The sequence below is a fragment of the Nocardia uniformis NBRC 13702 genome, from assembly GCF_001613345.1.
Lineage (GTDB): Bacteria > Actinomycetota > Actinomycetes > Mycobacteriales > Mycobacteriaceae > Nocardia > Nocardia uniformis.
Map to the genome: position 1 here is coordinate 113929 of NZ_BDCE01000019.1, position 55750 is coordinate 169678.

Sequence of the window (55750 nt, forward strand, 5' to 3'; positions counted from 1 at the left end):
GACCCTCGACGGAATGCGCTGGGCGTTCGCCGTCTCCGCCGCACTGTCGATCCTCGTGATCGTCATGGCGGTGCTCCTGCCGAACCGGGCCAGCGCCCCGGAGGAGTCGCCCGACGATATCGACGGGCTGGAATCGGAACTGGCCGAGGCCCAACTGGTCAAGGACTGATCGAACGAGACGAACCCCGAATCGCGCGGTAGGCCGTGCGATTCGGGGTTTTTCGGCCTACCTGTGCCATCGCACAGGACCGGTGCACAGCGGCTAAGCGCATGGTCAAGGGTTCCGCGCGCAACACCCGCGTCATTCCGGCGTGCGTGTGGCCGGAATCCACACCCGAAAGCGCATGCCGCACAGTGTGGATTCCGGCCAAGAAGCGCGCCGGAATGGCGGGGCCCGTTCGCGCGCCGGAATGACGGACGGTTCGCCGCGCCGCGATGACGGGCCGGTTTCGCCATGAGACGTGCGGTATTCCGGCACCACGCTCAGCGAGCCGACTTCGGCCGCACCAAACCCTTCTCGTCCGGGCAGCGATCGAACCACGGTCGCGCACTCTCGATTTCGGCAGCCAGTTGCAGGAGCAGGTATTCGCTGCCCGAGGGGCCGACGAATTGGGTGCCCATGGGTAGGCCGGTCGCGGTCCAGTGCGTCGGCACACTCATCGCTGGGCGGCCGGTGATATTCGCCAGCTGCGTGAACGGGACCGCGGCGAGGTTCGCGGTCATCAGGTCCAGGTAGAAGTCGCTGCGGGACAGTATTCTTCCCACACCGAGGCGCAGTAGTGGCGGGAGTAGGGTGTCGGCCAGGGCGGGGGTGCGGTTCTGGCCGATACGCAGCGGCGGTTCGGCCAGGGTCGGAGTGAGTAGCAGGTCGTAGGTGGCGTGGAATTCACCGAGGGCGCGGGTGTACACATTCCAGCGGGCATGCGCCTCCATCAGTCGCGGAGCCGAGACCGCGCGGCCGATGGCGGCGAGTACCTGGGTATCGATATCGAAATCGGTTGGCGGCGCACCACTCACCCGGCACGCATGCGCCAGTTCGGCGGCGACCGATGCGGTCCAGACGGTCATGAAATCCACCGCCACCTGCTTGCCGTCGATCGCGGGTGCGGCCGGTTCGACGGTGTGGCCCAGGCTTTCCAGGAGTCGTGCCGCGTCCTCGACCGCGCGGACCGCCTCGACATCCACCGGTGTGCCCATGGGTGATTCGTGGGTGAAGCCGATGCGCAGTCGGCGCGGCGGCTCCGTCACCGCCTCGCGGAAGGGTCGATCCGGACGCTTTACCGTGAATGGCCCGCCGGGATCCGGCGGACTCAGAATATCGAGCATGACCGCCGTATCGCGCACACTGCGCGATAGGACTCCCTCGCTGACCGCGCCGAAGAGCGGATCCCCGAATACCGGACCACTCGAAATGAGCCCTCGCCCTGCTTTGAGACCGAATAATCCGGTGCAGGCGGCCGGAATTCGAATCGAGCCGCCCCCGTCGCTGGCACCGGCCACCGGCACAATGCCCGCCGCGACCGCCGCCGCCGAACCCCCTGACGAACCACCCGGGGTGCGGCTCGGATCCCACGGATTGCGGGTAGCGCCAAACGTTTTGGTCTCGGTGATCGCCTTGCTGCCGAACTCCGGCGTGGTCGTCTTGCCGAAGATCACGAGACCGGCGGCGACCCAGTGCTCGACGGCAATGCTGTGTCGCGTGGCGCGCACCGAGCGCAGGGGTCCGGTGCCACCGGAGGTCGGGTATCCCGCGAAGTCCTGAACGAGATCCTTGAGCAGGAAGGGCACCCCGGCGAGTGGGCCGTCACCCGCCGGACGCTCGGCGAGCTCCTTACCGGTTTCCGCCATCAGCAGACTCACCGCATTGATCACCGGATCGACGGCCGAGCGGCGGTCCAGGGCCAGCTCGAGCAACTCGCTCGGACGTACCTCACCCCGAGCGACCAGTTCGCCCAGTCCGACCGCGTCGTGTGCGCGGTATTCGTCGAACCTCATCGTCATCTCCTCACTCACGGATCGATCCGCCCCTGCAGAATAGCCGTACCGGTCGGTTACGTAACCGGATGGAACGGTAAAATTTCCGGTATGCGGGGACCGGATAAGCTGCCTGCGGTGAGCGAGAACAAGATCGACGGCCGTGCGCTGCGCTTTCGGCATCGCCGCCCGGAACTACTCGCGGCCGCCACCGAGTACGTCCTCGACCATGGCATCAGTGATCTCTCCCTGCGCCCGGTCGCCCAGGCCCTCGGCATCAGTCACGCCACCTTGATCAGACATTTCGCCACCAAGGACGCCCTGGTGAACGAGGTCCTCGAACATATCCGCACCGACTTCGAAGAGCGCCTGCTCGCCGCGGAGATCCGCCGCGTCGAGTCTCCCGCCGCCCTGCTGCGCGCCGTCTGGAACCACCTGTGCCAGCCGCGCGAACAACGCCAGTTCCTGATCCTGTTCGAACTCGTCGCCGTCGCCGCGCGCACTCCGCACCATCCGGCCGCACGCCTCGTCACCGACTGGCTCACCGTCATCGAACGCGAACTGGCCCGCTATCAATGGCCGCCGGAGAACCGTTCCCGCACAGCCACATTCCTGCTCGCCCAAATACGCGGCCTGCAACTCGATCTCATCTCCACCGGCGACACCGCCCGGGTGAACGAGGCGTTCGAGTCGACTGTGGACTTTCTGACGAGTGCGCGATAGGGGCGAGCGGGCAAGCAATTCCCACAATTCTCTTCGAACCCTCACGATCACACGATCGGTGTATTATCTAGCGACGCTGAAAGGCATTGCACTCCAACTCTTTTGAGCTGTGTTTTCGACGTGTGACCGTAGGGGGTATGCGGGGGGCAGAAACCGAAGACTTCATCGAATATGTCGTAGCGCAGGGGGATCTCGTCGACACGGTGTGGTGTCGGACGAGCGGAGGATCTTCCGGCGCGCTACTGATCGTTCACGCGATGGCTGACCGCCGCTTTCGACGACGCGGCGCCATCCGGCGATTCCACAGATCCGAATGTCGCACGCACAAAGGAATCTCGAGTGTTCGACCGTTTCCCCGATCATCCCGCGAAGCTCTCCTCCACTCCGACGGATCTGGCCCGGCTGCTCCGTCCGGCCCCGCCCGGGACGCCCACCGATGTGGTGCGGCTGCACGGCGGTGACGGAATTCTGCTGTGGGCCAACCTGCCACCGGTACTGGTGATGGGTAGCTCCGGAGGTGCGGGCTCCACCACCACAGCACTGGGAATCGCGTCGGCGGCCTCCTACGGATACAAGGAGCGCTCGCCGATCGTGGTCGATGCCACCCCGACCGGTGGTGACCTCGCCCGTCGCGGCTGCGACATGATCGACCCGTCCGGCACCGTGCAGACCTGGCTGAGTATGAGCCATCGCGGGCTCTCCTCCACCGTCCTCGAGGCGTGCGGTGAGAACAGCGCCCGGGTGGGGGTGCTGCCGCGCGGGCCGGAAGCGCTACCGCTGCGCGAAACCTATGCCTCCGTGCATCGCGACCTCTCCGATGCGGGCTGCCTACCCGTCTACGACGGTGGTGCTCCGGTTTCCAATCGCATGATCGCCCCGCTGCTGTCGGACTCCCGGATCACCCTGGTCATCACCCTCGCCGCCCGTCCCGACGCCGTGAACCGGCTCAGACCGGCCCTGATCTGGCTCGACGACAACTACAGCCAATACATTTTGGAAGACGCCGTCATCGTGGTGACCAGACAGCACCCCAGCGACGGCCCGTCGGTCGCCAAGCACGCCCGCGCCTATCTGGGTGAATTCGTCCGCGCCGTAACCGAAATCCCCTACGACCATCACCTCGCCGCGGGCGGCCCGATCACCTGGACCCGGCTGGCACCCCCGACCCGCGCCGCGTACCGCCAGATAATCAACCTACTCAGGTAATTCCGTCAGCCGGTGTGGCTTTCCGCATTGTCGGTCAACGTCGAAGGGTGCGCGCGCAGCGAACCGGCATGCGCCTTGACGGTCGGATCCTGACGCGTCTTGATCAGGCTCGCCACCGTGACGACCACCAGCACGACAATGATCACGCCCAGGCTGAACGCGGTCGAGATCTCGGGCACCCGCGTATCGATATCGACATGCGCCCAATGCAGGATGAGCTTGACGCCGATGAACGCCAGGATCACCGCCAGGCCAGCGGACAGATACACCAGCCGATCGAGCAAACCCTTGACGAGAAAGTACAGCGCACGCAGGCCGAGCAGCGCGAAAGCATTGGCGACGAAGACGATATAGGGCTCCTTCGTCACGCCGAAGACCGCCGGTATGGAGTCGAGCGCGAAGAGCAGATCAATGCTGCCGATGGCGATCAGTACGACGAACAGCGGGGTCACCATCCGGCGGCCGTCGACGCGGGTGACGAGTTTGCCGCCGACATAGTCGTCGGTGACCGGCAGCAACCGGCGCGCCGCTTTGACCATCACATTGTCGTCGATATCCGGGTCCTCGTCGCGGTGTCGGAAAAGCTGTACCGCGGTGAAGATCAGCAGCAGTCCGAACAGCAGGAACATGAAGGAGAACAGGGCCAGCAGCGTCGCACCGAGCGCGATGAACATCGCGCGCATACCGAGGGCGAGCACAATGCCGAAGGTGAGCACCTTGTGCTGGTGCTCCTCCGGCACCGCGAACGTGGTCATAATGATCACGAAGACGAACAGATTGTCGATCGACAGACTCTTCTCGACGACATACCCGGCGAAGTACTCGGCCCCGAATCCACTGCCGTACCGCGCGGTGAACCACGCCCCGAATGCGATAGCGACGGCGATATAGAACACCGACCACGCCGTGGCCTCACGGAATCCGACCCGATGCGGCTTCACCGCCGCGGCGATCAGATCGACGGCCAGCAGGGCGAGGATGAGGCCGATGGTGACGGCCCAGGTAAGGATGCTGATGTCGAGCACGGGTCTCCTCCGTTACGATTCACTCCTTCGGCGTCAACTCTCACAGACAGCGGGCCGACACGCAGCCCAACTCGCCCAACCACTCCGTCTCAACCGGCCCGCCGCGCGCGACTCACACGGTCGCCGATCGTTCGAGGACGGCCTCGACCGTCCGGAGCACCACACCCTCGCCGTCCTCCTCGTCGAGTCGCATGGCGACGCGTGCGATATTCGCGCGGAGCCGACTGTCGGTGGCCGCTCTCGCGATCGCGTCGGTCAGCCATTCGGTGGTGAGATCGGGCTGGCGAACGGTTCCGGCTGTTACGCCGAGTAGCTCGAATCTGTGTGCCCAGAACCGTTGTTCGGGACTCTGGGGCACCGCGATGGTCGGCACCCCGGCGCGCAGGGCGGCGGCGCAGGTGCCCGCGCCGCTGTGGTGCACGGCGGCCGCCACCCGAGGGAACAGCCAGTCGTAGGGGATTTCGCCGACGTTCATCACGTTCTCATCGGCCACGTCGAGAACGGTCCAACCCGCCTGGACGATTCCGCGAATACCGGCGCGGCGCAATGCTGTTCGCACTGTCGTGCTCAGTTCGGCAGCGCGCTTCTCGTTGTTCATATTGCTGCCGAAACCGACGAATACCGGTGCCGGGCCCGCCTCCAGGAATTCCACCAGGTTCGCCGGTGGTTTCCAATCCGTGGGGCGGGCCGGCCACCAGAAGCCCGCGACGTCGAGTCCGGGCCGCCAATCGGCGGGACGCGGGGCGACCAGCGGCGAATATCCGTGCAGTATCGGCCATTGCGCCGCCGTTCGGTTGCGGCGCAGTTCCCGGACCGGCACCTTGTGCAGACCGAGTTCCCGCCGGAAATCGCCGACGACCGCGCGGTAGCGTCGATCCACCACCCAGGCGCCGAGGTCGGCGGCCCACCTGTTGCCGGTCGCACCGGCCGACCACACGCCCATGACCGACGGTGGATGGTCGGCCGTGGCCGACAGGGGCTGGAATCGCACTCCGATGGTGGGGATTTCGTAGGCTTCGGCGAACGGGTGGCCCGCGAATTCGGCCCACGGTGTGAGCAGGAGGAGATCGGCGGATTCCGCCAGTAGCGCCGTGATCACGCCCTCGCCGATGACGCGGAACCCGTCGGGGGTGTTGAATGCCTCGACATGCTGGCGTTGAACCTCCGCATAGCTGCCTTCGAAACCGAAGTTCAACTCCAGCAGGCGAAATCGCAGCCCACAGTTCTCGATCAGCTCCGCATAGGGCTCGTGCGCGGCTATGACAACGTCGTGACCGGCCGCTTGCAGACGAATCCCGATGCCGGTCAGCGGTGCGACGTCGCCCCGGGTACCGATTCCGACGATCACAATCTTGCTCATAACTCTCCTCAGGACTTCGAGTTCACCGCGAGCTGGGCTTCGATGGCTTTCACCGTCTCGCCGATGCCGTCCTCCGCAGCGAGCAGAGCAGCCACGCGAGTGGCGTTCTCCCGCAGCGCGGGGTCGGTGATGGCGGTGCGGATCGCGGCGGCGAGGCGGTCCGCCGACAGCCGGTCGTGCGCGATGGTGCCCGCGCTGACCCCCAGATCGGTGAGGCGTTTCGCCCAGAACGGCTGGTCCGAGTACGACGGCACGCCGACTACGGGAACTCCCGCCCGCAGGCCCGCGGCGGTGGTTCCCGCACCGCAGTGGTGGACGACCGCGGCCATCCGGGGAAAGAGCCAATCATGCGGGACCTCGCCGATGGTCATGATGTCGTCGCCGGTGACATCGAGTTGCAGCCAGCCCGCCTGCACGATTCCGCGCACACCCGCCTGCCGCAGCGCCTTGCCCACGATTTCCGATACTTCGGCACTGTGCGCGGTGCTGTCGACCAGGCTGCCGAAGCCGAGGAATACCGGTGCCGGTCCGGCATCGAGGAAGTCCACCAGATCGGCGGGCGGCTCCCAATCCAGCGGGCGGGGCGGCCACCAGTAGCCGGTGACCTCCAGGCCGGGTCGCCAATCGTCGGGGCGCGGCACCACGACGGGCGAATATCCGTGCAGTACCAGCCATTCGGCGGCGGTGCGGCGACGGCGGAGTTCGCGCACCGAGACTGCCGGCAGCCCGAGGTCGCGGCGGAAACCGGCGACCACCCCGCCATAGATGCGGTCGACGAGCCAGGTGCCGATATCGGCGGCCAGCCGGTTGCCGATGCCGCCCAGCGACCACACGCCCATCGAGGACGGTGGATGGGCGGCGGTCGCGGACATCGGCTGGAAGCGCAATCCGATGGCCGGAATACCTTTGGCCTCCGCGAGTGCGAGCCCGGCGAGCTCGGTCAACTGCGGGAGCAGCAGGAGATCGGCGGGTTCGTCGCGCAGTGCCGCGATCATGCCCTCCCCCGTGGCCCGGACACCGGCGGGTACGGCGAATTTCAATCCCGCCTTCTGCTTGTCCACATCCGGATTGGTCATATCGATATCGAGATTGGTTGCCATTTCCCGGAATTCGAGCCCGCATCCGGTGATCAGCTCATCGAATACCGAGTGCGCGGCCATCACGACCTGGTGTCCGGCCTCCTTCAATCGCACCCCGAGACCGGTCAATGGCGCGATATCCCCGCGACTGCCGATGCTGACGATAATGATTCTGCTCATGCGACATCCACCGTCTCGATAATCGACAACCACTGCGACACGATCTCGTTCACCCGATCTATACCTATCCCGCCGGTCGGTGAGTGGACCGAGTAGTGCACGCGCTGCACCCCGTCGTTCTGACTCGTACCGAGGAACATGCTCAGGTCGAATACCGTCAGGCGCGCCTGTTCGCGGGAATGCGCGCCCGGTATCCACACGCCGACATCACCGAGGAAGTTGAAGTAGAACTTCGGACCATTGAATTCGACTACGTGCGGCCAGTTCTCGGGCGCATGCCAGAAGAGCAGGGTGAAATCCTCGGGATTCTTCGGATAGTGGGCAATGGCATCCTGCATGCGCTCGCCGCGGCTTCCGGCTACCGATTGCACCAGCCATGGATAGTCGTCGGAGAGCCAGGCGACCGTCCGGCTGAGGTCGGTGCCCGGGCGGAGTCGACTGTAGCGACCGTGCTTCTGCACCTGGATGGGACGGGCCCGGCCGGTGACATCCTCGATGGCCAAACCCAGTGCGACGAGCAGAATTCGGGTATACGACGCATCCAGCGCGGCGGGTAGTTCGTCGAGCAGACGCACCGCGAGAGATCCCTCGATTACACCGTCGAGGTAGGCGGATTCCGGTTCCGCCGGCCGGGTCGTCACATAGGGTTCGATATCGGTCGTCCCGAGCCAATAGTCCAACTCGCCGGTACGTGTTCGGGCGTATTCGTCCAGAAAAGCGGCCCACTCCGAGGCGGTCGTCTGCTCCGGCAATAGCGAAATAGGTTCGCCCGCTTCCCATTGCCGAACGTAGGTCGCGACGTCATCCCACATCACCCAGGTGGCGACGCCGTCAGTGGCGATGTGGTGAATGGTGAGCAGCAGAATATTGACGTCCGTAGACCGCGTCAGCAACGCCGCACACAGCACCCTGCCCGCGGGAGGATCGAGCCGGGAGTTGTTCTCGGCGGTCTCCTCCTCCATCACCCGCTGGATCGATTCGGGACCCACATCCTCGATATCGATCACACGCACATCGATACTGGCGCTGTCGATTTCACCACCGGAGGGTGGTGCTACGAGACATGCGGCGTCCTCCCCATAGCTGTACCGACTCCGCAGTGACTCGTGATTGTCGATCAGCGCGTTCAGCAAATGCCGCGCTTGTTCCAACCCCATCGACACCGGTACCGGACAGGGGATGGTAATCCCGAATACGTCCGGATTCGGGTCCCAGGTCAGGAATTTCTTGGCGGCGGCGGTGAGCCGCCCGGGGCGCAGATTCGGTTGCTCCGAACGCGTTTCACTCATCAAGCCAATATTGGATGCGAAACTCCCCCGGGCAACTCCTCGGGTACCCCAGTCAGGACCTCGCCATCTGCCCGGTACCACCGGCCGTATACCCACTGCTCGCCGGTACCACCGGCAGGGGCACCGGGTCGCCACGTAGCGGTATTCCTCCGCAGCCGAGGGACCGCATTACGCACCCTCGACCGACCACGCGCACCGATCCCGCACAGGCGAGCCCACTACGTGGAGCGTCCCGGAGTGCACCCTTCGGATTCCGCGCTTCGTCGCCGGTCGACGGCGACCCCGCTATCAGCCGCATGACGAGGCGGCAGCGGGAGGTCACCGTGTGCGAGCGCGGCCACCTGGGCAGTCCAGCCGTCGGCGAGGGCGGCCAACCGGTGCCAGGCGGCATGTACGCGTTCGTCGGAAATGTCGACGGTGGAATGTATCAGGAGATCGGCGTGGACATGAGCGGCCGCCATGCGGTCGATAATGCCGCCGAGTGACTCGGAACGCAGGGCGCGGGTCCGATACGTAAGTGTCGGTCGAGCGCTGACCCAGCTGTCGATATCGGCGATGATTTCCATTCGGCAGCAGTCGATCTCGGCTGTTCGACCGGGTTCAGCGCGACGTCGGCGGTGGAGTTCGGCCAGCCCTGCCGCCGCGCGGACCACAGGGTGCCGTTCCGCCCGGTCACCATGGCCGCCGAACGCGGCCAGCAGGTCGCGCCAGTCCGGTAGCCGAGCGGGCACGCTCATGCCACGCTCATGCGGAGACATGACCGGCTCCCTGGAGTATCGCCAGGCGTACCGCACCCAGTACGACCGCGCGGTTCGGCAGGCGAAGTCGACCGGGTTCCGGTTCACATGCCCAGTGCCAACCGAGCGGGTAATCGGAAAGCGGCAGCATCACTCGGCCGCCCGGCTCGGGTACCGTAACGCCGTGCGCCAGTAGTCGGCGGCGAAGTTGTTGGGGAACAGTGTGATACGGAGCGGGCGGAGCGATCAGGAATGACCAGTTCCGATCGCGGGGATCGGCGACCGCGGGGGTGGCCGGTAGGTGCGATAGGTGGTCCCGAACAGATCGGCACAGCCGCTCGGGGAGACTGATCGCCTCGACGGTGGGCCCGACGGTGAGAAAGGGACGATCGGCGAACAGCTCCACCGGGAGCCCATAGCGCCCCCGCAGCAAGTGGGCCGATTCGTGTGGAGAACGGCAGGATTCGAACATCGCGATACCTCCCAAGGCAAGTGACGAGCACCCGGTACCCGGGGGGATCGGCGAATTTCGTGGACGACGCGAATGCAGACGAGGGGTTCGCGTCGAATCCGGGGCCGAGCCGACGGGCGGGTTGTCCAGACCCTGGTGCCGGGTGCGGAAATCATTGTGCGCCTGATAGTTCGCCGTCGGGGTGACGCACATATGGCCTGCGGGTGACAGACTGTAAAGCTAACTTTCCCGACGATGACCCCACCTTGGTGAGGTGGTTCACCGGTGCGGGGGCTGTTTATCTTCGGATGCACCGGCAGTACCGCGACGACCGCCGTATCGAGCAGGAAGGTGACCTATCGACGGAATTCAACTTGACCTGATAGGCAGTGCGGGCCGAACCGAATTGGAACGTGTTCTATATTTGAGGAACCGTTCCGGCAATCCCTCGGGAGTTCACGACATGTACAAGTGGTCCGACGAAGACCTGATGTTCCGCGACGCGCTGCGCGGGTTCATCGACAAGGAGCTCGCGCCGCACGTCGACCAGCTGGAAAGTGGTGCGCTGCCGCCGTTCGACATTATCCGCAAGCTGTACTCGACCTTCGGCCTGGACGAGATGGCGAGGGAGGGGCTCGAGAAGGCTCTCGCGCGGGAGGAGGCCGGGACCTCGGGCAAGCCGGGTGGCGGATTCAGCGGGGCGGGCAGTATGGGGGTCATTCTCAATAGCGAGCTGGCGGGGATCAGCCTCGGCCTGGTGGCGTCGATGGGGGTGAGTCTCGGGCTCGCCGTCGGCACCATCCGCAGTCGCGGCACGCTCGCGCAGAAGAAGCGGTGGCTGCCGGAGCTGGTCACCATGGCGAAGGTCGGCGCGTGGGCGATTACCGAACCCGACTCCGGATCGGACGCCTTCGGCGGTATGAAGTCCTATGTCCGCCGCGACGGGGCGGACTATATCCTCAACGGCCGCAAGACTTTTATCACCAATGGCCCGTACGCGGACGTGACCGTCGTCTACGCCAAACTGGACGAGGAAGACGGCGTCGACCGACGCGACCGCAAGGTGCTGACATTCGTCCTGGACAAGGGCATGCCCGGTTTCGTCCAGAGCCCACCGTTCAAGAAGATGGGTATGAACTCCTCCCCCACCGGCGAGCTGTTCTTCGACAATGTGCGCATTACCCCGGATCGGCTGCTCGGCGAGACCGAGAACCCCGCCAAAGGCGACGGAAAAGACAGTGCCAAAGAGTCTTTCGCCGCCGAACGCATCGGGATCGCCTCACTGGCGCTGGGCATCATCAACGAATGTCACCGGCTCTGCGTGGATTACGCGAAATCCCGCACGCTGTGGGGTAAGGACATCGGGCAGTTCCAGCTCATCCAGCTCAAGCTCGCTGAAATGGAAGTTGCCCGAATCAATGTGCAGAACATGGTGTTCAACGCCATCGAGCGCACCGCCGCAGGCGAGCAGGTCTCCCTCGCCGAGGCATCGGCCATGAAGCTGTACTCCTCCCGCGCCGCCACCGAGGTCGCCATGGAAGCGGTCCAGCTGTTCGGCGGCAATGGCTATATGACCGAGTACAAGGTGGAGCAGCTCGCCCGCGACGCCAAATCCCTGATGATCTACGCGGGCAGCAACGAAATCCAGGTCACCCACATCGCCAAGGGCCTGCTCGGCAGGTAGCGCGCGGCTCGTCGATCAGAATGCGGGAACGTCACTGGTACTGGCGTTGCCGCCGATCGACGGCTGCAGGGTTATCTCCCAATCGGATCCGGCATCGAATGGGTCGTCGAACTTCGAGAAGTCGCGGTCGCGGGTGAAGGTGAGGGTGGCGTCGTCCCAATCCGTGCCGGACTTCAGGTAGACGAAATAGGTGCCCGCGATACCGCTGAGCGTGGCCTCGGAATTGGCCTGCACGTAGATCGTCGCCTGCGGCGCCTTGGGATCGCTATTGGTCACCACCACCGCGAAATCCGAGCTGTTGCCATTGACGATGGTCAGGTTCCCCGCCCCCACCAGGCCATCCTGTTGGACGATCTGGCCGTTCTCGGCGCGACGGTTCAGCAGGGGTGCCGGTGGCGCTGTCGATGTGCTGGAAGAGCTCGAGGTAGCAACCTGACTCGCTCGCGACGTCGTCGCGGAACCGGTCGCATCCTCCGAGCTGCCACAGCCACCGACCGCTACCGCCGCCACGCCCGCGACAACGGCAATCCAGCTTCGTTTCAACATCTTTCCCCCACGTTCACAACCGCAACACCGGCTTTCGCGCATCAGTATCGCGCGAAATCGGCGCGATATCAGTGCAATTGATTCAGTACCGGTCGGAGTTCGACCACGGTGGCCACTTCGCCGCGATGGAGGTCCCGGATCTGCTCGCCGGGGACGTGCGCGACTTCTTCCGCACCCTCAGCTGATCAAGGCTTCTCGAAAGCTCCTACCGTCCGACGAGATCCGCCGGTCGACGATTTTCGTCGGATGCCGAATCACTGGCACATCGGCCGACCGAATCGAGATGGCGGAGGGCGTGGACATAGGAGTCGAGGAGGCTGGTCTCGACATACGGCACCCCGAGCTCGGCGCAGAAGTTCGCGACGATCGGCTGGGCCCGGCGCAGACTGGGGCGCGGCATGGACGGGAAGAGGTGATGTTCGATCTGGTAGTTCAGGCCGCCGAGCGCCGCGTCGGTGAACCAACTGCCGCGAACATTGCGGGACGTGAGTACCTGACGGCGCAGGAAGTCGGTGGAGTCCCCCGCCGAAAGAACCTCCATCCCCTTGTGATTGGGCGCGAAGGTGCAGCCCATGTACAACCCGAACAGCCCCTGCTGCACGACAATGAAGACCAGCGCCTTGCCCGGCGAGAGAACCAGGAACACCGCGGCGAGGTATCCGATGGCATGCGCGGCGAGGAGCGCACCCTCCAGACGGCGGTTCGGGATCGGCCACCGCAGCACCGCCCGCACACTCGAGTAGTGCAGACTCCAGCCCTCGAGCAGCAACATCGGAAAGAACAGCCAGGCCTGGTACCGGAAGATGAACCGCCGGAGGCCCTTTCCATTCGCCGCCCGATCGCCGGAAAATGCCAGAATCCCGGAAATGTCAGGATCGGCATCCTCGGTATTGGGGTGGGCATGGTGCCGATTGTGATTGCTGGTCCACCAGCCGATACTCAGCCCGATACCGAGATTCCCGGCAATCACACCGAATAGATAGTTGGCTCGCCGGGTGCGGAAGATCTGCCGGTGCCCGGCATCATGACCGAGAAACGCGATCTGGGCGAACACCACGGCCAGGAACGCGGCGACGCCCAGCGTCCACCATGAGTCACCGAGGGCAGCGAACGCCGCCCAACCGGCCACGAAGGCCACCGCGATAATCGCGCTCTTCCAGCCGTAGTACCGCAACTGCCGATCCTGTAGGCCCGCCTGCCGCACCCGACGCAACAACCCCGCATAGTCACTGCCACGCGTCGGTACTGCATCGGGCACCGCCACCTGCCGGTTCACCGTCTTCGGAGCAGGGAGAAGTTGCGTCATTTCCATTACCACGTGCTCTGCACATCCTGCTGTGTTGTTGGTCAGCAATGGTTCCAAGCGCACTACCGCTCGCCTGCCTCCCCACAGCATGCCGTGCGCGGGCCACCATCAGGTAAACGGACCCGCGAAACAGCGACACATCCGCGTGACGATTCACCCCGGGTGCGTCCTTCGCATCCCGAATTCCAGTGCTCAACCGGTGCGGCGAGGACCCCGGAGGAGCGAGCCCAGCCGTTCCTGTGTACCGGTGCCGGGGACCGGGTTGTGCAGGACGACATGGTGTCCGGGATGATCCGGGAGCGGCAATCGGGTGTACTCGAAGACCAGTTCTCCGGCATAGGGATGGGTGATGTACTTGCTGCCCCGTCCCAGTTCCGTGACATCGTGTTCGGCCCACAGCCGGGCGAACTCATCGCTGGCGGTACTGAGCTGGTCCACCAGCCTATGGAAGACCGGATCCTCCTGGTGCATACCCGCGTCCGCGCGGAAACGTGCCACAACGTCGGGCGCCGCCTCCTCCCATCGGGTGAAGGCGGCGCGGTATCGACTGCTGGTGAAGAATGCCACCAGACAGTTGTGGTCGCGGTCGCTGAGGCCGAAGACCTCACGCGCCGTGCTGTTCACGGCCGCGAGACCCCAGTGTCGGTCCAGGATGTAGGCGGGACGCGGCAGCCAGGCATCCAGTATTCGGTGCAGTTCGGGGTCGAGCGCGCCGATGGCGGCGGTATCCGCGGACGGCGGATTGAGCCCGGCGAGGCGATACAGGTACGCACGTTCGTAGGCGTCCAGGCGCAGCGCGCCACCGACAGCGTCCAATACCTGTGCGGAAACCCGGATATCACGGCCCTGTTCGAGCCAGGTGTACCAGGACACCCCCACTCCAGCGAGCACCGCCACCTCCTCGCGACGCAATCCCGGAGTGCGGCGTGGCCCCGCGTCCGGCAGACCGACATCGGCCGGCGCCAGCCGGGCTCTGCGGGTTCTGAGGAAGTCACGGAGATCGTCTCTACGGCCCACTCCCCCAGGGTAGGCAATAGTTTCGGGCCGCACCCGGGTCGATCCGAGCATGGTCAGTCGGCGATCGGAACGCTGGAGATCGTGAATGGCAATTGCGGCGCCTGGCCGGATACGAACCGGTTGTACTGGCTGTTGACGACGAGGATGCGCCCCTGCCCGGTCAGCGCGGCCTGGCTGGGATGGCGGAAACCGTCCGGTGGAACAAGGCTGTCCACGATCCGGGCCCGGGTGAGATTCTCGCTCATCTCCAGGACGGCGACCCGGGGCTCCTGGTCGCCGGCGGCGTACAGGTTGCCCTGCGTCACGAAAACCCGCTGCCCGTCATCGGAGATCAGCGCGTCTCCGCTGGGCAGCGGTTCCGTATCGACCTCGACGACCTCGCGGGTCGAGCGGTCGATACGCCAGAGCTGACCGGTATTGCTCTGCACCGACAGTAGGTACCGGCCCACCGCCAGGATTCCGTTGAGATTGTGCTGGCCGTGCACCCAATCGATGGCCGTACCCGCCACATCCAGCCAGGGCTCCATCTGCCATCGCCCGTCGCTCTCGGTGATCCGGTAGATCACCGGGAGAAAGGAGTCGGTGACGTACGCGGAACCATCCTCGGCAATGGAAACCTCATTGATGAAACCGCCATCGAGGCCGCGGAGTTCGGCGAGCAACTCGGCGTTGCCGGAGTCGTAGATGCGAGTGGTGTTGCTACTGGCGCCATTGACGAACAGCCTGCCCGCCGAGTCCAGTGTCATACCGGAGGTCAGCGCGCGGCCGTCGGTCCCGTCGGGCGAGAAGAGTTCCACCTCCGGCTGGTCGATGTGTCCGCGGTAGAGCGCACCGCTCGCGGCGCTGCCGACGAAATAGTGACCGGTCGCCGGGTCGTATGCCAGGCCCGTGGGGAACGCGCGATCTCCGGCAATCAGATAGCGGTCGAGCGGCGCGGGCGGCGACTCGGCCGGGGAGGTGGCCGTGCAGGCCAAGGTCAGGGCGACGGTCACACCGAGGAGGAGATGACGCGGGCGAACACGCATAGCGGCCGGTCCTTTCGTGAACGAAATGCGGTCCCTCGTATGGTCGGCCACGCGCGACGATCCTCCCCATAACTTCTGATCCTGGGTCTGGCACACCCAGAATCGTCGAGGTGTGTATCGCTACGCGGGTACTCCGACGTCATGCGCCTCCCCCGTCCGCATGCGTCCGCTCGCCACGGTGAGCGACAGCGCCAGGGCCAGATATGTCGCAGCTATTGCGAGGTTCAGCACGGTCTGTCCGGTCTCGCCCTGGTCGAGCCGATTGAGCGCGGCGATGGTGATCACGCCCGAGCCGAAGTAGAAGCCGGCCATCAGCGCCGGTTCCGCGAAGCGGCGGGGCAGGAATGCCGCGACCAACAGCACCAGCGAGAAGCTGAAGTCGGGTACGGCGAAGATATTGTCCATGCGGTAGTCGGCATTGAACGTCAGTGCGGCGATCAGCCACACACTGACCGGGATCGCGGCGATTCTGGCGACGGTGAGCAGCGACATAATTTCTCCAATAATGTTGTGACCGCGCTGATTCGCCGAACTTTCAGCGGCCCGGCCGCTCCGGTTCGGATAGCGCGAGGATCGAATCGACCAAGCCCGGGAATCTGGTTTCGAGTTCGGTGAGCCGCAATGTATTCATTCGCTGTCGGCCACTGTCGAACTGGCGGATCAGCCCCGCATTGCGTAGGGCCTTGAAGTGATGACTGATCGTGGACGGGGCCATGCCGAGACCGAAGGTGCCGCACGGGCGGTCGCCCTCTTCAATGAGCATCCGCACGATCCGCCGCCGCGTCGGGTCGGCGAGCGCATGCAGGACATCGTCGATCGCCACATCTTCGATTGCGGGGTGGTCGACCGACTTCCATCGCCCGAGGGGCACAGCACCTCCTGATTCCTGAAACTCTTCTACAGTTCTCGAAGAGATGCTAGCGTGTGGGCGATCTATTCGATAGATCTCGAAGAGATTCGAGAAAGGATCGATATGAGACTGCTAGCGAGAAGCGTTGTCGCACTGGCCGGTTGTACCGGCCTTCTGACCGCGGGTGCCGCGACGGCAACCACCTCTACTCACCCCGCACCCACCCCCGGCGGACCCGCGACCCAGACCGAAGTCGAGGTCGACGGCCCCGCCAACATCGACAACTTGGCGGTATCGGTCCGACCGGATGGCGGCTACCTCACCGGCGTGCGAGTCGAATTCGACCGCACCAGCCGTACCGAGACCGGCGAAAAGCCAGCACCGGCAAGTCAATTCGTGTTCCTGTTCGACAAATCGATCCGTTTCAACGCCGAGCGTTTCCCCACCTGCGATCGCGCGGACTTCACCGCCCGCGGTCCAGCGGGCTGCCCCGAGGGCTCCAAGGTCGGCGAAGGTACCGCCGAGATCTTCCCGCACACCACAGCCGAAGTCGCGGTGTTCAACACCCGCTATGCCAGCGGCGACCGCGGCGTCCTGATCACCATTCCCGCGACCGGCGCGGTCCTGGAGAACACCTTCGAACCCGTCGCCGACCCCTATCGGTCCGACTACGGAACCGGCTCCGACGAGCTTCTACCCTCCGCACTGGCTCCGCTGGAGCGCGCGTCCACCACCCGGTTCCGGGTCACCTTCGGTGCGGTACACACCGACCACACCGGCACACACAGCTATGTCGAATCCCTCGCCATACCAGGACAACAGCTGAAGTTCGGGCTGTGGAGTCGGTTCGTCACCGGGCAGGTACTCCTACCGACCGCCCAAGCCGCCCGGCCACTACCCTGAGTACACGACCTGCCAAGCAGGTTCCGTCGAAGCGGAGCCCTGGCCGGGCATTCGTCTTGGCTGCCCGGCCGGGTAGTGCCAAGCTGAGATCATGGCAGCCGCGCTCGTCCTATTGGTTCTCGTCGTCATGTGCACCCTCTTCGTGGTGTTCGCTTCGTACAACACCTTTGTCCGGCAGCGTCATATGCTCGAAGAGTCGTGGCGTCAGATCGATGTCGAACTGCAGCGGCGACATGACCTGATTCCCAACCTGGTCGAAACCGTCCGCATCGCTGCCGGATTCGAGCAGCACGCGCTACTGGCCGTCGTGAACGCGCGGACGGCGGCGATACAGGGCCGGCATGCGCCGGATGTCGGTCATGGTCGTCAGGGTCAGCTGGAATCCGCGCTGAGCGGTGCGCTGCGCGGCGTCCTCGGGTTGGCGGAAAGCTATCCACAGCTACGTTCGAACCAGAACTTCCTACACCTGCAGCGGCAGCTCGCCGAGACCGAGGATCGGATCGCCGCAGGGCGACGGTTCTTCAATGGCAATGTACGGCAATACAATACGCGGTTGCAGACAATGCCCTCCAGTCTCACCGCCAGCATGTTCTCCTTCGCTCCGGCCGAATATTTCGAACTCACCGATGAGCAGGCCCGCCAGACACCGCGGATCGGTGGAATCTGGAACCAGGCCCAGCCGCTGTATCCGCCGCAGGTACGACAGCAGCCCCATCCGCAGTATCGGCCGCAGGTTACGCAGCAACCCCAACCTCCGCATCCGCCACAATCTTTCCCGCCCGCACACTGACGTCGGTCATGGAATGGTTATTGCTGCTGCCGGTGCTCTTCCCATTCGTGGCGGCCATCTTGGCGGTCGTCCTCGCCGTGGTGAGCGCCTCGCAGCGGGAGAAGGCCCGTCGGCTCGAGATGGCGCACCGCCACCATTGGGCACAACAGCACGGCCTGCACTACACGCCGAACGACCGAAGTATCGCGGCGCTTTCGCTACGCGCGCCGTTCGGCGTCGGCAGCGACCGGGTCGGATACGACGTCTTCCGCGGTCACCACCGGGGGCTGGCAATGGTCTTCGGGGAATACCGCTACTCCACCAAGAGCAACGACTCGACCACTGTCCACCCCTGGCAGTTCGTCGCACTGGCACTGCCGACCCATCGTCCGGCACTGAGCATCAGCCGCGAGACCGGCGGCGGCATCTTCTCTCGCCGCAAGGGCGTACAGCTGGAAAGCGAGGAGTTCAACGACCGCTTCCGAATCGAAACCGCCAGTGAGCGTTTCGCCTACGACGTCCTCAATCCCCGGGCCATGGAATGGCTGCTGGCCGACATCCGCGCGAATACCGTCGGCTTCCGGTTCGAAGGTCAGTGGGCGATCACGGTGCGCGCGGGCAATCTGCGACCGGAGGAGGTGCGGTTCTATGCCGACTTTCTGCACGATGTGATCGCGCTGGTACCGGATTTCGTGTGGAGGTATTGAACGGCGCAGGACCGAAACCAGTTGAACTGCACTGGATATTGAACTCCGGCGAACGGCATCGCTACCCTGCCTTCGCAGGGGATCCGGCCCAACACGGTGCACTCGCGAGATCACCGTCGCCGCGGTCGCCCTGGCATGCATGGCTCGACCCGTCAGGAGAATGCCGAATGACTCATCGCACACCGGCTCGACCCGTGAATATCGAGGAGGTGTTCCCCGAGCTGGTTCCGCTGCGCCGGCACACGGTGCGTCTGCACCCGCGCCCTGGTCAACCGTCGGGGACCGATAGTTCGGTGGGTGGTCCGCTGTGGTGGCCCAGCACCGAGCCATGGCCGGTATGTACCGAGGTGCACTTCGAGATAGACGCCTACCACCCGTACGACGGCGAGGTGCCACTCGTGCCGATCGTGCAGGTGTGGCGGCGGGATGCTCCCGGCTTCCCCTTCCCCGAAGACCGGGACATCCTCCAGATCCTGTGGTGCCCCCTCGATCACAATGAACTCGAATGCCCTCGGCCGCAAGTCTATTGGCGAAGCTCCGAGGCGGCGGGATCGGAGCGCAAACCACCGCCGCTGCCCGACGCCGCCGAGCAGGACTACATCCCGGCACCCTGCCTGGTGTACCCGGAACAGGTGGCGGAGTACCCCAGCTGGGACCTCGAAATGTATCGCGATACTCGGGCAGCTGTGCGAGACCGGATCGATCAACTCCGAGAGAACACCGGTTGGCACTACCAGTACCACCTGTCCACCGCGCCGGGGATCAAACTCGGTGGCTATCCAGGGTGGTCCCAGGAACCGGTCTGGCCCGACTGCGAATCATGCGGGCAGCGAATGGACCATCTGCTCACGGTGCCGAGCGAGGAATACGATTCCGAGACCTGGCGCACGTGGCTACCGCTGCAGGACCGGTCGGCACCGGCGATCAGAGGCGACGACTACTACCCGACGGCTCTGTTCGAGCCGGTTGGGGTGCGCATCGGAAGGTCCGGTGGTCTCTACATTTTCGAATGCCGCCGCTGCCCCCACCGCCCTACCGCTCACGAGCACGACTAACCTTCGCGCCCACGGCAGCTCGACTTCACGCGGCGGTCTGGTCGACCCCCGTCACTCGGTGGGTGTGCGGTTGCGAAGGAAGCCGCGGATTCCGGTGGCGCTCCAGTTGTCGTGGTCTTCGCCATAGGCGGTGATGCCGTCGAAGGCCCATTCGGTCAGGCAGTTCACCGTGTACCGCCCCGGACGTCACCCCTTGATTGGTTTGGAAGAACGGATAGAACTGCCCTGAGAGCCGTCGCTCGGGGACGGTGAAGGTGAACCAGCACGTCTCGGTCCAATAGGGCTCGGCATCGGCCGGTGGATGGAACTCGTCATCGGGATGCACCGTCATGAAGACACCGTTTTCATCGGCGGAATCTGGCGGTTCGTGCTTATCAGCACGACCGCGTGAGCCGCTGATACTGCCGAATCCGGTCTCGCTGAGCGGAACCCGCGCCGGCCGACGCGCTACCGGGCGAAGGGATAGTCGCGACCGAGCACCATCCCGAGACGATCTCGACTTCGACCATCACACGAGCTATCGTCGACTTGTTCGGTATTACGCAATTACGGATTTACGGGAGAGTGGGAATGCGGCACAAGTTCGCAATCGTCGTGGCCGCCGCGCTGCCCATGCTCGCAGGGTGCTCGAACCCTGCGGCCGTGGACGAGGTGCGCACACCGATCCCGACTGCGGACGTGACGTCGGCCGACGGATGGTTGGGCCAGATCTGCCAAGATCCGAACAACATCTCGATCGCCGTCGACGACGGAAAAGGGAACGCTGTCGAGCGTCGCGTCGATGACCAGCAGCCCATCGCATCGGCCGTGAAGGTCGTCCCGCTCGCGGCCTACGCCCGCGCGGTCGCAGCCGGAACCCTCGACCCGCGGCAACGAATCCCCGTCACCGAGTGGGAGCGCTGGTACTTTCCCGGAACCGACGGGGGCGCGCACGAACAGGCACGGACCCGCCTGCCCGGCGATACGGTCACCCTCGACCAGATGGTGAGCGCGATGATCCGCGAAAGCGATAACGCTGTCCCCGACTACCTGCGCGACCGCCTCGGCGACCAAGCACTGATCGATGCCGCCGCAGCGGGTGGGTGGCACGATTACCTGCCGTCCTCGAAGCTCGGCGACGTGATTCGCCTGCTCGACCCGGAAGTCGTCGACGTATGGGCGGCGGCGCGACGCTACGTCAGCGACCCGACGTATCGCGATGCGACGCAATCGAAACCGCTGCCGTCGTCCTACGACGAGGTAGCGGCGTGGGCCGACACCACACCGACGGCATCGGCGCGTCAGCTCGCGTCGATGCACCGTTCGATCGCCACCGGCAGCTTCGGGCCCGGCTCGGATATCGCACGCGCACAACTGGAATGGCAGGCGCCGCCGGACGGGTTCGTGGCGATCGGCTTCAAGGGCGGTTCGTATCCCGGCATCCTGACCGATGCGATCTATCTGCGCCGAGCTGACGGCACCGTCGCGACAGCGGTCCTGCTCAATCGCCGCATGCCCGAAACCACCTGGCAGGCCGCACTGAATAGTTACAGCCAGCAGGAACTGCTCATACGGGCCATGACCGAGCCGGACGTGTCGCACCGGTTAACGTGTGCTCCATGACCGATGTCGATGCCAAGCTCGCCGAGTTGGAGGCGCGGATCGAGGCGCTGGAAGGGCGCCGCCACCCCGAGGACCCGGCACGCGGATTCATCGAATACCACGGCAATGTCGACTTCGGTGGCGAGCTCAACTGGACCATCCGCTACAGCGCGGCATCGGTACTTCAGCTGCCCGCCAGCATTCGCGTGGAAGTGCTTGCCGCGCTGGGACATCCGGTCCGACACGCACTGGTCCAAGCACTCCTCGACGGCCCCCGCACCGGCATTGAGTTAGCGGAAGCCGTCGGACTCACCTCCACCGGCCAGCTTTATCACCATGTGCGCGCACTGTCGTCAGCGAACATCATCGAGCAACACAGCCGCGGCACCTACCACATACCCCCACCGAAAATTGTTCCGGTACTGGTACTGATGACCGCCGCGGCCGATATCGGCAACCTGCTGCAGAGTGGCTGAGCCGGATGTCTACCGCGCGGTGGCCCGCTGCCACGGCGGCGTTCACGGTGAAGCCCATTCGGCACCGGGCATGCGGGTAGTCCCCCGGGCCGAGATCGTCCGGTACGCATTCAAGAGCCTGGCTAGTGCACACCCGCGACCCATCGGCACCGACGAGGCCATGCGGCTGGCCCTCAGCCCGCCGCCAAACATCTAGGCCGCCCACCGGCGGGAGAACGAACAGTGAGCGGCCCGGTCGGGTGCGTTCAGGGAGCGAGCACGACCGTCTTACCGGAGAGCCGCCCGGCACCGGCGTCGGCATGCACGGCGGCCAGCTCCGCCACCGGGCGGTGGGCGGCGACGTGGACCCGGAGCTTGCCGGCATCCACCTTGGCGACCAGTTCGGCCAGCTGGGCTCCGTCGCTGCGAACCCACAGGTTCGCGCTGCGCACCCCCCGAGCGGGGTCTTCGGGAATCTGGCCGGCTGTGCTGGCAGCGACCCCGCCGTCGGCGACATAGTTCGTCAGTTGCGCGAGCTCCTGCGGGGAGACGCGCACATGGTTCACCACGATCTGGAACGGACCGCCCACTGCGGCCGGGCCCGCGGCGAGGGCGAGTGGACCGACAACCCGGTCCGCGCCGTAGCCCCGAAGGCGGTCGGCGTGCTGAGGCGCGTCGACCGCGGTCACGTGCGCCCCCGCATCGACGGCGAGCTGCACCACGAGGCTGCCCACCGCGCCCCCCGCCCCGTTGACCAGGACGGTCTGACCGGGCTTCAGCTCGGCGAGCTCGAACACCGTCTGCCAGGCCGCCAGGCCGGTCAGCGGCAGCGCCGCGGCGTCGACCAGCTCGGTCGTCCGGGGCGCCGGGGCCAGGGAGTCGGCCGGGGCGAGCACGTATTCGGCGGCTCCGCCGGCGGCGTCGAGGGGCAGCATCGCCACGACCCGGTCGCCGACCTCTGGGCCGGTCACGTCCGCACCGAGTTCAGCGACGGTGCCCGCGAGGTCGATCCCCGGCACGTAGGGGAAAGTTATCGGGATCATCTCGGCCAGGACACCGGCACGGATGTGGTCGTCGACCGGGTTGAACGACGTGGCCGCCACCCGCACCAGCACCTGCCCGATGCCGGGAATCGGACGGTCGACGTCCTCATAACGCAGGACTGCACTGCTGCCGAACTCGTGGAAACGCACTGCTTTCATGACACTGCCTTCTCTGTGTGTTGACACCGACGCCGACCGAATGCGTCGACCAGTTGGGAGGGGCGGAAAGTTATTGTGAGAGTTGGTATTTCAATCCATTTGCACCGAGCGGATGGAATTGCCCAGCTCCATGCGGTGGATGGCGCGCACGGCGCCGGTCGGGTTACCGGGGGCGCCGACGGCGAGCAGCCGTGGGGCGAAATGTTCGACGGACGGGCTCCAGCAGGACCTGTGGCAGGCGCTCCTCACGGTCGTTATTGCCCTCCCGGCGGCCCTCGACCGCCAGCTGCAGCGAGACGCGGGCATCTCCAATTTCGAGTACGGGGTCCTGGCCCAGCTGTCCATGGCCGACGAGACCACGATGCGGCTCAGCGACCTGGCCCGGGTCTGCGACAGCACTCAGCCCCGCCTGTCGAAGGTGATGGATCGCTTCGAAGCCCGTGACTGGGTCGCCCGCCGACCCGACCCCGGCGACGGTCGATACACGCTCGCCGCTCTGACCGGCGCCGGCCGGCAGAAACTCGTGGAGAGCGCACCGGAACACGTCGCGCAGGTGAAGCGGCTCGTATTCGATCCGCTCAGCGCCGCTCAGCGCCGCCACCTCGAGGCCGCACTCACCCGGATCGCCGCTACCGTGCGCCGAGAACTCGAAGGAGGCTGAGCGATTGTATCCAACGATTCGGTAGTATGCATTTAGTTGGCTAAAAGCCATCGAAATACATACCTCCGAGAGGCACTTCATCGGCGGAACCGCTCTGGCCCGCACACATCTGGTGACCGGCAGACTCAGCGAAGACATCGATCTGGTTGCTTTGGACAACCGGGCGGCATTGGCTCGCTGAACGCAAACCGGGTTGGCCACGCGCCTGCCATGGGGACGCTGGGCAGAGATACAACTGCGCCCCGGTGCCATCGATTGTGTCGGTGGCATCCGGGGCGCGGATGGGTGAATCAGCCGAGGTCCGGGTGGCCGAACCACTCGACAATCGTCCAACCCTGCTGCGGGCTGCCCTTGAGGACGACGCGGCCGCCGTTGCGTATCGGATCAGTGCCGAGTTTGTTCGGGTCGGCGTTGTCGGCGTTCATCATGGACCAGAACATGATGGCGGCGCCGTGCGAGAAGATCACCGGGTTGGTGCAGTCGCTGCGCTGCACATCGACCAGTGCCGCATCGAAGCGGCCGTCGAACTCGTTGCCGTCGATGGAGCCCGGAATCCGTGCGTCCAGGTCGCCGGAGAGCCACTTGATCGGCGCCTGTAGGTACCCGGACAGCGCTTCGGCCTCCGGGGTGCCCTCGTACTCGCCCGCCTCGATCTCCCGGAAACCGGGCTTGATGTCGAGGCTCAGGTCGTGCTTGGCGATGGTCGGTGCCGCGGTCTGCTCGGTACGCACCATATTGGACGCGAAGGCGCAGTCGTACTTCTTGTCGGCCAGCTCGACGGCCAGCTTGTCTGCCTGTGCCTGGCCGCGTGCGGTCAGGCTGGGCCCGGGCACCTTGGTGTCGATCAGGCCGGAGGCGTTACCGGCGGACTCGGTATGCCGCACCAGGGTGATGACCATTTCACTGGAGCCGCTGCCGGAGCCACTGCCGGAGCTTCCGAAGTCGATGGCGGACGCGACGCCGGTGGTAGCGGTTGTGGCCGCAACCGCGGTCGCCATCACCGCAATGGACAATCGAAGAGATCGGATTCGCATGGGTGGGAATGCCTTTCATCGTGGCGAACGCCACTTCAGGTATGCCGAAGAACCGGAAGGTGGAGTGTCGCGTCTCACAGAAGCAGCTATTTGCCCGAATCGACTACGGGGTATCCCATTCATCGGGATCTTTCGCGCACCGCCGACCATGTCCCTGCCATTGCCCAGGCGGCCACGATTTTGTCGTCCACACCGTCACAGCGAAAGCCTGCTTCCGTGACGAGAAACGACAGCCCGAGACGGCGTGCATTCGCTGCGTGAGTTGTCTACGGGAGATCGTCTGTTGCGGATGATATGTGCCGCTCGCTGATGGCCCTCCGAATCAGCGCCCGTGCTGCGTCACCGGTGACCGATTGACTCGCCAGGGTATCGAACGCGCGACCGTACAGGGCGATCTCGCGGGGCCGTGTGAGAGTCAGCTCGGCTGTGAGAGGAACCGACACCATATTCACGCTGGACCAACGCGATTTCCGAACGATCACACCCCTCACCCACGGCCTCACGAACTTCAGGATTCTGCCCGCCGACATGTAGTTTGCGGCCGTCGACCGCCCCGGGCTTCGTCTCACGCATCCGCATGCCCCCGATGCCGATCACGTCGTCCCAGGTGTGCGGCGGGAACACCTCGTGACCGGTCTGGGGAGCGGCACGAGACGGGCGTCCGGTATCTCAGCGGCCAACGCGGCCGTGTTCGTTATGACCTGGAACCGCCGCCGCGGCTCCTACCGCTATCGCAGGCGACGGCTGATCGCTTGCGGGCCGCCGGTCGATGCCCAATGCCTCAACGCCCGTGCCATGAACCGGGTCATGGCACGGGCGGGGGACGAGCCGGGCGTGGGTACCGGGATCGCGCTTCTACCGCCCAGCGGTGGTCGATCGCCCTATCGAGGCGAATTGGGGCCGGTTCAGAATTCCACTACCTGCCGAATCTCCACGTGTCCGTATCGGGCGGTGGGGATGCGTTGTGCCCACGAGACGGCTGTCTCCTCGTCCGGCACGTCGATGACGTAGAACCCGGCGACCGTGTCTCCGGCGGCGATTTTGTCGATGCTGCTCTCGCCGTCCCGGATGGTGAGTGTCTTGCCGTCGGCCGCTGGATGCAATCCGGCTTCGTGGACGAAGATTCCGGCCGCTTTCACCTGGTTGTCGAACTCGATCCACTCCGGCACCTCACCGTCGGACGGACCGGCCGTGGCGGGGTCGTAAGCGTAGAGGAGGGTGTACTTCATGATGTGTTGCCCTTCCGAATCATCTGTTGCTGGTTCAGCACGGTCGATCTTGTAGACGCGCCGGGATGGCGGAATTAATCGGTCCACGAACAACTTTCGAGGTGACCAGATGCAGCCACACCATCGATTACTTCGATCGCTGTCCGGTTCGTGCCATGGAAAACCCTCGCTGAACGGAGTCGTGTCCGCTATCGGGAAGCACCCGGAGATGCCCCTGGGATCCGGGGGGATCCGGTACGAGGGTCGGGTCAGGGTCCCTCGGTCGGCGTGAGCGCGCCATGCTCCGGTTGTTGATATCTGTTGCGAGATCGAAACCGCCCGCAATGTCGCATTTGTGCCCCCGGGGCGGCACGTACAGCATCTACACCTATGCCTACCCGGCGTGAACTGCGGGCTTCCGCTGATACAGAGATAGTTCGACAGGTATATCGCCGGTCACCGTGGTGATGCGTGCCGAGCGGGGATGGTATGGCGTCGATAGGCCCAGGATTCGAAATCCTGGTCGATGTCATCCCGATCGAGGCTAGTACTACGTATCTTATGTAATACGTACGAAGAAGAGGTTGTCGATGCGACTCAATAGCAAGGGGCAGGTGACCATTCCCGCCGAACTACGCCGGAAGTACGCGCTGGAGGAAGGGGACGAGGTCGAGGTTATCGAGGTCGGCAACACACTGGCGATCGTGCGTCGAGAGGGAGCGCAACGACGGGGCAAGCGACTCACTGGGCATATGCGCGGGCGCGCGACCACGTCGATGAGCACGGATGAGTTGATGGAACTGTTCCGTGGCGAGTAGCAGCGCCTTGCGGGCGGTCTCGGAACATACAGTCACCCTGGTGGATTCATGTGTGCTCCTCGATATCCTCACAGACGACCCGAAGTGGGCCGACTGGTCTGACGACGCGTTGGCCGATGCCCGTGACCTCGGAGCCACCGTGATCAATCCGATCATCTACGCCGAGGTCGCTGGTGGATTCGACACCATCGAGGAATTGGACGATGCGTTGCCGGAGTCGGAATTGGGGCGGATGGACCTGCCCTATCCGGCTGGGTTCGTGGCGAGCAAGGCATTCGTGGCGTATCGCCGCCGTGGAGGCGAAAAGAGAAGTCCGCTACCGGATTTCTACATCGGTGCGCACGCTGCGGTAGCGGGCTATCGGTTGTTGACGCGTGACGCGGCTCGTTTCCGGACCTACTTCCCGAACCTCGAACTGATCGCACCCGACCCGACGTAGGCTGCTTCGAGGTCGTCGACGGTCCGGACATACTTCGCATCACCGGGCTGGAACTGCTCGACGCCGCCCCACTCCCACGCGATCATTCCGTCGTCGGCTGCCCGTCGGAGGTTTCACCCACGGACCCCCGGGGCCGCGTCACACCGGATGTACGGGATAACGCGGGAACATCACCGTGAACGGGCCGGGGTCGGCGACAATCCGCTCACCACCGTGCATGGCGCCGTCGGAACGTGGTCCACACCAGACGATTTCGCGTGCGTCGAGCCGGAAGCCGACCGTATCGGGAGGGACGGGTAGCGGGGAGGTGACCGATACGGTGCGGTGCGCGCGCTCCCCTGCCACATCCATGGTGGTGAGTGGATAGCGGTTGCCGAGATCATCGGTGAGATGCAGATGGTCGGCGTTCAGAATCCAGGGCAGCTGGTCTTCGGCAACGGGGGCGGCGAGCCGGGCAATGACATCCGGGTGGTCGTCGTCGAGCGCGACGATCAGCCGAAGGTGCAGCCCCTGGTCGTAGCGCTCCATCGACAGAACTGTCAGCGTCACGCCGTAGGCTCGGGCTTTCCGGGCGACGGCGCTTACCTCCAGCAACTCGGCACTGGACAGCAGATCCGCCGCGGCCACCGGGCGGAGGCCGCGGTCGGCGGCGGGTCCGTCGAATGCCGGCGAGTCGGTGAGCCGTGCGCCGGCCGCTGCCGGTATCTCCCCGAGAACAGGCATCAGGGGTACTGTGCCCTGCGCTGGAATCGCCTGATCGGTGTGGCCGGGTGGGAGCAGCACCCGCACGGTGATCGTGGTCGCATCCGGGGCGATCACCGGGTCGCAGTGCACCTCCCCGTACGCCTGCCAATTCCCTCCCGGTCCGGCGCCGCCACCCAGCACAGGAGTGCACCGATACTCGTTGCCCAGATCGTCCGTCGCCTCGACCGCAATGGCGTGGACGTAGCCGAGGGTCACCTGTGAGGGACCCGGCTTCGGTGTCGCGCCCTCTCCCACCGGGTACCGGACCCGCAGCGAGACAGTGAATCCATCGGTGTAGGCGACGATCGAAATCAGGGTCACCTCATGATATTCCGAGCAACCGGTGGCGTTCACCGCCAGGACGTAGGACAGCCGGTGCAGTCGGGGCGGGAACGGCCCGACCGGATCGTCCCACGATCGACTGGCCTCGGAGGTGGTGTGCACCTGCAATGTCCGCCCAGCGCGCGGGAACCTGTCGGTGGTCACGAAGCGCTCCTTCGGTTCGGGGGTGCTCGTATGCATGGTTCATGACATCCCCGACTGCCGCAACGCGGCTGCGCCGCAGTGCGACATCGTCGGCTCACTGTCCCGGTGTGGGTGATGGCATCAGCCGTACCCCCGTCGTGCACCTGGGGTGGCACGTACAGCATCGACAACAAACCGGGTGCGTGGCGAGCTGCGAATTTCCGCTGATACCCAGGTAACTCGGCGAATCCAGCGCCGGTCAGACAGTTAAGGAGCGACAACCCGCTGTCCGTGCGGTCCGCTTTCCGCAGTCGACTTGGAGTTCACCGACACTGGATTCGATGGCGCGGTTGCATTCTTCTCTCTGCCAATGCTGCCCCGACTCTGGTATCCAGCAGGCGCTTTCGGTTCTGCACGCCGCAGTCAAGCCCGGCGGATATCTACCGGTCAGCATGGCCGAAGCCGATCTCGATGATGCGGCGGACACCTACCTGGATGCCGGCGTCCGGGGCAGCGGCTACCAGCGCGCCGACCGCCGACTTAGCAGCGAATCTTCGTAGCAAAGTCCCGCCACCAGCGCGGCTGTTGCCCGACTTCAGCTCGAACGGCAGGGGGAACTCTGTCCGCCACCCGGCGGGTAAGCAGGTCACCAGAAAATCTTCGATATGTGGCGTCGCTATGTCGGTAGTCCGGCAATGATCCGCTGTGCCGCCGCCTTCCACTGATCGTCGGTCGGTGCGGTCGCCGGACCCGATGGGTCGGTGAGATTGATATCCAGTGCTACGGCAAGTGTGTCGGTGTATATCCCGGCGTTCGGAGTACGACCGTCGTCCCAGACCAACATTGCTCGGGCGACCCCGGGGATCTCGCGAGAACCGGGTCCGCGAAACATGGCAATGAGGTCGTCGAAAGCCACATTCTGCCAGAGGCGAGCGATATTGATCGACGCCACCGGGAAATCGCTGTCACCATCGGAGCGGCGGTACTCGCATCGGCGGTCGATACCGGGCACCGAGGTCTCGACGTTCGTCCCTTCGTCGACGCTGGCACCGGTCAGCGCACCGACTTCAGCAGCGGTGAGCAGGCACTCGTCATCGACGACTTCGCCCGCGTGGATCCCGATGATGCTGTCCGGGGCGGAGGTCGTGGTGGACGACTCTGCCGCTATCGGGGTTCCTGTGCTGGTCGCGCTGCAGGCGCTGACCGCCAGCAGGGCGACGGCGGCGGGAACCGCCATGATCGAGGCGTAAAGACGTGTCATGCCCAGTACTCCGGTGCTTTGATCGACCAGGTCTCGTTGGCGTGCCAGTCTTCGTAGGCGACCGCTTCCGGGTAGTCGGGGTCGTCGCCGATGGGCACATCATTCTGGTCGTATTGGGGTTTGCCCGGGGTCGGCGGGTTTGCGGGAGCGGGTTCCTGGCCCGGCAGTGTCGTCGGTTTCGGCTTTTGCTGCATCAACGCGGCCACGAGATCACGTGGCAGGTGCTCGGTCACAATGCGGCCTTCCGGGCGGTGTCTGGGGTTCGGGGCGGTGATCGGTCGATGAACACGGGGCCTGCGGTTCCACGGTGTTCATCAGTGTCGGTACCGAGGCCAGCCGGGGTACGCGGGCAATGTTTCGGGCGGGGTGTCGGTGGTGATAGTTTCGGGTTCGGCCGGAGCATCCGGGTCGAGAGTCGCCACCCACGGGACGCACCGTTGGCTGTCGTAGTCTCCGGGAACTCCTGGATCGATGATCCAGCCCGTAAACAGATTGTCTTCGGGCGCTTGCCATTCGGGGGGACCGGGTGCGGGACTCGGCGTCGTAGGCAGGGTCGTCGTGGGAGCCGAGGTTATCGTGAGAGGTAGTCCGCTGCTATCCCACTTCGTGCGGACGAAACTGATGGTCTGCGAGTGACCACGACGACTGCGGGAGGTGTTGTACTTGCCGTCCCGCTCGACTGCGAAGTCTTTGAACGATTCGCAGGTGTAGGCGATGAATCCGGTGTCGGTGGGGGTGATGTCGAGGATGTGCTTGTACAGGGTGCCGTACACCGTGTCACGGTTGGCCTTTCGGAAGTAGATTCCCCGAGTTGTAGGATCGGTGACGGCTTCGTCGAACCCGGGATAAGACTTGTCGGGTCCGGCGAGTTGGCCGACCTCGAGTGCCTCAGCGGCTGCGCGGACAATGGTCGGGTCGGAGGCGAACAGGTTGATGTGAGGCTCGGCGGACCAGACAACAGTGGCGTTGTGGACCTCATCGGGCGGTCGATAGCCCGGTGGGCTGGTCTGCTCGGGTGGCGCGCTTGGGCTGGCGGAGCAGGCGGCAACGAGCAGGATCGCCGACGCCCCTGCGGCGCGGAGACAGTCGCGGGTAATCAATCTCGGTTTCTCCATCGGTTGGCGTTGCCGGCATTAGCGCTGTCTTTCTTCAGAACGTTGTCGAGAGCGTTCTGGTTATCGCCGCTATCTGGATGCAGGACTTCGTCATCGAGCTTCTTGGCTGCCTCCATTGCCGCCACGGTATAGGCGAACCTCCCGTCAAGCCCCACCCCTCCATCGGTGAGAATCTGCGGCAACTCCTTTAGCCCATCGTTTATGGGGCCGCGCAATTGTGGATCGGAGTTCCTATCTGAACTCATGCCCACCCACGATTTGAGAGTCCCGTCGGCATTGCGGAATTCCGGCGGGAGGGTGGCGGGGTCCAGGTGACCGCCGTTGACAAGTCCTTGCACCATGGCGTACATGCGGTTGTTGTCATCGCCGATTTCAGCGGGGTTGTAATTGGTGTAGTCAGTGCCGTCGGCGGTGAGCTTCACGTCCGGGAACGGGTTGACGAAAGTCCCGTCGTTCGAGGTGATGTCATTCTTGAAGAACTCGGTGAGCGCCACCCCGGCGGCGGCTTCGGGACCGAACCCCGCCGCGAAGATCTGCGCCGCGGTGTAGGCGGCAGCGTACTTCTGTTGTTTCGACGTGTCGGCGTCCTGGGCGTTCTGTGTGCGGTCGGCGATTTCGGCGTCGATTCCGGAGTCGACGAGCCAGCGCAGGTCACCGGCTTGGGTGCCGAGCAGGTGGTTCGGTTTGCCGTTGGCGGCCTGGTCGGCGTAGATGCCGTCGATGCGGTCGGCCTCGGCCAGCGCGACACTGTTGATGATCGTGGCGGCGTCGGGGTCGGTATTGAGGATGCTCATGACGCGCACGGCTTCGACGGGGTTGAGCTCGCCGAAGCCGGTGGTGTTGGTCAGCTCGTCGTTGGCGTCGATCATGTCGAGGGTGTACGGGGCAAGTGCGGTGGCCAGGGCCTTGGTCGCGACGGGATTGAGTTCACCGAGAGACTGTTTGTCGTGGCCGGGCACGTCGAGCCAGGATTCGTAGAGGTTCTCCTTATTGAGCCCCGACTCGGTGGTCGACAACAGCTGCGCCAACCCGTACGCCGCCTCACCAGCCTGCTTAGCATCCGCGACCTGCGCCGCGTCGCCGGGGTCAGTGATACGCGCATCCTCATTGATCCAGGTGAACATCTCCGACAGCGCCGCGCCGTTGTCGTCCCATTCGTGTTTCAACAGCGGGGTGAGGACCGAGTCGCGGTGGTAGCCGTCATTGTCCTGTCCCGGTGTACCCACACCGAACAACTCCGGATCGCCATTGCCGGTGATGAGAGCGTAGTTGGCGTCATCACTGCGGGTTCCGACGCTGACCAACTCCTGCAGCGTTTGCTCGCCGACCCCATTCCAGGGCACGTCGTGACCGGCCTCGGTCCGATCGGCGAGAATCGCTTGATGCGCCGCCTGGCGGGTCAGCTCCATCCCGAAGCGCTCCCCGGGCTGATACTCCTTCTCCGACGCACCGAGTAGGCTTGCGAATCGCTCCAGATCCTGGCGGTACGCCGCTTCCTTGTCGTCGCCGAAGAGGCCGGCGCGGTAATCGTCGGGTAGTTCCCGAGTATTGGCGTCGGGCATGTTGATTCCCGTTCCGGCGCGAGTGCCGACCAGTTCGCGGATCTCGGAATGGAGTTTGTCGTAGCCACCGCGGTTGACGACTGCTCCGGTGTCCTTGTCACGGGTGACGATCTTCTCATTGGACAGGACCATCAGCCCGTCGCCCAGATCCTCCCGCAACTGCTTCGCCTGCGGGGTATTGGTTTTCGCCAGTTGATCGGAGAACTGGAGCAACCCGTCGCGCCCGGCGTAGCCGTAGAACGCGTGGAGGTAGGCCAGCGTCGCCGGTGGCACGTCTACCTCTTCGCCGCGCTCGAGTGCCGCCAGCTGATCTGGCGTCAGTCCGGATTCGGCCAGCCGCTCGGAGATCCTCGCGATCTCCTCGTCGGTGGCGGTGCCGTCAGCGATGGCTTTGCCATCCTCCTCGGCCGCCGACGGCGTCAGCCCGTCGGCGGGGGTTTCCGGGGCGAGCTGTTCGATGCCGTCGAGGATGTTGCCGATCGCGTCGGCGGTCGCCGCGTCCTCGATCCCGATATCGCGGGCCAGCTGCTGCAATCTGATGGTTTCGTTGGTGGCCGTGTTCTCCCGCACCGACTTGATGTTGTCGAGCTGGTTGATGGTGTCCTGGTTGTCGCCCGCCGCCGCGTAGAGGGTGTTCCAGTCGGTGCCGTCGGTAACCGTCCAGTCCTCGGCGACGTTGTAGAAGTTGACCCCGTTGAAGCTGTTGTCGCGCAAGCTTTCGACCGCAGTCTTCGCGGTCGACACCATATGGTCGAGATTGGCGTGGTGTATGCGGGATTGGGCGGCGAGGTCATCGAATTCGGTGGCCAGCGCCCCCATTTGCTGGTGTTCGCGATCGGAGCGGTAATCCGCGCCCGCGCGCCCCTCCCCCGACCAGTCCAAACCGTCGATGGTGGAATTCATCCGGTCGGCCAGACCGCGGAGCTCTCGAGCGATCGTCTCGGCGGTCAGTGCAGTCGAGTCGATCTTTATTTGCCAGCTCAGGACTTGGCTGACCGTCGGCGGGACCGGATCGGTCACGCCGGAGCCTGGCCGCTGTTGAAATCACCCAGCGCGTAGAACCACGTCGCCGCCTCGGCATCGGCGTTGGTGTAGGAATCCGCGGCCAACCGCAGCAGGCTCGCGAACTGCCCGTAGCGGTCGCCGACGTTCTTCGCCGCGTTCGCGCGGACCGACTCGACACGGTCGAGCACCGACGCGGTCCGCGACCCGGCCATCAACGTCTCGCCCGTTATCCCGCTCCATAGGCCTGGCGAGTTCCCCGGCGCCATCGTCGGGCAGTTTTCCCACACCGGTGACCATCCCGTCGAAAACCCCCGCCGCCTGCCGCAGGTCCTCCGCTGAAACCTTCATCGTCGTGCCCCCCTCTGATGCACAGCCCATATCGAGCCGCTCGACCGCCCGCTTCCGGCGTCGATAGCACACCGACAATATCAAAACCAGCCTGCGCCAAGCGGTCTGAGACCGCATCCGGGACGGCTCCTACACTGTCTAGCCGCCACGCCCGCTACGTCATCAGGAACGATGCAATCGGCGTTCCGTCGGCTTCACGAATCTGTACGATGGAACCGCGCGGGCGGTGTCCCGGCTCTCCGATCACAGAACACGAGCCACAGGGCCTCCGCCGACAACGCCGAAGCCGGGGACTGGATATGGGCGGCTCAGCCCTACCGAATTCGCGCTGCATCCACTGCTGCATTTCGCTCTGAGTCGGCACGATCCACAGCGGACCCAGCACACGGGGGCGGGGAATCTACTGCGGCGTAGTCGATCATCGTTTCGGGCAGCTTCCGCACCGCACGCCGACCCCCTGTTCCGACATTGCGCCGCACATTCCGCTCGCGGCGCGGCGGTGGCAGTCGCCGGGATCACCGGATCCGGCGTGACGGCTGATCAGAATTCCTCAGTCGACGCGAAATCGGTGAGTCGCGGGTGGCCGGGCCACACCTGGGCCAGTGTCGTGTGGGGCCGGTGCGTTCTGCCTAGGCGGATTCGGTTGGGAGTCACGGCAAGTAGAGATCGGTTGCCACCAGCACCAGGCAGTCGCCCCGGGAGTGGTCGCGATGCAGAGCCGAGCCGAGAATCGGATTGTCGGAGACCGGATCGGCGGTGCGGGGACCCGTCGCCTCCCAAAGGCACGCTTCCTTCCTCACTGCAGCGCCATGACGTCCCGCGGCGGTACCAACCCCGACAGCGACCACGTCGAACGCCTCTACCTCCAAGGCCACTCCTTCACCGCCTGCGCGAAAACTCACCGGCCTCCCCGCCACCACCATCAACCGCGCGCTACACAAACGCGGGACGGCCATCCGACCGAAGGGCCGACCGCGCGACCAGCGCTCATGACCGGGTGCCCCGACGAACACCGGTCCGCACCACAATCAAGCGCACGCGCGTCGGCATTTTGGTGCGTTCGGCCAACCGCTCCATATCCGGGCGGTAGAACTTGCCCACATCACCCAGAATCAGCAGGAAACCGTTGGCCAGAATTCAGGTGGCGCGGTTGCCCAACATGCCCAAGATGGCTTCGTCCCAGCCGCACTAGGCTTCCCATCGCCGACTCCCGGCGACCCAAGTTCGGCCTGTCGCCCCGCCCTCGAGAAGTGGGTCCGCGAACGCAACGACCAGTTCGAGCACGTCGAGGAATAGATCGGGATAGCTGGCCACCGCAGGGCCTTGGCGTCGACGCCAGGCCGCGTACGAGCGTTGGCGCAACTCGGGGAGTTGGGCTATCGAGCCGCTGAGCGATCTCAACGCGATTCCCCGATGGGTAGCGGTCGCCTCCAGCGCATTCGTCAATTCAGTACCGAGGAGGTCATTGACCGAAACCAGGCGGTACAGGTCGGCGTAATCACGATCACGCGTGTTGAGATCCCCCAAAGCCACGGCGGTCGACAGCTTCTCGGCGATGACCGTGGCAAGCGGATACCCGAAGAGTTGAAAGCTGGTGCCACCGAGCTGCTGCGGATACTCGATCAGCGTTGGTTCGGGGGTGACAGGATCTCCGAAGCTGACGTCGAGCTGGAGTTTGAGACGCGCCCGAGCAATGGATGCGGCCATCGTCAGACGTAATCCGTGGTACTCGTCGTCCTCTCGGATCGGAACCGTCTTCAGCGTGCCGGGATCGAAAACGACGCCGTCATCCACCTCGGTCGCCGCGATCATCGAGATTCGTCGGATGATCTCGTCCTCATCGCCTTTGAAGGAACGCCCGAGGATATCGATGTCACGGGTCATACGGCGAGCACCGAACTGGGCGAGGAGTAGTCCACCCTTGAGAACAAAGAACCGGCCGCCCAGCGGCGACACGAACAGTCGGTAGAGGAAGCGCTCGAGCACATACTCGACCATGAGCTCGTCGGTTGACCGGCCGTTACGGCGGGCCAGATTACGCAGGTCGTTGTAGACACGACCGGCCGTGCTGTCGCGTGCAGGCTTGACCATCAGGCGATCACCGCCTCGACAGCGGGGCGGATTATCGACATCGCATTCAGTTCGCCAGCAATGCGCTGCAAATCCGCCACACCCGCGGAGCCGACACGACGCAAGTAGCGGCCCAGTGCGGCCAACGCGAGAGTCTCACCGATGCGGTGACGATGACGCATGGCGTCAACGACGGAGCGAGCGGGGTCATACACCGGTATCGTTTCTCCTGGAGCCGCCTCGTAACGCTCGACATTCAGCCCGAAAGTCCTTGCCGAGTACTGAGAGACAACAACGGGGGGAAACGAGATCGACGGACGACGGGCACCCCGCGCCACGGCAATATGCACTGCCCGAGGAATGTCATCGATCAACTCGTGCAGCGCGAGCGCGGACTCACCGCACACCACGGCATGCGGCACCCGCGCACACACCGCGAGCAGATCGAGATGCGCGGACTCCGGGGCATCGGCGCGGCGGTAGACCCCTCGTGACAGTTCATCGACATCGCCACCGGCCAACAGCACCGATAGGTCCCTCGAAGAAAGCGCCGCCTGACGCGCCTGCGCCGAAGTGAAGGTCGGCGGCAGCCCTCCCAACCTGGTGACCAGCCTCGAAGACTCAGGGGGAATCATGCATTAAATCGTACCCCTACGATGGGATGATGGGTGCGAATTGATACGGATCGTCCAAGTCGGAGGCGACTAACGAACCGACGGTTCCTCCGCTCCGAGCCAGGCACGATCACCATCGACTGCCTTCCTTGAAGTAGGAACATTGCTCGGCCGCGGTAGGAATTGGGCGGACTCTGAGACCGCAGCCGGATGCGCCAGGTCAGCACGATTCGCCCGCTCTGCGAGATCTCGAATGGTGGCTGGCACTCCCGCTTGCTCAATGAGCGCGTCCAGGAACCCTTGCCCGTCCAGAGCACGATGTCCGTAGCCGAAGGCGTAGTCAGTCAGAGCTTCCACGACGTCGTCGGTCGACGCCAGCGAACGGACGAGAACGTCGCGCACCACCGAGGCGAGATGGCCGGCGTCGGTGGGACGCGGCAACTAGATCGCCGATCATGCGCGCGGCGGTTGTGACTGGCATGCCGTCGACGACCTGCCAGTCGGTGCGAGTCAGCCCACCTCGGTGAATTGTGACATCAGGTACGGAGATCCGGATCCGACGCGTCGCAGTCAGTTCCACGACATCGGCGTCCATGTCACCCACGCGGTGCACATTGGCGGCTGTGCGATGGGACAGCACACCGGCCGGTACCTCGTCGTCGAGGCGTTCCCAAGCCAACCGCGACGGGTCCATCGCGACCCAGGCGACCCGTTTGTCGAGGTGCTCGTCATGAGGAAACCGAGCCAGCCGGTACAGGCCGTGATGCACCCGCTCCAGCACGCCGGTGTCGGCCATGCGTTTGAGTAGCTGAGGAGTCGCACCGACGGCCGTCCTCGCCTGTCGGCTAGTTATCAGCCCCCATTGTTCGGCTGCTACCCCGATCAGTTCCGAGGCGCGACTATCGCTGGACATGGCACGATAATACCGTAATCTGCCTACTATTACGCCACGATGGGTAATTATCCTGCCACACGATTGTACACGCCGAGTGGGCACAGAACAGCAGGGCGCTATGGCGGGACCGCAGCCGCCGAAGACGAAGCTGCATGACTGCAACACCAGGTGCCCCAATCTGCATGTGCTACTAATCGGCCGCACAGCCCGCAAACTGGCTGCGACACACAGGATTCCGCCTCGGTAAGCATCCGCTTCGACATAAGCGCCCAACCAACGTCGGACGGCGGCATCGCTGAGCCCGGTCCGGTCGCTGATCTCCGCGGGCGCGAGTTCGGCATCTCGTCGTGCGCAAAGCCCTCGACTTCGTTATCGCGCGACGCCCGACACCGCAGGAATGGTTCGACCCAACCTCCACGTGGTTCTTCGATCATCAGGAACTCGACGAGTATCTGCGGGCCTTCCACGACTACCTGTTCGGCGATCGCCCGGAGCCGATCCACCCTCCCGACAACGAAAGACTCCCGCCCGAGCCAGATCCCGCTCCGCCCACTAACCATAATGAACGTGCGCGATGACCAACAAGAGCTGCCGAGTCGGACCGTGGGCGACACGATTCGACCCCGAAGATCACGTTCGTCGCCGCCGAAGGCGCGGCTCGCACACAGGGTATTGGACGATGCTGCCGAAGTTTTCCAGCGGTTCGAACCAAAACGGGCACAACCTGCGACTTTGAGTCCTCCGGTTTCGAACCTGAACGATACCGACGCATGAAAGCACGCTTCGACCTGCTCCGATGCCGACTCCAGTGCCCCCGGTCGGGTTCGAACCGACACTTGATCGGATGTTCCATTCAGGTTTGCCGTAGACCCACACGTCCAGGTAAAACGTGCGGGGGTCATACACGACGAGAAAATGTAACCAATCCGCCTCGAAATGTAACCGTATGTGGTTACATTTTCCCATGGTTGATGTGAGTGGGCTTGTTTCCGAGCTTCGTGCGGCGGGTGGAGACCGCGTCGATGTTGAGGTCAAGTCTGCGGCGGGTGGGTTACCCCAGTCGTTGACCAGCACGTTGAGTGCGCTCGCGAACTTGCCCGGCGGGGGCACGATCATTCTCGGGCTTGACGAACGGACCGGGTTCCGACCGGTGCCACTGGGAGACGTGCATTGCTTGAAGCAGGGTTTGGGAACAAAGGCACGTTCGTTCACGCCGCCCGTGCGGATCCTCGTCGAGGATGGCACGGTCGATGACGAACCTGTCGTTGTGGTTCGCGTCCACGAATGTGATCGTTCAGCGAAACCGTGCCGGGTCGCCGCGACCGGGACCGCCTATCTTCGCAGCTACGACGGCGACTTCGCGATGTCCGAATTGGAGGAGCAGGCGTTTCTGGCATCGCGGCATCCACCGCTGTTCGATCGGCAATCAGTAGCGGGCGCGACCTTGTCCGACCTGGACTCCGAGCTTGTCCAGGGATTCGTGCGCTCAGTGCGGGACCGCGATCCGCGCGGGCTCGGGCGGTTCGCCGACGATCCGGAGTTATTGCTGCGTGCGGGTGTCCTCGACGCGGACCGCCGCCCGACGATAGCCGGGATCCTGGCGCTGGGTCTTCATCCGCAGCAATGGTTTCCGCGGTTCGTGATCCAAGCGTCGGCGGAGTCGCAGCCGGGCGATCCTCCAGAAGTTCGCGCCCGCAACCAGACAACGATCACAGGCCCCATTCCTCGAATGCTCGACGAGGCGTTGGGCTGGGCGCGACGGACCTTCGGCACGGCGATCGTGACCGCCGACGACGGAACCGTTCACGACCGGTCGGAGTATCCACTCATCGCGTTTCGCGAGTTGATCGGCAACGCGTTGGTCCATCGGGATCTGGATCACTGGTCGATGGGAATGGCCATCGAGGTCCGCCTGCGCCGGGACCGATTGGTTATCACCAATCCTGGTGGCTTGTACGGCATTACGGTTGAGCGGCTGGGCCGCGACGCGGTGACCTCGGCGCGCAACGCCCGGCTGGTTGCCATCTGTCAGCATGTTCGCTCCCCAGATACGGGTGCCCGAGTTATCGAGGCGTTGGCGAGCGGGCTATCTATTGTCACCGAGTCACTCGAAGAAGCAGCGCTACCGCCGGCCAACTATGTCGACGCCGGTATTCGATTCACTGCCGTGCTGTATCACTCGGCTCGGAAACCCCTGCTATCGCCGAAACTCAATGCGACCGAGCAGAAGATCTACGACGCCCTGGTAATCGGGCCGCGAACCGTCAACGAGCTCGAGTCGGCCCTGACCCTGTCGGCCCCGAATATCCGCAAGGCGCTGCGCGGACTCCGGGCGGCCGGGCTGGTCGAACAACAAGGCGGTCGTGGCAAGCCGACGGTTTACCGCCGCAACCCATCCTGAGAGTGCTACTTGCACACACAGAGTGAAGGGATACCCACCGGTGCTTAGATTGCGCACATCGACCTCGGTAGGAGTCGCCGAGGTTCACCGACCAGGCCGTCGCGACTGTCGGGCGCACCCTTATGCGCTGCCGAAACTACTTCGCCGCGCGCAAACAGGGTGCACCTGGCTGGACGTTATTCGAACCGCGCTGACCTGCGGGAACTCGAAACCGTGCGCGCCAAAGTCGAGGTCAAGGCTACCGGTGAGGGCGCCAGGACACACAGGCGATCAAAACGGGCCACCACACCCCCACGTACCCCACAACGGATTGTGCGCAGACTCCCGCGAGCCGAGATCGAGGAGTTGATCCACGCATACCGCGATGGTGCGTCCACCACGGCACTCGCCGAGCGCTACCGCATATCGCAGAGCGCGGTCCTCGGACTGCTGCAACGCCATAACGTCCCGCGACGGTTCCAACCCCTGACCGACGCCGACATCGACCGCGTCGAACAGCTCTACCTCCAAGGCCACTCCTTCATCGCCTGCGCGAAACTGACCGGCCTCCCCGCCACCACCATCAACCGCGCGCTGCACAAACGCGGGACGCCCATTCGGCGGAAGGGCCGACCGCGAGTGACCGCCGAGCGGACAAAGTCCATCCCAAACACGTAGGCGACTCAGTCTTCCCAGACACCACGCCCTGGGTTCCAGCGGGCGGAATGCTCGACGGTTGGCCGCGCCGCGAGGACGCGGTTGTAGCAGCGGCCCGCTGCGTACAGTCCGGCATCGAGTACGTGATGCTCTTCTGGAAGAGGGCTTCTCTGTGCCTCTTTCCGCCAGCCGTTATCCCAATCCGGTCCGGGGCTTTCCAGGGTCGCGGGCAGTCTTTCGATACCGCGAAGCACCCGTTCCCGTTCGACTGCTTCAACGACCGGGGCGAGTTCAATCTGCAGAAACATGCTGATCAGCAGCAGATCGACAAGATCGCGGTAGCGGCCCGACGACCGCTGCACCACCGCACCATGCAGCTCGTACATTGCGCAGATCTTGTCGGCAATCTGGTCGGCGAGTGGGTAGAGCTGCACCGTCGTCTCCGGCGGGAAGTCGTCGGTGTCGACTACGCGTGGGATTGTGTGGTGCTCCACGGGCCCGACGAGCGGGCGGCGCCAGTCGACGAGGTCGATGCTGAACGTCTCGAATGTGTTGGTTCCGATTCGAGCCGTTACTGTCACGGTCGCCCCTTTCCCGTTGCTCAGTGCGGTGGCCGGGCCGATATCGAAGCGAAAATGATCGATGTGCTGACCGACCGCGTGCCGCAGGTCCGCAACCGGGTCGACGGTGCCAGAGACAGCCATGATGTCGATGTCGCGGCTATAGCGCGATTCCGGAAGCCGGACCATCATCCCCACGCCGCCCTTGAGAATCCATCGTTGCGGGTCGACGGCGAATACACGCGCGAGGAAGCGGGACATGACGAACCGCCTCTTCGCAACATTGAACGACTGCCCCGACGCCTTAGCGTGCTTCTCGAGATGGTCGGTGACGCTACTACGGACAGCCTGCGGACTGCGGGCACCTTCACTCACGGTTCCTCCGCTCAGCCCGATTCGCCCGTTCTGCGAGATCTCGGGTGGTGGCTGGCACTCCCGCTTGCTCGATGAGCGCGTCCAGGAACCCTTGCCCGTCCAGAGCACGATGTCCGTAGCCGAAGGCGTAGTCAGTCAGAGCTTCCACGACGTCGTCGGTCGACGCCAGCGAACGGACGAGAACGTCGCGCACCACCGAGGCGAGATGGCCGGCGTCGGTGGGCACAGCAGCTAGATCACGGATGGTGCGCACGGCGGTTGTGACTGGCATGCCGTCGACGACCTGCCAGTCGGTGCGAGTCAGCCCACCACGGTGAATTGTGACATCAGGTACGGAGATCCGGATCCGACGCGTCGCAGTCAGTTCCACGACGTCGGCGTCCATATCACCCACGCGGTGCACATTGGCGGCAGTGCGATGGGAAAGCACACCGGCCGGTACCTCGTCGTCGAGACGTTCCCAGGCCAACCGCGACGGGTCCAGCGCGACCCAGGCGACCCGTTTGTCGAGGTGCTCGTCATGAGGAAACCGAGCCAGCCGATACAGGCCGTGATGCACCCGCTCCAGCACGCCGGTGTCGGCCATACGTTTGAGTAGCTGAGGAGTCGCACCGACGACTGCCCTCGCCTGTCGGCTAGTTATCAGCCCCCATTGTTCGGCTGCTACCCCGATCAGTTCCGAGGCGCGACTATCACTGGACATGGCACAATAATAACGGAATCTGCCTACTATTACGCCAAGACGGGTAATTATCGTGCCACGCGATTGTGCACGCCGAGCGGGCACAGAACAGCAGGGGCTATGACGGGACCGCGGCCGCCGGAGACGAAGCTGCATGACCGCAACACCAGGGTGCCCCAATCCACATGTGCTACTACACTATTCGGTAGCACGGCCCGCAAACTGGCTGCGACACACGGGATTTCGCCTCGACAAACACCCGCTTCTGCATCAGCGCCCAACTAGCATCGGACGGCGAGCAACGTGATCACTGCTCGGTCCGGTGGGCCAAGCCCCGCGCGTACGGGGAGCGTGCGGACTGCCAGGCTGTGCATGGCGGTCACGGTGGGCTCAGCCCCGCGCGTGCGGGGAACACACCATGGTTACCTCGGCGAGTCGGGCCTGGTGGGGCTCAGCCCCGCGCGTGCGGGGAACACACTTCCTGAACAGCGTGATCCTGCTCGGAGATGCTGGTTTTCATTCACTTCCCAACGCTCATCGCGTAGTTGTTGCCGAAGCGAACGGTGGACCACCCCGCGGATGGTCGAACTGCCATTCGGCGACACCTTTGACGAATGCATCCCACTCGGCGACGGTGTAGGAGAGGGTAGTGCCGTGGTCTGAGATCGCGGCCCCGCCTTCGGGATTGACCGAGACCGACACTCCATCACTCAGCTCACCAGAGTTGCTGCTCAGAACGAGGTCAAGGAACGTCGGCCACTCGACCATTGCCATAGAGATAATGGGTTGTGCCGCAAGGTCGTTGACGGGATTGCGGGTGTACTTACTGTCGCGGATGAACACCCGGTCACCATCGAAGGCAACTTCGACGCATTCGCCGCCATTGGACCCGCTGTAGCTTGATGTCCTCCACTTGAGGGCGCTGGTGTTCATTTTCGGTCGCTCCGAACTCATTCTTGCAGGCTGGCAATCCGGGCCGCGATGGCGTCTGCGGACTCCGACGGAGAGAGGGCCGCAGCGCGGATGCGGTCGGCCATCATCTTATACAGCCTGACTTGGTCCTGATCCTGCACGTAAAGGGCACCTGCCGCGAACTCCAGATAGCCGATGCTGCGGGCGGATTCGAAGTCGAGGAGCATGAACTCGTCGTTGATGCCGTCGTGCACGGCAACCTGGGTGGGCATGATGCGCAGCTCGACGTTGTCCAGTCGCATGAGGTCGATCAGGTGCTGAAGTTGTTCCCGCATCACGATCGGACCTCCGATCATGCGGTCCAGGACGGCTTCCTCGAGTACCGCCACCATCTGCAGGGGTTGCGGGTCGCCGATCAGGCGCTGCCGGGCCATGCGGCTGCGCACCACTTGGGGGACGTCCATGAGCGCGATCTGCAGTCCGCCTTCCAGGACGGCGGTGGCGTAGTTCTCTGTTTGCATCTGGCCAGGGATGACCTTCGAGCGGTAGGCGAACTGTCCGCTGGCGAGCCCTTCCAGCCCGATGAAGGTGCGGAACCAGTCCGGCAGCACCTCCGAGAACGGGGCCCACCAGGTCGTGCGATCGGCTTGTCCGGCAAGCGAGGTGATTCGGTCGACATGCTCGACCTCGGTGCCGTAGGCGCGGAGAAGTGCCGCCACCTCGTCCGGCTTCTGTTGTGTCTTACCCGATTCCAGGTAGTTGATCTTGGGTTGGTTGCAGCCGAGAATCTTCGCGGCGTCGGCCTGTTTCATGCCGGCCTTCTCTCGCGAGACCCGCAAGTCGTATCCGATCAGGAATCGCAACGCCGCTGGATCGGAACGATGATCCGTCATCTTCAACCTCCCACAGTGGCCGTATCGGCTGACAAATACATCCTACGTCGATGGGCACTCATGCTGACTTCGGCCAATGTATTGAAGGCCGTATATATACAGAATAGTATGGCGTGGGCCACTACACGACCCATCCATACAGCTCCTCGCTGTATGTAGAGCCTCAGGGCGGTGACTGATATGTCGATCAGTGCTAGTGAGACCCCTCCATCTGCAGGCGACTGCGGGATGGCGAATCCCTCATCAACGAGAGAAGGCGGAGCCGCGGTAGCGGGATCCACGGCTCGGACAGCATCTGCTGATACGCCGCAATCCAGGTGCGCCTATTACCGCAATCGCTGCGAGCTGCCCGCGCAACTCAAGCCCGACACAGGCCAGATCACCTTGAAGGTAGTCTCGGTCGCCGCGATTACGATGCCCACCGAGTTGGGCATGCGCGTCACCGACACCATGAAGTCTCGCAACATCGCGGTGGGACCGGTTGTCGCGCACCCACGTTCACAGCGCTGGACCTTCCTGGCCGTGCCCGATACTCCGCTCGACGATCTACTGCTGTACGCGGAGATGTTTCGTGCATCAGTCACCGTCGCCCCAGAAGGCGCTGAGGTCGCGCTACCGTCGCCAGCGGATACCGCAGGCACGTATCGCGTCTGGAATGCGTTGCCGAACACCGGGTATCGCCCCTCTGCGGCAGTCCTCCTCGAAATAATCCGCCACTGCGCCCGGCTGCCGCGAGCCACCGACACTCGAGCGAGTGACTGATGAACCCACTGCCCGCCAAAGACCATGTCCTGGCCGCGTGCCGGGGGATCGTCGGCAACGATCACCCCGTCCTGCGATGGGCCAGCGAACTGGCCACCGTCCACCAACGCCGACTCACCGCACTACAGACGGGACGCGACGAACTCGAAGGTCGCCGCCGCGAGCTGGTCAACGCCATCGACACCTGGGTCGCGTACCAGCTACCACCATCATTGGGCTGCGCCCGGCTCCACACCGAGAGCCTGGGCGCAATCATCGACCGGCTCTCCGAGTTCACCGCCGTCGCCCACGCCGCACTGGCCGGCGCCGCCGACTACGACCTGTGGGACGCGTGGGAAGCGCTCGCGGAGCTCGCCGTCGGCTACGACGACCTTCAAGACGAAGTATCGACCGGTCGACGCCGTTTGCCCGGCACCCGGTAACCGACCGAAATCCCGACTCCCAGAATAGGACCACCTGATGATCGCGATCGTATGGACATTCTTGATCGGACTCGGCATCGGCGGCATGGCGGCGTGGATCATCCTGTCTCTCACCGCTACTGCCACCGCCGAAACGCACACGGCGACGGGAAGGCACGACGGGTGGACAGTGCGCAGCATCGTTGCCCGCATCGAACAAGAACGGCTCGACGCTGACCGCACCAATTCCATCGGATCTTCTCTGCACTGCGGTTGACTGCAGCGCGGCGACGCTGTCCTCCGGCAGCGAAGCGCCAGGGGCTGCCGCGACCGAGCCCACAACCACTACCTCACGTGTTTCCTGTTCTGCGCGCGCTGCCATGGCGACGGCGAATCCTCGCGCCTGATCTACAGCAAGTCAACCGGTCGCAACGGCACTCGGTACGCCAGAAGGAGAACCGCCTCATCGCCCTGATCGCCGACGGCTCGATGCCGCAGGCGAAAGTCCGGATGAAGCTGGTCGAGTTGAAGAATCAGCGGAAGCGCCTGGAAGCCGTCCTGGCCGACTCATCCGAGAAACTCGCCGTCGGAGTCAGCGTGCTTCTCCACACGCTGGACCTCGTCGCCGATCCGTACGCTCTTTTCAGCTCCACGAGTCAGGAGGTGCGGCGGCGCCTCTAGTTCTATCGAGAGCTGCTGGATTTCGAGATCCGATTATGAATCAGACGAACTGGTTGTACTGCAGGGCGAGGGTGTGACATTGAAGGTCGAGCGCGTGGCAGAGCACAAGCCGCCGGATTGGCCCGGCACCCACGTGCCCAAGCAGATGCATCTCGACCTCTTTGTCACCGACCTCGATGTCGCTGAGAAGGCCGCCATCGGATGTGGCGCAGTCAAGGGTGATTCCCAGCCCGCGCCCGATCGCTAGCGGGTACTCATCGATCCCTCGGGACACCCGTTCTGTCCCACAGTTCCACCTAGCGGCGGCGAGTGAGGTTCCGCGAATCAGCCCTATCCAGGGGGTGGCACGTACAGCATCTACAACGACGCGAATCCGCCGTGAGCTGCTGATTTCCGCCGATATGGAGGTAGTTCATCGCCGATCGTCGCGGTGATCAGTTGACCGCCCTGCGTGAACAGTCATGTTCATTGCCTATGGTGCGGCCCTCCAGAGTGTTTCGATGGGGAGCGCGCGGAGGCGGTCGCCGAACGACAGGGAATGTTGTCCGGAGTAGAGGATGTATCCGGCGACGAAGCGGTCGCCGAGTCGTTCCTGGAGATGGCGGAGTCCGGCGAAGTCGGGTTTGTGGAGGGTCGCGGCGGATTTGACTTCGATGCCGATGACGCGACCGTCGGCGGCTTCGAGCACGGCGTCGACTTCGACTTTGTCCTTGGTGCGGTAGTGCCACAGTGTCGCGCGCTCGTCGCTCCACGTGAGTTGGCGCGCCAACTCCATGAGGACGAAGTTCTCGAGAACGGTGCCGGCTGCGCCGCCCGGGTCTGCGAGTCGAGCAGGTCCTTGGCCGAGGAGGTGGCACAGCAGTCCCGTGTCGACGAAGGCGAGCTTAGGGGTGCCGATCGCGCGATAGGTCGCGCCACCGGACCAGGCGGGGATGGTCTTGATGAGGAACACGGTTTCGAGCAGTGCGAGGTAACGGGTGACGGAGGAGCGGTGCAGGTCGAGCTCACCGGAGAGGGTCGCGGGGACCAGCAGGTTGGCACTGCGAACAGCGAGCAGCTGCAACAGCTTCCGAAGCTGGGGCGTTCGTTCGATGGCGGAGATCTCTTGGACGTCACGTTTGATGAGGGTGTCCAGGTAGCTCTCGAAGAACGCGGCTCGGCGTCGGTCGGTGCGTCGGACCGCTTCGGGGAAACCGCCTATGGCGGCGCGGTCGAGGTAGTCGCGGCGGCGAAGATCCGAGTCATGGGTGAGTTGGTGGCCGTGCGTGAAGGCGGCATCGATGAACCGGTCCGGGGTGTCCGCGATCTCGCCCTGGGAAAAGGGCCACAGTTCGATGGTCTCCATGCGCCCGGGCAGCGCATCGGGCAGTGACTTCAGCGCGAGAACCTGCGCCGAGCCGGTGAGCAGGAAGCGGCCTGGACGCGGGTCGGCATCCACGTCGGCCTTGATCGACAGGAAAAGCCCGGTCGCTCGTTGCACTTCGTCGATGATCAGAAGCCCATCGTGCTCGATGAACCCGACCGGGTCCTCTTCCGCGGCCCGCAATGCGACGTGATCATCTAAGGTAAGCGAGCGAACGGGATCTCGAGTCGAGGCCACGAGCTGGGCTAGAGTGCTCTTGCCCGACTGTCGCGCGCCGTTGATCGTGACGACCCGCGTGTCGTCCAACGCTTCGGCTACCATGGCCTGGGCTTTCCGGGCGATCAGTCCAGATCTCTGGGCACTCGACATCCCCCCAGTATCCACGATCATGCGCACTTGGCCGCTACTTTGCTGAACATTTGGCCGCATCTGCACTGCGCATCTGGCCGCTAGTCGCCTGCGCACTTAGCCCGATTCTTTCCTGCGCATTGGGTCGTTGGTTGTTGCTGACTTCGAGCGCCCACCAGAAGTCAGAAATGACACATTGGCATCATGCCGACGGGAGCAAGGCGAACGCATACGTCGAGAACTCGCCGCTACCTTCGCCAGCCGGTTGAAATGAGCTGGCTCGCAAGCGAAGACGCCGCAGCGCTGCACGATTTGCGTAACCGTCCCGCCTATCGAACACCGGACAACCACTCGATTCCCACGTCCCAGGACATGCTGTGGGTTCGAGCCGCTCAACCTCAGGGGTTCGAACCGACATCAGACGACCTGGGCGTTCACTGCAAATTGCGACGCAGAGGACGTAGCCGCGAGGCTGTGACCTGTACAAATCTCGTTGCAGGTCGGTGCCCCCGGTCGGGCTCGAACCGACACTGTGCGGATTTTAAGTCCGCTGCCTCTGCCAATTGGGCTACGGGGGCGCGTCGGTCAGCCTACCGAGCCGTACGGTTTTGCAGGAAATAGTGGAGGGGTGATTTTCGGTTACGGTTGGCCTGCGCCCGGGGCGGGGGCTGGGAAGGATAGGACCTGGCCGGTGGGGGCGGCGTCGGGGTCGCCCCAGGTTTGGGCTACTACGTAGAGGTGGGGGTCGGTGCCTCGGCTCAGGGTGCAGGCGAAAGCGCCGCGGTCCAGGTCGACGGTGTCGCAGATGTGGCCGCCTTCGCGGACTCGGACGCAGTGTTGGTTGCCTACGTCGGCGTACCAGACCGCGCCTTCGGCGTCGATGCAGATGCCGTCCGGGTGGTCGCCGGGGGTTGGTGCCCATACTCGGCGGCTGGTGAGGCTGCCGGCGGGTTCGATGGCGTAGGCGGTGAGTTGTTCGGCGTAGGACTCGGCGACGATCAGGGTTGCGCCGTCTGCGGTGATCGCCATGCCATTCGGGAAGGCCAGGCCGTCGGCTACCTGGCGGACGTCGCCGTCGGGGGTGACGCGGACGATCAAGCCGGGTGCGAATTCCCCAGCGGGGAAGTCGAATCCGATGCAGTTGACGTAGGCGTTGCCCCGGCTGTCGACCACGATGTCGTTCCAGGGTTTATCCGAGATCGCCGACAGGTCAGCGTGTGGAACGACCGCACCCCCGGGCTCGCGGCGCACCAGCCGTCGCTGTGCCGAATCGACCACCAGCAGTTGACCATCGGGCAGGAAGTCGATGCACATCGGGAACGACGGGATGCTCACGACGACCTCGGGGCGGCGGTCGGCGTCCAACACGATCACCTGGTTGGCTCCCCAGTCGGAGAACCAGAGTCGGCCGTCGTGCCAGCGGGGCGATTCGCCGAATACGACACCTTCCAGCAGAACTTCGGGCTTGCTCATATCGGGTCCTTCCGTCATCGGTACCGATAACGACGCGACGAGCCGCGAAATCTAATCGGTGAACGAGCCGCTACCCGCCATCCGGCGTCTCAGGGAATCGCCAAGGCGGCCGCGGGGACCGGCAGGTGTGGGCGGTCGGTGGTGACGGTGAAGCTCACCCGGCCCGGCCCGGTCGGCACCTCCAGGAAGGCGGTGGGTGGTGTCTGGTTCCAGGTGGTCGCGTCGACGATCGAACCGGACACCACGCCCGCCGCGCCGGAGTCGAGGTTGTGCCAATGTACGGAAACGCCGACACCGCACGGGCTTCCGAAGGTCGGCGTCCACTTCACGAAGCTCATGCCGAAGCTGGCGACGCCGGGGCCGACCACCGAAACGCCGGACCGCAGCTGGCCGTAGCAGGTGTCGCCGAGCGTATGGACGACCGCGAAGTCGGCCACGGGCTCGGCCGCGGCCGTCGAGCTGCCGACACTCACGGCAGCGACCAGCGTAGAAGCGGTGATCGCACCGCATGCCAACAACTTTCGATACCGCATATATCGACCTCCTGGACGATGGTTAGTGCACACCTTCCATATGACGGCTCACCCACGGGGCGATACCCCACACGATGATGCCGACCACAATGGCCACCAGGCCGGTAAAACCGAAATACGCCAACTCGTGGCTCGGGTCGTAATACTTCGACAGCACGCCGGACATCGATGTACCGATACCCACGGAGAAGAAGTACAGGGCCATCATCTGGGAGCGGAAGGCGTTGGGGGCCAGTTTGGTTGTGGCCGACAGGCCGATCGGCGACAGCATGAGTTCCGCGATCGCGAAGCCGCCCAGGACGGCGAAGACGAAGAGGATCGGTACGGATTGGCCCTCGGTCCCGGAGAACAGGGTGAACAGCAGGAAGGCGGCACCCATACCGACCACACCGAGTGCGAATTTGCGCGGCGTGCTCGGAGCGCGGTTGCCCAGACGGGTCCACATAATGGCGAAGAGCGGCGACAGCGTAATGATCCACACCGGCTCCATGGAGCCGATCCAGTTCGGCGGCGGGTACCAGCCGAAGACATTCCAGTTGATGCGCTCATCGGAGTAGACAGCCAGCACGGTGAAGATCTGCTGGAACAGCGACCAGAACACCGCATTCGCGATGAACAGCGGAATGTAGGCGCGCACCCGGCTGCGTTCGATCGCTTCGACCTTCGGACTGGTCAGCATGAGCGCGAAGTAGGCGATCGAGGCGGCGGCGATGACCGCGGTGGTGACGTCGGGCAGGTTGCCCAGGGTGATCAGACCGGTCCCCCACGCCACGGCGACGACCACCGCGGCCACCGCCAGCGCACCCAGCACCTTCGGAACGGCGGTGCGCGGCAATGGGTCCGGCACATCGCGGCCGTGCTCGCCGAGATTGCGGCGGAAGATCACGTACTGGGTCAGCCCGAGCGCCATACCGATGGCGGCGGCGCCGAATCCGTAGTGGAAACCCACATGCGACTGGAGCATGCCGGTGATCAGCGGACCGGAGAACGCGCCCAGATTGATGCCCAGATAGAAAAGGGTGAAGCCGCCATCCGCGCGGGGATCGCCCTTCGTATAGAGGGTGCCCAAGAGCGAGGAGGCATTGGCCTTGAGCGCACCGGAACCGAGTGCGACCAGCACCAGGCCGACACCCACACCCGCCAGCTCCGGAATGACAGCCAGTGCGATATGACCGGCCATGACGACGACGCCGCCATAGAAGACGGTGCGTTCCGCGCCCAACAAGCGGTCGGCGATCCACGCGCCCAGGACAGTCGAGAGGTAGACCAGACCGCCGTACGCGCCGACGATGCCGGTGGCCGTGGCCTTCGGCAGTTCCAGCCCGCCCTCGGTGGCCGAGTAGTACAGGTAGTAGCCGAGGATGGTGAGCATGCCGTAGAACGAGAACCGTTCCCACAGCTCGACACCGAAGAGATTCGTGAGACCGATCGGGTGCCCGAACAGGGTGCGTTCGGAGACCGGTTTCGCAGGTTGTGCCACCTCTGTCATGGGGAGAACACTTCCATATGGGGCAATCTGGCAGCAACACTGCCGGGGCGGTCATTTTGCGGCGGGTTCTCGGCCGGAATTCGCTACTGGAGCGGGGTGGATTCCGGCCAAAAGCACGCCGGAATGACGGGGCGACGACCACTCGCTCAGGGCCGACAGGCGACGACAGCGGCGGCGGGATGACAGGAGTGACCCGGAGGCGGGACGAGTTCAGGCGATGGACAAGGCGATGCCGTCGAGAATGTCGTGCTCGCTGACAATGAGCTCGCTGATCCCCGCGCGGCGCGCCAGCTCATCGGCCAGCACCTCGGTAATCACCGCACCGCCGCCGATCACGTCGACCCGGCCCGGATGCATGGGTCCGAGCGCCGCCCGCTCGTCATGATCCATCCCGATCAGCCGATCGCACACCGTCCGCACCTCGGGCAGTGCCAGCCGCGTGAGATGCACCTTCTCCGAATCGTATTCGGGCAGATCCAGGGCCACCGCCGCGATGGTCGTCACGGTCCCCGCCACGCCCACCCAGGTCCGCGCCCGCTCCACCGGCACCACACCGAACGCCTGCGCCAACCGTTCGGAGGCGAAGAACCGCGCCGACGCCACCTCTTCGGGCGTGGGCGGATTGCCCCGCAGGCATCGCTCGGTAATCCGCACGCATCCGATATCGGCCGAGTACGCCGACACCACCCCGTCGCTATCGCCGAGTACCACCTCGGTGGACCCGCCACCGAGATCCACCACCACGAAAGGCCCTTCGGCGCTGGACAATTCGCCGACCGCACCGGCGAAGGACAGCCGCGCCTCCTCATCACCGGTAATCACCTCGGCCTGCGCGCCGGGCATGACACGCTCCAGCTCGGCCCGGGTCATCGCGAAGAAGTCCTCGCGATTACTCGCGTCGCGGGTGGCGGAGGTGGCGACCATGCGCACCCGCGTCACTCCGGCGTCGAGCATGAGATCCACGTAGTCGTGCAGGGCGGCGCGCGTACGGTCGATGGCCTCGGGAGCCAGCGATCCGGTGGCGTCCACCCCCTGTCCGAGCCGCACGATCCGCATTTCGCGGTGCACATCGGTCAGATGCGGCGTCGCCGATCCCGCCCCGCCCGGGACGACATCGGCGATCAATAGTCGAAGGGAGTTGGTACCGCAGTCGATCGCGGCAATCCGGTCTGTCATGGGTACACCTCGGGGTTCAGTTCGGAGGCTGTGGGCCAGTCGGCCGGAATCGCCTTGCCGCGCAGCCCATTATCGGCCGCCAGCGCCACCGCTTCGTCGCCGAGCGGATTCACGCCCAGCCCCTTGGCGAGCGAGTGCGCGATCAGCACGTGCAGGCATTTGACCCGGTCCGGCATACCGCCGCCCGCGAAATCGGTGCCCAACGATTCGATGGCATCGCGTTCGGCGAGGTAGCTCTCGTACGCGGCCCGGTAGTGGGCGGCCAATTTCTCATCCGTTCCGAGCCGCTCGGTCATCTCCCGCATGACACCGGTCGTCTCCAACCGGCTCGCCTCGGCCGTCAGCCGCGGATCGGTCAGGTAGTACAGCGTCGGGAACGGTGTGCCGTCGGGCAGTTTCGGGGCCGTCTTCACCACGGCGGGCAACCCGTCCGGGGTGTGATAGGCGATGGCGAGCACCCCCCGGGGCTCGCGCCCCAGCTGCTTGGCGACGATCTCGAGATCCCGGTCGCTAGGCCGATTCTCGGTTTCGCTCACCTCGGTGCTCCTTCTTCGATGGGTGCGGGTGCGGGGCCCGGTGGCGGCGGCGCGGGCGTGGCGGCCGGTATCGGCGCCGGCGGTGGCTCGGAAATACTGCGCCACAGCTCGGTGTACCAGGGGTCGGGTTCCCGCGGTTTCGCGGTTTGAGCGGGTACGGCGGGCTGTTCGATACCCGGTACCTGCACGATGTAGGGGGTTTCGCCGGGCATGACCAGACTCAGCCGGTCACGTGCCTCGGTCTTGATGTAGTTCGGATCCTCTTGCTGGGCACGACGATCACGCAAGCGCGACAACTCGTCCTCCAGCTGCGACCGCTCGGCGGCCAATTGCTGCGCCTCGGACCGCTGACTGAAATAGGTGCGCAGTGGTACGGCCAGAGTCAGTGCGAGAGCGCAGACAACGGCGGCCAGCAGGATCGCCCGGCCGGTGGACAGGCCGAGAATGGTGCGTTCGGACCGCACCGATTTGGCCGGGCGGCGCTTGGCCGCCCGCTTACTGGCGGCGGTGCGCGAGCCATCGGCTCGTTTGGGACCGGCCGCCGGTCGAGATTTGGCGGATCGCGACGGACGCCGGTCACCACGTCCTACCGGACTGGTACCCCGCGCCCGTCGCTCCGTCATCTCACACCTCGAAAGTCAGCCGGTTTTCCCAACTCTTGGGCATCCGAGCCTTCTATTATTCAGCCTTCGAATGCGAAGCGCGGGAACGCGACGTCACCGGCGTAGCGCGCCGAGTCGCCGAGCGCGTCTTCGATCCGCAGCAGCTGGTTGTACTTGGCCACGCGCTCCGAGCGAGCCGGGGCACCGGTCTTGATCTGACCACTGCCGACGGCGACGGCCAGATCGGCGATGGTGGTGTCCTCGGTCTCGCCGGACCGGTGGCTCATCATTGTCTTGTAGCCGTTGCGGTGCGCCAGATCCACGGCGTCGAGGGTCTCGGTGAGCGTGCCGATCTGGTTGACCTTCACCAGCAGCGCGTTGGCCGCGCCCTTGGCGATGCCCTCTTCCAGACGCTCCGGGTTGGTGACGAACAGGTCGTCGCCGACCAGCTGCACCTTGTCGCCGACCAGATCGGTCAGCGCGACCCAGCCGTCCCAGTCGTCCTCATCGAGGGGATCCTCGATGGACACGATCGGGTAGGCGCTGAGCAGTTCGCTATAGAACTCGTTCATCTCGGCGGAGGTACGCACCGCGCCTTCGAACTTGTAACCCGAACCGGCGGTGTAGAACTCGGTGGCGGCCACGTCGAGGGCCAGCGCGACATCGGTGCCGAGCTTGTAGCCCGCCTTGTCGATGGCGACGGCGATGAGGTCCAGCGCGGCCCGGGTGCCCGCGACATCCGGCGCGAAACCGCCCTCGTCACCGAGACCGGTGGACAGGCCCTGAGCCTTCAGCACCGACTTCAGCGTGTGGTAGATCTCCGCACCCCAGCGCAGCGCCTCCTTGAAGGTCTGCGCACCGATCGGGGCGATCATGAATTCCTGGACGTCCACCCCGGTGTCGGCATGCGCGCCACCGTTGAGGATGTTCATCATGGGTACGGGCAGCACATGGGCGTTCGGTCCGCCGATGTAGCGGAAGAGCTCCAGGCCCGAGGATTCGGCGGCGGCGCGGGCCACGGCCAGCGAAACACCCAGCAGCGCATTGGCGCCCAGACGGGACTTGTCCGGGGTACCGTCCCGATCCAGCAGGGTCTGGTCGATGGTGCGCTGCTCCACCGCGTCCAGGCCGATGATGGCCGGAGCGATCTCGTCCAGGACACCCTCGACGGCCTTGCGCACGCCCTTGCCCTGGTAGCGGTCTCCACCGTCACGGAGTTCGACGGCCTCGTGCTCACCGGTGGACGCGCCGGAAGGCACCGCCGCACGGGTGAGGGTGCCGTCGTCGAGAGCGATCTCGACCTCGACAGTGGGGTTTCCGCGAGAATCCAGGATCTCGCGAGCTCCGACCTGTTCGATGATGGCCACGAAACGACACTCCTTCGGCTGCTTGCACGGCAGGTCGCACGGCATTCCCGTGCGATGCCGAGCCTAACGCATGAGTTAGGCCCGCCTACCGACGCTGTAGGCGGCAGCTCGATCGCGGACGGTGTGCATATAGGTATTGGACTGGTTGTAGGTGAGTAGTGCTCTCTGCCAGCCGTCGGTTCCGGTGAGGTCTCCCCCACTCGCGCACAGGTAGCGAGCGGCGGTCAGTGCCGCATCGTCGATATTGTCCGGATCGGCGATACCGTCGCCATTCGCGTCCGTGCCCCAGCGCTGCCAGGTCTCCGGAATGAACTGCATGGGCCCCACGGCGCGGTCGTACACCGGATCGCCGTCGAGTTCGCCGCCGTCGCTGTCCTTGATCAGTGCCACGCCGGGCGAACCATCCAGCGCGATACCGCGAATGGGCGGCGAAACCCTGCCGTCCTCCCCGACCCGCGCCCCGCGATGGGTGCCGTGGCGACTCTCCACACTGGCGATGCCGGCAATGGTGGTCCAACCGATCCCACAGGCCGGCCGCGAGCGGGCCAGTACGGCGGCCGCGTACCCGTAGGCCTCGAGCTGCACCACCGGAATGCCGAGCGCATCGGACTGCTCCTCGGCCCAGGTGCGCAATTGCAGCGCGGTCCGACCGGGTGCATCGATATCGATGGGCGGCAGCGGCGTTCCGATACCGGGTGGAAATCCCTCCGGAATCGGCGTGAGATCAACTGTCCCGCAACCGGTCAGCAGCACGAGAGCACACGCCGTACCGAGAAGGCCGACGCGAGTGGAAGCGGCCCGGATTCCGGCCTTCATGAAACGCACCCTATTCATCATCCAGATAGTTCGAGCAGGGGGCCAGGAATGCGGACCGGGCGGTCGGGGAATCGCTGTAATGCACGCGTTCGGCTACCCTTCCGCGCTAGCCTGTCATGCGCCCTAGCTATTTGTTGGCGACACGCCCGATCGAATTGCAAGGCTAGCCTAACCTCACACAAACGTGTACGTTTGCGCATCGAGTGTCTACGCACCACCGATGCGAAGAAGGGACTTCCCTGGTGAAAAGCGTTCTCTTCGAACGTAACTCGCTTCACCCCATGGAACTCGAACGACGCGAACTTCCGGCCACCGGCGCGCGGGCCGTCCGCGATCTGGCACATGAGATCGCGGTCACCCTCGGTCCCGATCCGGCGACCT

62 protein-coding genes, 1 tRNA gene and 1 pseudogene (2 of these 64 running past the window's edge) are annotated in these 55750 nt (G+C 64.6%); 24 read left to right on the top strand and 40 right to left on the bottom strand.

Translation table 11 applies throughout. The annotated features are described in order from the left end of the window. Positions 1–169: the 3' portion of an MDR family MFS transporter gene (locus NU1_RS05435; RefSeq protein WP_067517994.1), read on the top strand. It extends 1313 nt beyond the left edge of the window; 169 of the gene's 1482 nt are visible here — the last part of the coding sequence; its start codon lies off the left edge, out of view; it ends in the stop codon at positions 167–169. A 314-nt stretch (positions 170–483) separates the two neighbouring features. Here NU1_RS05435 and NU1_RS05440 read toward each other — a convergent pair whose 3' ends face one another. Then, positions 484–1995: an amidase gene (locus NU1_RS05440; RefSeq protein ID WP_067518371.1), complete on the bottom strand. Its 1512-nt coding sequence runs from the start codon at positions 1993–1995 to the stop codon at positions 484–486. 117 nt (positions 1996–2112) lie between these two features. On the opposite strand from NU1_RS05440, the gene NU1_RS05445 reads away from it, so the two are divergent. After that, positions 2113–2697 carry a TetR/AcrR family transcriptional regulator gene (locus NU1_RS05445; RefSeq protein WP_245719958.1) on the top strand — a complete coding sequence of 195 codons (585 nt, stop codon included), beginning with the start codon at positions 2113–2115 and terminating at the stop codon, positions 2695–2697. Positions 2698–3036: 339 nt separating this feature from the next. After that, entirely contained in the window at positions 3037–3903 is an 867-nt protein-coding gene (locus tag NU1_RS05450; RefSeq protein WP_067517995.1) for a MinD/ParA family ATP-binding protein, read from the top strand. A gap of 5 nt (positions 3904–3908) precedes the next feature. Here the strand turns inward: NU1_RS05450 and NU1_RS05455 are convergent, their stop codons facing one another. The 6 genes from NU1_RS05455 to NU1_RS05480 all read right to left on the bottom strand — a co-directional run bounded on the left by NU1_RS05455 (position 3909) and on the right by NU1_RS05480 (position 10045). Next, positions 3909–4928: a TerC/Alx family metal homeostasis membrane protein gene (locus NU1_RS05455; protein WP_067517997.1), complete on the bottom strand. Its 1020-nt coding sequence runs from the start codon at positions 4926–4928 to the stop codon at positions 3909–3911. 112 nt (positions 4929–5040) lie between these two features. Continuing rightward, entirely contained in the window at positions 5041–6288 is a 1248-nt protein-coding gene (locus tag NU1_RS05460; protein ID WP_067517999.1) for a glycosyltransferase, read from the bottom strand. Positions 6289–6296: 8 nt separating this feature from the next. Then, positions 6297–7547: a glycosyltransferase gene (locus tag NU1_RS05465; protein ID WP_067518001.1), complete on the bottom strand. Its 1251-nt coding sequence runs from the start codon at positions 7545–7547 to the stop codon at positions 6297–6299. Next, positions 7544–8836 (bottom strand): condensation domain-containing protein, encoded by a 1293-nt coding sequence (locus tag NU1_RS05470; protein WP_067518003.1) that lies wholly within the window; start codon positions 8834–8836, stop codon positions 7544–7546. The genes NU1_RS05465 and NU1_RS05470 overlap by 4 nt, the downstream gene beginning before the upstream one ends. A 218-nt stretch (positions 8837–9054) precedes the next feature. Then, complete coding sequence (locus NU1_RS05475) at positions 9055–9594, bottom strand: hypothetical protein (RefSeq protein WP_174565934.1); 540 nt, start codon at positions 9592–9594, stop codon at positions 9055–9057. Next, positions 9581–10045, bottom strand: a complete 465-nt coding sequence (locus NU1_RS05480; RefSeq protein ID WP_067518375.1) for a hypothetical protein — start codon at positions 10043–10045, stop codon at positions 9581–9583. Before NU1_RS05480 ends, NU1_RS05475 begins: the two co-directional genes overlap by 14 nt. A gap of 442 nt (positions 10046–10487) precedes the next feature. On the opposite strand from NU1_RS05480, the gene NU1_RS05485 reads away from it, so the two are divergent. Continuing rightward, positions 10488–11708, top strand: coding sequence for an acyl-CoA dehydrogenase family protein (locus NU1_RS05485; RefSeq protein WP_067518010.1), 1221 nt, complete (start codon positions 10488–10490; stop codon positions 11706–11708). 15 nt (positions 11709–11723) lie between these two features. Here NU1_RS05485 and NU1_RS05490 read toward each other — a convergent pair whose 3' ends face one another. The 6 genes from NU1_RS05490 to NU1_RS05515 all read right to left on the bottom strand — a co-directional run bounded on the left by NU1_RS05490 (position 11724) and on the right by NU1_RS05515 (position 16473). Beyond that, positions 11724–12254: a hypothetical protein gene (locus tag NU1_RS05490; RefSeq protein ID WP_157551999.1), complete on the bottom strand. Its 531-nt coding sequence runs from the start codon at positions 12252–12254 to the stop codon at positions 11724–11726. 205 nt (positions 12255–12459) lie between these two features. Continuing rightward, a complete protein-coding gene (locus tag NU1_RS05495) occupies positions 12460–13560 on the bottom strand; it encodes a fatty acid desaturase family protein (RefSeq protein WP_084521024.1) in 1101 nt (366 codons plus the stop codon). Positions 13561–13752: 192 nt separating this feature from the next. Further along, positions 13753–14577 (bottom strand): helix-turn-helix transcriptional regulator, encoded by an 825-nt coding sequence (locus tag NU1_RS05500; RefSeq protein ID WP_245719959.1) that lies wholly within the window; start codon positions 14575–14577, stop codon positions 13753–13755. Between the two features lie 53 nt (positions 14578–14630). Beyond that, on the bottom strand, positions 14631–15602 hold the full coding sequence (locus tag NU1_RS05505; protein ID WP_067518015.1) for an SMP-30/gluconolactonase/LRE family protein: 972 nt from the start codon (positions 15600–15602) through the stop codon (positions 14631–14633). Between the two features lie 120 nt (positions 15603–15722). Next, a complete protein-coding gene (locus NU1_RS05510) occupies positions 15723–16094 on the bottom strand; it encodes a hypothetical protein (protein ID WP_067518017.1) in 372 nt (123 codons plus the stop codon). 43 nt (positions 16095–16137) lie between these two features. Then, a complete protein-coding gene (locus NU1_RS05515) occupies positions 16138–16473 on the bottom strand; it encodes an ArsR/SmtB family transcription factor (RefSeq protein WP_067518018.1) in 336 nt (111 codons plus the stop codon). A 102-nt stretch (positions 16474–16575) separates the two neighbouring features. Here NU1_RS05515 and NU1_RS05520 point away from each other — a divergent pair, with 102 nt between their 5' ends. From NU1_RS05520 to NU1_RS05545, 6 genes are all read left to right on the top strand, one after another. Then, positions 16576–17355 (top strand): hypothetical protein, encoded by a 780-nt coding sequence (locus NU1_RS05520; protein ID WP_067518020.1) that lies wholly within the window; start codon positions 16576–16578, stop codon positions 17353–17355. A 91-nt stretch (positions 17356–17446) separates the two neighbouring features. Beyond that, positions 17447–18145: a LemA family protein gene (locus NU1_RS05525; protein ID WP_067518022.1), complete on the top strand. Its 699-nt coding sequence runs from the start codon at positions 17447–17449 to the stop codon at positions 18143–18145. Positions 18146–18153: 8 nt separating this feature from the next. Further along, positions 18154–18831 carry a DUF3137 domain-containing protein gene (locus tag NU1_RS05530; protein ID WP_067518024.1) on the top strand — a complete coding sequence of 226 codons (678 nt, stop codon included), beginning with the start codon at positions 18154–18156 and terminating at the stop codon, positions 18829–18831. A 167-nt stretch (positions 18832–18998) separates the two neighbouring features. Then, on the top strand, positions 18999–19886 hold the full coding sequence (locus NU1_RS05535; RefSeq protein ID WP_067518025.1) for a YwqG family protein: 888 nt from the start codon (positions 18999–19001) through the stop codon (positions 19884–19886). 570 nt (positions 19887–20456) lie between these two features. Continuing rightward, a complete protein-coding gene (locus tag NU1_RS05540; protein WP_067518027.1) occupies positions 20457–21488 on the top strand; it encodes a serine hydrolase in 1032 nt (343 codons plus the stop codon). Further along, positions 21485–21943: an ArsR/SmtB family transcription factor gene (locus tag NU1_RS05545; protein ID WP_067518029.1), complete on the top strand. Its 459-nt coding sequence runs from the start codon at positions 21485–21487 to the stop codon at positions 21941–21943. The genes NU1_RS05540 and NU1_RS05545 overlap by 4 nt, the downstream gene beginning before the upstream one ends. Positions 21944–22188: 245 nt before the next feature. Here NU1_RS05545 and NU1_RS05555 read toward each other — a convergent pair whose 3' ends face one another. Next, positions 22189–23124: an NADP-dependent oxidoreductase gene (locus NU1_RS05555; protein WP_067518033.1), complete on the bottom strand. Its 936-nt coding sequence runs from the start codon at positions 23122–23124 to the stop codon at positions 22189–22191. A 139-nt stretch (positions 23125–23263) separates the two neighbouring features. Between NU1_RS05555 and NU1_RS05560 the strand changes: the two genes are divergently transcribed. Further along, positions 23264–23785 (top strand): MarR family winged helix-turn-helix transcriptional regulator, encoded by a 522-nt coding sequence (locus NU1_RS05560; RefSeq protein ID WP_212761334.1) that lies wholly within the window; start codon positions 23264–23266, stop codon positions 23783–23785. 76 nt (positions 23786–23861) lie between these two features. Next, positions 23862–23960: pseudogene (locus tag NU1_RS41135) on the top strand (nucleotidyl transferase AbiEii/AbiGii toxin family protein); the annotation flags it as partial. 115 nt (positions 23961–24075) lie between these two features. Here NU1_RS41135 and NU1_RS05565 read toward each other — a convergent pair. Together NU1_RS05565 and NU1_RS05575 are read right to left on the bottom strand one after the other, a co-directional pair. After that, positions 24076–24783, bottom strand: a complete 708-nt coding sequence (locus NU1_RS05565) for a histidine phosphatase family protein (RefSeq protein WP_067518035.1) — start codon at positions 24781–24783, stop codon at positions 24076–24078. Between the two features lie 941 nt (positions 24784–25724). Then, a complete protein-coding gene (locus NU1_RS05575) occupies positions 25725–26048 on the bottom strand; it encodes a YciI family protein (protein ID WP_067518039.1) in 324 nt (107 codons plus the stop codon). A 569-nt stretch (positions 26049–26617) separates the two neighbouring features. Between NU1_RS05575 and NU1_RS05580 the strand changes: the two genes are divergently transcribed. Next, a complete protein-coding gene (locus tag NU1_RS05580) occupies positions 26618–26845 on the top strand; it encodes an AbrB/MazE/SpoVT family DNA-binding domain-containing protein (RefSeq protein WP_067518041.1) in 228 nt (75 codons plus the stop codon). Then, positions 26835–27284, top strand: coding sequence for a type II toxin-antitoxin system VapC family toxin (locus NU1_RS05585; RefSeq protein WP_067518043.1), 450 nt, complete (start codon positions 26835–26837; stop codon positions 27282–27284). The genes NU1_RS05580 and NU1_RS05585 overlap by 11 nt, the downstream gene beginning before the upstream one ends. 138 nt (positions 27285–27422) lie before the next feature. On the opposite strand, the gene NU1_RS05590 is transcribed toward NU1_RS05585, so the two are convergent. After that, positions 27423–28514, bottom strand: a complete 1092-nt coding sequence (locus tag NU1_RS05590) for a hypothetical protein (RefSeq protein ID WP_157552000.1) — start codon at positions 28512–28514, stop codon at positions 27423–27425. A gap of 320 nt (positions 28515–28834) precedes the next feature. Between NU1_RS05590 and NU1_RS41140 the strand changes: the two genes are divergently transcribed. Then, positions 28835–29053 carry a hypothetical protein gene (locus NU1_RS41140; protein ID WP_157552001.1) on the top strand — a complete coding sequence of 73 codons (219 nt, stop codon included), beginning with the start codon at positions 28835–28837 and terminating at the stop codon, positions 29051–29053. 116 nt (positions 29054–29169) lie between these two features. Here NU1_RS41140 and NU1_RS05595 read toward each other — a convergent pair whose 3' ends face one another. The 9 genes from NU1_RS05595 to NU1_RS40030 form a co-directional block, all read right to left on the bottom strand. Next, positions 29170–29754, bottom strand: a complete 585-nt coding sequence (locus NU1_RS05595) for a hypothetical protein (protein ID WP_157552002.1) — start codon at positions 29752–29754, stop codon at positions 29170–29172. Beyond that, positions 29751–29987: a hypothetical protein gene (locus tag NU1_RS05600; RefSeq protein ID WP_067518048.1), complete on the bottom strand. Its 237-nt coding sequence runs from the start codon at positions 29985–29987 to the stop codon at positions 29751–29753. Before NU1_RS05600 ends, NU1_RS05595 begins: the two co-directional genes overlap by 4 nt. Positions 29988–30068: 81 nt before the next feature. Then, positions 30069–30869, bottom strand: a complete 801-nt coding sequence (locus NU1_RS05605) for a hypothetical protein (protein ID WP_157552003.1) — start codon at positions 30867–30869, stop codon at positions 30069–30071. Next, positions 30851–33451 carry a TPR repeat domain-containing protein gene (locus NU1_RS05610; RefSeq protein WP_067518051.1) on the bottom strand — a complete coding sequence of 867 codons (2601 nt, stop codon included), beginning with the start codon at positions 33449–33451 and terminating at the stop codon, positions 30851–30853. The genes NU1_RS05605 and NU1_RS05610 overlap by 19 nt, the downstream gene beginning before the upstream one ends. Beyond that, on the bottom strand, positions 33448–33648 hold the full coding sequence (locus NU1_RS05615) for a hypothetical protein (RefSeq protein WP_067518053.1): 201 nt from the start codon (positions 33646–33648) through the stop codon (positions 33448–33450). Before NU1_RS05615 ends, NU1_RS05610 begins: the two co-directional genes overlap by 4 nt. A 786-nt stretch (positions 33649–34434) precedes the next feature. Further along, positions 34435–34584 carry a hypothetical protein gene (locus NU1_RS05620; protein WP_157552004.1) on the bottom strand — a complete coding sequence of 50 codons (150 nt, stop codon included), beginning with the start codon at positions 34582–34584 and terminating at the stop codon, positions 34435–34437. 388 nt (positions 34585–34972) lie between these two features. Continuing rightward, positions 34973–35875, bottom strand: coding sequence for a nucleotidyl transferase AbiEii/AbiGii toxin family protein (locus NU1_RS05625; RefSeq protein ID WP_067518057.1), 903 nt, complete (start codon positions 35873–35875; stop codon positions 34973–34975). Then, the gene (locus tag NU1_RS05630; RefSeq protein ID WP_067518058.1) at positions 35875–36489 is read right to left on the bottom strand and encodes a type IV toxin-antitoxin system AbiEi family antitoxin domain-containing protein; all 615 of its coding nucleotides are present in this window, start codon (positions 36487–36489) and stop codon (positions 35875–35877) included. The genes NU1_RS05625 and NU1_RS05630 overlap by 1 nt, the downstream gene beginning before the upstream one ends. A 319-nt stretch (positions 36490–36808) precedes the next feature. Then, complete coding sequence (locus NU1_RS40030) at positions 36809–37381, bottom strand: type IV toxin-antitoxin system AbiEi family antitoxin domain-containing protein (protein ID WP_245719960.1); 573 nt, start codon at positions 37379–37381, stop codon at positions 36809–36811. Positions 37382–37710: 329 nt separating this feature from the next. Here NU1_RS40030 and NU1_RS05640 point away from each other — a divergent pair, with 329 nt between their 5' ends. The 3 genes from NU1_RS05640 (at position 37711) to NU1_RS05650 (ending at position 40421) form a co-directional block, all read left to right on the top strand. Continuing rightward, positions 37711–37941: a hypothetical protein gene (locus NU1_RS05640; protein WP_067518062.1), complete on the top strand. Its 231-nt coding sequence runs from the start codon at positions 37711–37713 to the stop codon at positions 37939–37941. A gap of 386 nt (positions 37942–38327) precedes the next feature. Next, entirely contained in the window at positions 38328–39764 is a 1437-nt protein-coding gene (locus NU1_RS05645) for an ATP-binding protein (RefSeq protein ID WP_245719961.1), read from the top strand. A 312-nt stretch (positions 39765–40076) separates the two neighbouring features. Next, on the top strand, positions 40077–40421 hold the full coding sequence (locus NU1_RS05650) for a hypothetical protein (RefSeq protein WP_157552005.1): 345 nt from the start codon (positions 40077–40079) through the stop codon (positions 40419–40421). Positions 40422–40426: 5 nt separating this feature from the next. Here NU1_RS05650 and NU1_RS05655 read toward each other — a convergent pair whose 3' ends face one another. From NU1_RS05655 to NU1_RS05670, 4 genes are all read right to left on the bottom strand, one after another. Next, positions 40427–41335: a nucleotidyl transferase AbiEii/AbiGii toxin family protein gene (locus NU1_RS05655; protein ID WP_067518065.1), complete on the bottom strand. Its 909-nt coding sequence runs from the start codon at positions 41333–41335 to the stop codon at positions 40427–40429. Further along, positions 41328–42038 (bottom strand): type IV toxin-antitoxin system AbiEi family antitoxin domain-containing protein, encoded by a 711-nt coding sequence (locus NU1_RS05660; RefSeq protein WP_067518067.1) that lies wholly within the window; start codon positions 42036–42038, stop codon positions 41328–41330. Before NU1_RS05660 ends, NU1_RS05655 begins: the two co-directional genes overlap by 8 nt. Before the next feature lie 513 nt (positions 42039–42551). Beyond that, positions 42552–42971, bottom strand: a complete 420-nt coding sequence (locus tag NU1_RS05665; RefSeq protein WP_084521003.1) for a DUF397 domain-containing protein — start codon at positions 42969–42971, stop codon at positions 42552–42554. Beyond that, the gene (locus tag NU1_RS05670) at positions 42968–43822 is read right to left on the bottom strand and encodes a helix-turn-helix domain-containing protein (RefSeq protein WP_067518071.1); all 855 of its coding nucleotides are present in this window, start codon (positions 43820–43822) and stop codon (positions 42968–42970) included. Before NU1_RS05670 ends, NU1_RS05665 begins: the two co-directional genes overlap by 4 nt. A gap of 414 nt (positions 43823–44236) precedes the next feature. Here NU1_RS05670 and NU1_RS05675 point away from each other — a divergent pair, with 414 nt between their 5' ends. From NU1_RS05675 to NU1_RS42680, 5 genes are all read left to right on the top strand, one after another. Further along, positions 44237–44584 carry a hypothetical protein gene (locus tag NU1_RS05675; RefSeq protein WP_084521004.1) on the top strand — a complete coding sequence of 116 codons (348 nt, stop codon included), beginning with the start codon at positions 44237–44239 and terminating at the stop codon, positions 44582–44584. Next, on the top strand, positions 44584–45006 hold the full coding sequence (locus NU1_RS05680; protein ID WP_067518075.1) for a DUF4254 domain-containing protein: 423 nt from the start codon (positions 44584–44586) through the stop codon (positions 45004–45006). The genes NU1_RS05675 and NU1_RS05680 overlap by 1 nt, the downstream gene beginning before the upstream one ends. A gap of 37 nt (positions 45007–45043) precedes the next feature. Then, positions 45044–45262: a hypothetical protein gene (locus NU1_RS05685; protein ID WP_067518077.1), complete on the top strand. Its 219-nt coding sequence runs from the start codon at positions 45044–45046 to the stop codon at positions 45260–45262. Positions 45263–45339: 77 nt separating this feature from the next. Beyond that, positions 45340–45666, top strand: a complete 327-nt coding sequence (locus NU1_RS05690) for a hypothetical protein (RefSeq protein WP_067518078.1) — start codon at positions 45340–45342, stop codon at positions 45664–45666. A gap of 19 nt (positions 45667–45685) precedes the next feature. Further along, complete coding sequence (locus tag NU1_RS42680) at positions 45686–45913, top strand: VOC family protein (RefSeq protein WP_371859772.1); 228 nt, start codon at positions 45686–45688, stop codon at positions 45911–45913. 225 nt (positions 45914–46138) lie between these two features. Here the strand turns inward: NU1_RS42680 and NU1_RS05700 are convergent, their stop codons facing one another. The 10 genes from NU1_RS05700 to NU1_RS05745 form a co-directional block, all read right to left on the bottom strand. Further along, entirely contained in the window at positions 46139–47458 is a 1320-nt protein-coding gene (locus NU1_RS05700) for an ATP-binding protein (protein ID WP_307643040.1), read from the bottom strand. A 423-nt stretch (positions 47459–47881) separates the two neighbouring features. Then, a tRNA-Leu gene (locus NU1_RS05705) sits at positions 47882–47955 on the bottom strand. Between the two features lie 61 nt (positions 47956–48016). Further along, positions 48017–48850, bottom strand: a complete 834-nt coding sequence (locus tag NU1_RS05710; protein ID WP_067518381.1) for an SMP-30/gluconolactonase/LRE family protein — start codon at positions 48848–48850, stop codon at positions 48017–48019. An 89-nt stretch (positions 48851–48939) separates the two neighbouring features. Continuing rightward, positions 48940–49383, bottom strand: a complete 444-nt coding sequence (locus NU1_RS05715) for a hypothetical protein (RefSeq protein ID WP_067518084.1) — start codon at positions 49381–49383, stop codon at positions 48940–48942. Between the two features lie 22 nt (positions 49384–49405). Continuing rightward, positions 49406–50872, bottom strand: coding sequence for a peptide MFS transporter (locus NU1_RS05720; protein WP_067518086.1), 1467 nt, complete (start codon positions 50870–50872; stop codon positions 49406–49408). Between the two features lie 210 nt (positions 50873–51082). Further along, complete coding sequence (locus tag NU1_RS05725; RefSeq protein ID WP_067518088.1) at positions 51083–52048, bottom strand: Ppx/GppA phosphatase family protein; 966 nt, start codon at positions 52046–52048, stop codon at positions 51083–51085. Beyond that, positions 52045–52584, bottom strand: a complete 540-nt coding sequence (locus tag NU1_RS05730) for a DUF501 domain-containing protein (RefSeq protein WP_067518090.1) — start codon at positions 52582–52584, stop codon at positions 52045–52047. Before NU1_RS05730 ends, NU1_RS05725 begins: the two co-directional genes overlap by 4 nt. Then, positions 52581–53207: a septum formation initiator family protein gene (locus tag NU1_RS05735; protein WP_067518091.1), complete on the bottom strand. Its 627-nt coding sequence runs from the start codon at positions 53205–53207 to the stop codon at positions 52581–52583. The genes NU1_RS05730 and NU1_RS05735 overlap by 4 nt, the downstream gene beginning before the upstream one ends. Positions 53208–53266: 59 nt before the next feature. Next, positions 53267–54553: a phosphopyruvate hydratase gene (gene eno, locus NU1_RS05740; protein ID WP_067518383.1), complete on the bottom strand. Its 1287-nt coding sequence runs from the start codon at positions 54551–54553 to the stop codon at positions 53267–53269. Between the two features lie 75 nt (positions 54554–54628). Beyond that, complete coding sequence (locus NU1_RS05745) at positions 54629–55369, bottom strand: lytic transglycosylase domain-containing protein (protein WP_067518093.1); 741 nt, start codon at positions 55367–55369, stop codon at positions 54629–54631. Between the two features lie 281 nt (positions 55370–55650). On the opposite strand from NU1_RS05745, the gene NU1_RS05750 reads away from it, so the two are divergent. Continuing rightward, positions 55651–55750 carry the beginning of a TauD/TfdA family dioxygenase gene (locus NU1_RS05750; protein WP_084521006.1) on the top strand. The gene runs 962 nt beyond the window's last position, so 100 of the gene's 1062 nt are visible here — the first part of the coding sequence; its start codon is at positions 55651–55653; its stop codon lies off the right edge, out of view.

What these genes read in the sequence shown, in the direction of transcription:
- NU1_RS05440 (WP_067518371.1), bottom strand. Translation starts at nt 1,995, where the DNA reads ATGAGGTTCGACGAATACCGCGCACACGACGCGGTCGGACTGGGCGAA.
- NU1_RS05460 (WP_067517999.1), bottom strand. Translation starts at nt 6,288, where the DNA reads ATGAGCAAGATTGTGATCGTCGGAATCGGTACCCGGGGCGACGTCGCA.
- NU1_RS05465 (WP_067518001.1), bottom strand. Translation starts at nt 7,547, where the DNA reads ATGAGCAGAATCATTATCGTCAGCATCGGCAGTCGCGGGGATATCGCG.
- NU1_RS05470 (WP_067518003.1), bottom strand. Translation starts at nt 8,836, where the DNA reads ATGAGTGAAACGCGTTCGGAGCAACCGAATCTGCGCCCCGGGCGGCTC.
- NU1_RS05475 (WP_174565934.1), bottom strand. Translation starts at nt 9,594, where the DNA reads ATGTCTCCGCATGAGCGTGGCATGAGCGTGCCCGCTCGGCTACCGGAC.
- NU1_RS05480 (WP_067518375.1), bottom strand. Translation starts at nt 10,045, where the DNA reads ATGTTCGAATCCTGCCGTTCTCCACACGAATCGGCCCACTTGCTGCGG.
- NU1_RS05485 (WP_067518010.1), top strand. Translation starts at nt 10,488, where the DNA reads ATGTACAAGTGGTCCGACGAAGACCTGATGTTCCGCGACGCGCTGCGC.
- NU1_RS05490 (WP_157551999.1), bottom strand. Translation starts at nt 12,254, where the DNA reads ATGTTGAAACGAAGCTGGATTGCCGTTGTCGCGGGCGTGGCGGCGGTA.
- NU1_RS05495 (WP_084521024.1), bottom strand. Translation starts at nt 13,560, where the DNA reads ATGACGCAACTTCTCCCTGCTCCGAAGACGGTGAACCGGCAGGTGGCG.
- NU1_RS05505 (WP_067518015.1), bottom strand. Translation starts at nt 15,602, where the DNA reads ATGCGTGTTCGCCCGCGTCATCTCCTCCTCGGTGTGACCGTCGCCCTG.
- NU1_RS05510 (WP_067518017.1), bottom strand. Translation starts at nt 16,094, where the DNA reads ATGTCGCTGCTCACCGTCGCCAGAATCGCCGCGATCCCGGTCAGTGTG.
- NU1_RS05520 (WP_067518020.1), top strand. Translation starts at nt 16,576, where the DNA reads ATGAGACTGCTAGCGAGAAGCGTTGTCGCACTGGCCGGTTGTACCGGC.
- NU1_RS05525 (WP_067518022.1), top strand. Translation starts at nt 17,447, where the DNA reads ATGGCAGCCGCGCTCGTCCTATTGGTTCTCGTCGTCATGTGCACCCTC.
- NU1_RS05530 (WP_067518024.1), top strand. Translation starts at nt 18,154, where the DNA reads ATGGAATGGTTATTGCTGCTGCCGGTGCTCTTCCCATTCGTGGCGGCC.
- NU1_RS05535 (WP_067518025.1), top strand. Translation starts at nt 18,999, where the DNA reads ATGACTCATCGCACACCGGCTCGACCCGTGAATATCGAGGAGGTGTTC.
- NU1_RS05540 (WP_067518027.1), top strand. Translation starts at nt 20,457, where the DNA reads ATGCGGCACAAGTTCGCAATCGTCGTGGCCGCCGCGCTGCCCATGCTC.
- NU1_RS05545 (WP_067518029.1), top strand. Translation starts at nt 21,485, where the DNA reads ATGACCGATGTCGATGCCAAGCTCGCCGAGTTGGAGGCGCGGATCGAG.
- NU1_RS05555 (WP_067518033.1), bottom strand. Translation starts at nt 23,124, where the DNA reads ATGAAAGCAGTGCGTTTCCACGAGTTCGGCAGCAGTGCAGTCCTGCGT.
- NU1_RS05560 (WP_212761334.1), top strand. Translation starts at nt 23,264, where the DNA reads ATGGCGCGCACGGCGCCGGTCGGGTTACCGGGGGCGCCGACGGCGAGC.
- NU1_RS05565 (WP_067518035.1), bottom strand. Translation starts at nt 24,783, where the DNA reads ATGGCGACCGCGGTTGCGGCCACAACCGCTACCACCGGCGTCGCGTCC.
- NU1_RS05575 (WP_067518039.1), bottom strand. Translation starts at nt 26,048, where the DNA reads ATGAAGTACACCCTCCTCTACGCTTACGACCCCGCCACGGCCGGTCCG.
- NU1_RS05580 (WP_067518041.1), top strand. Translation starts at nt 26,618, where the DNA reads ATGCGACTCAATAGCAAGGGGCAGGTGACCATTCCCGCCGAACTACGC.
- NU1_RS41140 (WP_157552001.1), top strand. Translation starts at nt 28,835, where the DNA reads ATGGCGCGGTTGCATTCTTCTCTCTGCCAATGCTGCCCCGACTCTGGT.
- NU1_RS05595 (WP_157552002.1), bottom strand. Translation starts at nt 29,754, where the DNA reads ATGACACGTCTTTACGCCTCGATCATGGCGGTTCCCGCCGCCGTCGCC.
- NU1_RS05605 (WP_157552003.1), bottom strand. Translation starts at nt 30,869, where the DNA reads ATGGAGAAACCGAGATTGATTACCCGCGACTGTCTCCGCGCCGCAGGG.
- NU1_RS05615 (WP_067518053.1), bottom strand. Translation starts at nt 33,648, where the DNA reads ATGGCCGGGTCGCGGACCGCGTCGGTGCTCGACCGTGTCGAGTCGGTC.
- NU1_RS05625 (WP_067518057.1), bottom strand. Translation starts at nt 35,875, where the DNA reads ATGGTCAAGCCTGCACGCGACAGCACGGCCGGTCGTGTCTACAACGAC.
- NU1_RS05630 (WP_067518058.1), bottom strand. Translation starts at nt 36,489, where the DNA reads ATGATTCCCCCTGAGTCTTCGAGGCTGGTCACCAGGTTGGGAGGGCTG.
- NU1_RS40030 (WP_245719960.1), bottom strand. Translation starts at nt 37,381, where the DNA reads ATGTCCAGCGATAGTCGCGCCTCGGAACTGATCGGGGTAGCAGCCGAA.
- NU1_RS05645 (WP_245719961.1), top strand. Translation starts at nt 38,328, where the DNA reads ATGGTTGATGTGAGTGGGCTTGTTTCCGAGCTTCGTGCGGCGGGTGGA.
- NU1_RS05660 (WP_067518067.1), bottom strand. Translation starts at nt 42,038, where the DNA reads ATGTCCAGTGATAGTCGCGCCTCGGAACTGATCGGGGTAGCAGCCGAA.
- NU1_RS05665 (WP_084521003.1), bottom strand. Translation starts at nt 42,971, where the DNA reads ATGAGTTCGGAGCGACCGAAAATGAACACCAGCGCCCTCAAGTGGAGG.
- NU1_RS05670 (WP_067518071.1), bottom strand. Translation starts at nt 43,822, where the DNA reads ATGACGGATCATCGTTCCGATCCAGCGGCGTTGCGATTCCTGATCGGA.
- NU1_RS05675 (WP_084521004.1), top strand. Translation starts at nt 44,237, where the DNA reads ATGCCCACCGAGTTGGGCATGCGCGTCACCGACACCATGAAGTCTCGC.
- NU1_RS05680 (WP_067518075.1), top strand. Translation starts at nt 44,584, where the DNA reads ATGAACCCACTGCCCGCCAAAGACCATGTCCTGGCCGCGTGCCGGGGG.
- NU1_RS05685 (WP_067518077.1), top strand. Translation starts at nt 45,044, where the DNA reads ATGATCGCGATCGTATGGACATTCTTGATCGGACTCGGCATCGGCGGC.
- NU1_RS05700 (WP_307643040.1), bottom strand. Translation starts at nt 47,458, where the DNA reads ATGCGGCCAAATGTTCAGCAAAGTAGCGGCCAAGTGCGCATGATCGTG.
- NU1_RS05710 (WP_067518381.1), bottom strand. Translation starts at nt 48,850, where the DNA reads ATGAGCAAGCCCGAAGTTCTGCTGGAAGGTGTCGTATTCGGCGAATCG.
- NU1_RS05715 (WP_067518084.1), bottom strand. Translation starts at nt 49,383, where the DNA reads ATGCGGTATCGAAAGTTGTTGGCATGCGGTGCGATCACCGCTTCTACG.
- NU1_RS05720 (WP_067518086.1), bottom strand. Translation starts at nt 50,872, where the DNA reads ATGACAGAGGTGGCACAACCTGCGAAACCGGTCTCCGAACGCACCCTG.
- NU1_RS05725 (WP_067518088.1), bottom strand. Translation starts at nt 52,048, where the DNA reads ATGACAGACCGGATTGCCGCGATCGACTGCGGTACCAACTCCCTTCGA.
- NU1_RS05735 (WP_067518091.1), bottom strand. Translation starts at nt 53,207, where the DNA reads ATGACGGAGCGACGGGCGCGGGGTACCAGTCCGGTAGGACGTGGTGAC.
- NU1_RS05745 (WP_067518093.1), bottom strand. Translation starts at nt 55,369, where the DNA reads ATGAAGGCCGGAATCCGGGCCGCTTCCACTCGCGTCGGCCTTCTCGGT.